We start from the raw sequence: 47,776 nt of genomic DNA on the forward strand, positions 1-47,776 counted from the left end.
TTAATGTGTAAATTTAGCCTAGAAATTATAGCTGTTCACACTGGCACAATAACGTTGGTATGACTGGCACAATAACGCCGGTATATCCAGAATAAAGAATCAAATTATTATTTCTGGTTTTGGTTCTATTCGCATTAATTAGTCAAAGGCAAATTAATTTGGACTTTTATACACAGATAAAATCATAATTAATGTTTCAAGCACCATCGATATTCCATAATTATCATCCTTCAAGAAGTATATTTCAAATTAAGAATCACATTATTTATAGAGATGTAGAGGAATTGTTATCAATAAGAGGGATAAAGGTTAAGCTCTACTATTCAATGATGAGTTTTTAAGTTTAATCCTTTGATTGAAACAAATATGAATGGGAGGATACGGAAGGTCAATAATAGTTAGAGGATGGATGAAATCTATGTCAAGGGAAGGAGGCAAGGGCCACAATTTATATCGAGCTTCGATAAGCTTGGAGATATTATAAATCTTATGTTCCCTAAGCGAAGAATAGAGGATTCAGTCCAAAGAAACTAGCAGGAATAAAACCAACAACATCATTAGAAAGAGTCAGATGGAATAATCAAAGGCCAAGCTTTTATAATATTTATTCAATTTGATTTTTATGATGATTTGAATTAATGCGACAGAACTCTGGAATTAATAAAGTAGCCTATTTTTAAAGCTTCCATTTAAAGTACAAACAGGTTCTAAATCTTTAATAATAGATTTCATTTGAAGTCTTATATGCTCATAATAAACATAATTAACACTGTTTATACCTGAAATTGATAATTTGGTATTATGGTTTCCTTTAATACTCCCTTTTTCATTATAATAATCAAACCCATGCCCCGATTCTGCTATCCAATAATTTGATAATATTGTCCTATCATGGACTTTGTTTTTTTTAACTAAATAAACATTTATCTTGATGGTGTAATCTCGTAATGCAGTTAATTTTTCTAATCGCTTCTGGAAATAGGCTGGTACATTTAGACTATCGTCATCTAAAGTAATTATTGAAATATGATATGAAGTATTTAAATGAGATGGTAATATAGCATCCACCATAGCTTCCAAATTATTCTTGACATCATTTTTCTTATCTAAAATATAATGATCTGTAATTATCAAACTATTTGATGGTAATTTAGTATTCTTAAATTCATTCCAGACATTCAAAGCTTTATCATTAATGAAGATATTGGTATGTTTTAGTAGTTTTGGGAACTTATCATTCCAGTTAGCTTTACTACAGGTGAAGTACCCTCTATTTTCATTTATTATAGCATTATCCTTAAATTGAATTATATTGGGTTCACATACTTCTGAATAATCTACATCATCCAAATACTGATAATCCTCAAAATTTAATTTGAAACTACTCCCAGTATGTTTTTTTAGTAATTGTTTAAATAAAGGATTACTAGCTTTTTCCTCAAATTTATCTATGCAGTCAAGATGCAATTTTGATCTATTGAGTACTAATTCTACGAATTCTGAATATAAATAGATTTCTTCTCCAGTTTTAGCCTTCAAAAGCATATCATTGAAGGAATCTTTAGGAGTTAACAATACTATTTCCAATAAATCGTCAACTGAAATGTAAAGATTGAGTTTTACTTTTTCCATTGCTAGTTGTATTGTCCTTTGGTTAATTGAAACAGATTCATTGCAATTTTATCTGCCTCATCAAAAAAACCTTCCCCAAAATCATCTAAAAGTAGCCCATTCTCTGCAATTCGTATTTTTTTTACTTGCTCACCCCCAATCATAGTTTCATCGGGATGTGTAAAATAGTATATGGAGATATCAGAACTACTGCAAACACCTTTTGATACTGAACTTTGTATCTTTCGTATAAGGTATTCCGAATGTGTTTCAATGATGAATTGATATTTAAATTCTTTTTGCGCATCAACGAAAAAATCTGCTAATTTGGACTGCAATGCAGGGTGAAGATTAGTTTCTGGTTCTTCAATTACAAATTGCTCATCATTACCTAATAAACTAACTTTCATTAGAAGTGGCAATAATTGAGAAAAACCATATCCTACATCTAATAAATTTTTATAATTTCCGTTTTCTTCAATAAGCTCTAATTCTATTAGGCCTGAAGTTCCTATTAATTTAAAATCAACACCTTTAGCAATTCCAAATTCCTTAAGCCATTTAGTGAAGAATTGTTTTTTCTTATCACTAATATCTCCAATATTATAATCTTTAATGATTTTCTCGAAATAAGAATTTCCGTTCCTTTCAAATGTTCTAGAATTATTTGACCTAATAGATGGGATAAAATGAAATGACAATTCCTTTTTAAGTGTTTCAAAAGAAGACGATAATTTAGTTACATATAAGTTGAATATATCCATGTTTCCAGTATTATTAGATATTGAGTATTTATCATAACTAGTCCCAAAAAAACTATTAAACGCATCCACTAACTCATTACCTATCTCAATATCAAAGCCTGGATAATCTATTGGCTCTCTAAAAAGGTAATTATGTTGACTGATTTTTCGAAAATAGTTACTTTCAAATCTTAATAATTCGTCGTTTGCAAACGACGAAGCTATTTCATTACAATAATTCAAAAGCAAATCTGTTCTGGAGTATTTAGCAATCAATTGAGAATGTTCGTTTCCTGAATTGCTTAATAATTCACCATTAACGAAACACATCAAATTATAATCACCTTCACCATACGAAAAATCAAATAACTCAGGATGAAGAAATAGGGGGCTGTTTAAATTATCGGGGTATTTATCGTATCTAATAGAGATGTAATTTTCATATTCTTCAATCGTTCTCCACAACTCTAATGCTTTTGTGCCAAGTAAAGAATATGCAACTGATTGGTTATTTTTGTAATTTTCAAAAAAGTTAAACTGGTCTTTTCCATTTAATTCTTGAATAAAAATTTGATATAAATCAGCAGCTTCTTTATGTTTATTTAAACTGTCAATATCTTCTTTTATTTTTGAAAATATTATTTCTTTTATTTTTGAAATATTTAGTTGAGCATTAAATACAGGAGCTTTCATAGCTTCATTTTCCTCTTCAGTTATACCTCCATTGGTTAATACGTAGACTTTAGGATCAGTAAGTTCAACCACATATATAGAAATATTTCCGTCAAATGCTTCTATTTTTTCCAAAAGGGCATCTTCAAATTTCGAATCTGCATCATAAATAAACGTAAGCTCAATGTATACACTCTTTGGTAAGCTCAACCACTCAACAGGTAGGCGAAATATTAACTTTTTCTTTAAATCATTCTTATTAATTATGCTTTTAAAACTACCCATGATCGAAGAAACAGTACTGAAATTTAATGATATATTCTTAAATTCTTTCTTCGAGCTAAAATCGCTTGTTGATAAGACATTATCCTTGTTCTCTTGGAATAATCTTAGAGAACTTGTAAATGATGATTTTCCTGAACTATTTGTTCCCACCAAAAAAGTAAGTGGCCTTAAATCCAGTTCTTGTAGGTCTGAAAAAACTTTAAAATTTTTGACTCCAAAATGTTCTAACATAATTACTAATTAATAAGTTTATAAATTACCACACATCACCAAATTGGTCTGGTTGACCTCCAAAAATTTCGAGATTTTCTTGCCAAATATCAGATGATGTTGGATAATTGTCTTTTTCTATATTGTCTTCCAATTCAATTTCTCCCATAGCCTTTTTTATTATAAGAGAATCAAGCTCTTTTTCATTGATTACATCTTCAATAATTGCAGTATAAGAATAGAGTTTATGAGATATGAAATCTGTTTCTTTTATCTCATTACCCAGTTCTTCATCTTTTTTTGTATTTGGACGGTCTATAGAATATTTCTTATATGGGATACAGTATTTCCCATTCCACATAGCTAAAGAAATTGCTTCGCTCATTCCTATTTTCAAAAGATAATCAATTACCTGATCTAAATCTGTAAAATACTTGTAATTCTTTCCATAGTTAACGGTTGAATATTTTGCTATTCCACTCCACCAAAAATACAATTTGTATTGGTTGTCGCATGTTTTTTTTAGATAGCCTGTGTTATTTTTTGCATTTTCAGCAAATGACATTAGATAATAGTTTTTATCAAACTGTTTTTCTTGCGGCTCGTACTTTCCACCAAATATTAAATATAACATTCTATTTCTACTTTAGTTATTAACTATGCAATTACAAGATTTAAAACTTTCCAGAAGCACCTTCCTGTTGTTGCTTAAAGAAATATACATAAAGTGCTTATGATAAGTAATTCATGTTTACCATACTTTTTTTTTTGATGTTGCAAATATTGAGCGAACTTGTGCAGCCAAACTGCACACTAAAAATATTTCTTAAAAGCTAGTTCTATTCTCCGCTTAATATTATCTCTTAAATCCAATTATTTCTCTAGGTGCTTATGCGGCCTTTTGAATTTGTATATTGAGGTTTTATACTCGATATCACAATTTCTACAATTGAATATATCAGGTTTGGTTTCTTCCATTTTATTTGAGCATTTATGACAAAAATAAACTCCTCGTTCAAGGTGTCCTGCTTTTTTTTCAATTAAAACTCTAAGGTTGTTATGGATAAATCCTCCATTCAGCTGAAGGTTACTTAATCTTCTTTTAAACATTGCATCAGAGCAACAAGTCCCACATTTTTCACATATATAAAGCCCATGAGTACACTTTTTGGAATTCCTACTATCAATTATAGATTTGCATTTCCCATTTAAGCAATGGTTTAAATATATTATGTCATTGTTTTCACATGAATCATTAGCGCATTTAAATTTAACTACTGTTCGAGATGCGAAATTTGAAGTTTCAGCTGGATGTAATATATGGTTACAATCTTGGCAATATAATTTTTCGAGAAGTGTATTGAGTCTGTTGACCAGACCTATGAATTGATAATATTTCCCTTTAGGGATAACTTCACCATTTTTAGTGCGTTCATCAGTATTTAAATTTAAGGCCTCGCAAAAGTCAAGCAGAGTGTATTTTTGCCATTCATTATTATCATGAATTGACTCACAGATTTCATAACAAGGTCTGTTCGCACACCACCAAAATTCTTTATTAAAAATGAGATCTAATTTGTTTGATTTTCTTGCTTCACAGAAGGATATCCCATTTGGTATTTCCTCCCTAATAAACTTTGCAAAATGAGTATTGTTTGCATATGCACTTCCACCAAAATCTAAGAAGAATCTGTTTTCGGTTGCGAATTCCTTTACTTTGTTTTCATGAGTGATAGGAACTTGCCATGTTTTTGATACTGCGTTATATCGCTTGTCTGGTAAGAGTTTAACTTTCTCAATGATAGAAGGGTTGTATCCAAATTCAATAGAATAATATAGATTATTATTTGAGTCAACTATCTTTTTAATTTCACCATTCTTTTCCCAATCAAATTTTGGCGTCATTCTACCTTTGCAATCTTCAAAATAGTTTGTCAGTAGAAACTTGTGATCAGTATTGTATTTCAAATCTTCAATTATAATTTTCAAGGCTTCACTTTCAACAAGAAAATCTCCTCTGTCTCTAAATGCAATTAGTGCTTTAATAATAACATCAGTTGAAATATCTATTGGAATTGCAGGATGAGCTTTTGTGTTTTCATGAAATAATTCTAAATCAAATCTTGTTATTTCATCTAGTTTCTCAATTGAAAGGTCTAACTTCCCTTCAGCTTTTAATTTGAATAACTTTCGAATTATCCTAACCTGATCTTTAGGAAGAAAGTATATAAACTTAGTTTTTAATATGTTAAAATCCAGTTCATCCTCATTATCTAAAAACCATAGAATAGTGTTGTAAAATACAGATCCTAGCTCTTTTATTCTTATAATAGAATCTTCATTATTAAGAACAATAAACTTTATTTTGTTGAATTGAGTGTAGAATATCTTCCTATCTGTACAAATAGTATTTTGTTGAAGATAGGATAAGAAATATGATGTGATATCATTTAGTGAGATTGCTTTTCTTTGAATCCAATCATTAATTTGATTGTAGTTTGTATAGTCGTCTTGTAAAAATTGGTTGATATCAGAAGATGGAAATGTTTTTGCTATCCCAGATTTCCATAAATCGAAATATTCATTTGAATCTTTTATTTCATATATTTTCTTATCTATTTTAGTAATCTCTTCATTATCTAAATAGGTTTCGCCTTTTAAATAAATCCATTTCAGGTCTAAATAACTTGCAGTTGATATTTTGTGATCTAGAATTTTATAAATGAGGGTTGTGTCAGTTTTGTTTTTATTAAAAAGGAAATTGCATTTTTCCACACTAAGTTCAGACATTCTATTGATAATAACTTCATCTGGGATGGAATTTAAGATGCCTTGAAAAAACAGACTGAATTTCTCGTCATCGGAAGATTGTTCTGTTATAATATTGTATAGAGTATAGACTAATTCTTGTCCATTCTTATTGGTCCAAAAATTTTCATCTTGATAGTGATCTTCAACTACTATTTTATTTTCTAAAGTATTTATTTTCTTTATAAAGGTTTTGAGTATGTCGAGAGAATGAGCCCAGCTATATTTATTGGAATAGGCTGTTAATGCCTCTATTTGTAAGTTTAAAGAGCTTTTTTCTAAAACAGACACTCTTTCATGCGGATTTAAATTTTCATCGAGAAATAAAGTCTTTATCGATTCTTGAGGAATCTCGATATGGAATCCTTTGAGCCAAAGTATAGGCTTGAAATTACTCGAACTAGCTTCCACGATTATTTTATTAATCTCCGCTTTCAAATAATTTTGGTAATCTATACTTATAGAATTGGGTAAACTAGTTTTGAGTTTGTCATATCTTATCAAATCAGCATTATTGTTAATTCCCCCAAGCTCAGTGGCCTTATTTATTAGATCCAAAAGAACTCTATTTTCAAAAGCTTTATTGATTTGTTCTAAGCGTAATTGTTTATCTTTATCATCTTGTATGATTACTAAATATTTTTTTAATTCTTCGATGTCTCCCAATCTGGAAAAGCCAGTCACATTGACCACCCTGTGCCAATCTGATTGACCACCCCTCAGTTTCACCGTGAAAAGCTCTCATTACATTATCAATTAGTTATTCAAATTAGTCTGTTTATTTGTTCCCTAACTCATATAGCAACTCAAATACAGGATTAAGCAGGGTAGGTGAGTGTTCTTTTTTAGGGTGGTCACTTTGCTCTGGCGAACATGGTCAGTTTGCTCTGGCTTTGGGTGGTCAGTTAAATTCGGCTAAGGGTGGTCTAGGGCAGCGTTTTTTCCATTAATGCGACAGAATCCGTTTGCTCGCATTACGTTTGCAAATTGTTGTGTTTTCGTGCTTTATCGGAGGCAATTCGGTAACATTTCTAAAAAACCAATACACCTATCATAATTCAATTCGTAAAAGTTAACGCCAAGATTAATAGCCTCATAATACTTAACTTGATTCTTTTTGTAAAATTCCTCCGATGGCATTTTCCAAAATTCATGTCCCAATTTCTCCGCGATAAACCATTTTTCAATTAATCTAGCTGCTCTTCCGTTTCCATCTCTAAAAGGATGAATGTGTGCAAATCGTAAATGAATCAATGATGCAAAGTAAAAGACTTCAATTTCGTTAAGGTCAGATGAAATCAACTGACTTATATCCTGAAAAAACGATTTCATTTCTTTTTCTACAAATTCTGGCTCAATTGCCATATATGCTAATCCTGATTTTCCAAATACGCCAACCTGCTCAATTCTATATTTTCCTCTTTTGCTTCTTATCAATAATGTGTCTGAAAATATTTTATGACAATTCAATAAATTCTTCTCATTCAGGTGGTTGTTTTGTGCAAAACTATATGCTTCAATCAAATCCTCAATTTCTTCAATTTCTTTTCCTACTTTGAATTTGTCCTTATTCATTTCATAATTCATGTAAGAATTCAAATCGATACTATTTCCTTCAATATTTGATGAGTAAATAGCTGCAGATTTTGTCAAGTATTCAAATCCACCTCGATTTTCCGAGAAATCAAATTCCTTAATCAATTCAGAAATTTCATTCCCAATTGACTTCTTATATGTATCTAAATATTTCCTTTCTGCTATCTTCATTCAATCCAATTATTTAAACACAAATATACTCATTTTTGAGGTCATTTTTTTAGTGCTACTTCGCTTTTTTTTGCATGAAGCACAACGTAGGTTCTGTCGCATTAATTACTCAAAGGTAAAATAATTTCTACTTTTACCCACCAACAAAACCATAATTGATGTTCAAGCACCACCGATATCCCAGAATTATCATCCTTCAAGCAGTTTATTATAAATTAAGATTCACATTAAGTTATAGAGATGTAGAGGAATTGCTATCAATAAGAGGAATCAAAGCAGATCATTCTACTATTCAAAGATGGGTATTTAAGTTTAGTCCATTGATTGAATCGAATATGCATAAACGAAAACGGAAGGTCAATAATAGCTGGAGGATGGATGAAACTTATATCAAGGTAGGAGGGAAGGACCGCTATTTATATAGAGCTGTAGATAAATATGGGGGTACAATAGACTTCCTATTAACCAAGAGAAGAATGAAGGGATCAGCCCAGAAATTCTTGAATAAAGCCATGGTAGTGTACCATATGGCGCTTTTCCTTTCACTAAAAACATATTTAACATAATATGAGGCATTTAGGGTGTTTAAAATACAAGTATTTCTGTAGTATTGAGGTCTCCCATCGATAATAAAATTCCTTAGAGCCCGTTAAACAAGCATTCTAGATTATATAGTGTACCATATGGCACCTGATATTAATATTAAAAGTTTGTTTTGATGAAATCACCTACCAAAGTTTGTAAATATTGTAGTGGAATCTGCATAAAGAAAGGAAAACGAAATGGGAAACAACGTTTCCTTTGCAAACACTGCGAAAAATATCAATTATTACATTATAGCAAGAATAGAATCCCAAAATCAAAAGAAAACTTGCTAGTAAAGCTTAATAATGAAGGAATGGGAATCAGCTCTATTTCTCGTATACTACATGTTTCAAAATCTAGTGTGCAACGCATCATTATTAAATTTAGCAGGGCTGTTTTAAAACCATTGATTTCAGAGAGAAATCAAGTTTATGAGATTGATGAACTTCGTACTTATGAAGGTAATAAGAAAAATGAAAGTTGGGTTATATATGCTATTAATAAAGCAAATGGAAATGTCATAAATTTGGTTGTAGGTAGGAGAACCAAAGAGAATATTAAGAGGGTAGTAGATATGGTTTTATCATTGAATCCTGCCAAAATCTATACTGATGGTCTTAATGTTTATAGAAGTCTAATCCCCAAAAGTATTCATAGAGTTTTTAAGTATTGCACCAATAAAATTGAGAGAAATAATCTTACTCTGAGGACTCACATGAAACGACTAAATCGAAAGACTATTTGTTTTACAAAAGCAAATCTAATGTTAGAAGCTTGTTTGAGCCTTTATATTTGGAGGAGAAGTAATGCTGCTTAATTAAGCTCTTTATGCTTATTATTAAAGGTTCTATACCTTAATTACTTCCATTTTAAAATACTAGCAGAATAAAATATTCCATATTCCAATTCAGAATAATATGTGTTAATAACTTGATTATTAAATAATAAAATACTATTATTGCATATTCGAATATGGAATAATTAAGAAAATGAAAACACAACAAGTTAGTATGAGTCCACTTGATATAGTGGTGCTCTTAAAAATTATCAGTTTGAATCAGCAAGTTTGGCATCAAAATTCTATGGCTGAGGCCTTGGGCATTAGTCAATCGGAGATCAGCAAATCATTAGCACGCTCCAAATATGCTGGTTTATTAGACCCGTCGGGTAAAAAAGTAAGACGAGTAGCTTTTGTAGAGTTTCTACAATATGGACTTAGCTATGTTTTTCCACAGCATCCAGGAGCTATTATTAAAGGGGTTCCTACTGCTCACTCTGCCCCTCCTCTAAATACTAGCATTCAAAGTCAGGAATTATATGTTTGGCCATCGGCAAAAGGAACTGCAAGAGGACAAAGTATAGTTCCCCTTTACCCTTCCATACCACAAGCAGCCTTAAAAGATTTCAAACTCTACGAATTATTAGCCTTAGTTGATGCTATAAGAGTTGGTAGAGCCAGAGAAAAAGAAATAGCCATAAAAGAACTGAAATTAAGAATACTACATGGAGAATAAAACCATCAATATAGCCAATGTGGCTCAAGTAGCCAAGGCTTTAGCAGAACTGAAAGAGCAAATGGTGTTTGTAGGAGGAGCCATTATCAGCCTTTATGCCGATGATCCATCTGCAGATGAAGTTAGGCCTACTGGAGATATCGATATGACCATTAGAATACTAAACTATAGTGATTTCATCAAATTGAATGAGCGATTGGCTGAATTAAACATTTACCCAGACCCCAATGGTCATGCCATTTGCAGCTATTTATATAAAGATATTCCTCTTGATATCATGTCTTCAGAAGATGGCCCTCTAGGACCATCTAATTCATGGTATAAAATAGGTTTTGAAGATTTGCAATATATGGATGTAGAAGGTGAAGAAATCCAATTATTTACAGCTCCTTGTTTTCTAGCCACCAAATTTGAGGCCTATTATCAAAGAGAGCCAGTCCCAGATTACCGTCTTAGTCATGATTTTGAAGATATTATTTATGTGTTGGATAATCGGATATCTATCGTTGAAGAAATACAAAAGTCCCCAGAAGTATTAAAAGATTTTCTAAAAACTGAATTACAAAAAATCATGGATGACCCCCATGAGGAAGAGATTTTATCAGCTCACCTACACCCTTTCATTCTTGAAGAACGGTATCCGATTCTAATAGACAAAATCAAGAAAGTTATTAATATCTAAGCATATTTATTTCTGTGAATCAAGTGGGGTTGGTAGGAGCTGGAAGATGGGTAAATAATCAAACCTTTTGGCAAGAACAACAACTAATTTTTATTTTGTCAATATTGACAAAAATAACCTCTCCAAAATTGATTTTTCAATCATCAAACTGGAGTGCCCTTTTAAGGTGCCAAAATGCTACAAAATGCGCTATTTTGTGCACTCTGCATTTTTCAACTATCTGATTAACAACAATGTAAAATAATGACTTATCCACTGGCAGTCAAAAGGTCAGCGGTTCGATTCCGCTATTCTCCACCCATATTATCAAAGAGTTACAAAATTATATTTTGTAACTCTTTTTTATTTGCAAGCCATTTGCAAGCGAAAAATGAATATGCTGGATAAAAATACATGGAGAATCATTGTATTAAACAAAAATGGAAGTATTACATCCTATCATTTTGCTTTGATTAAGAATCTCAACTGATTAAACTCTTAGTATATTTAAAAAACATTCAAGTTTAAAACATATATTTTTGACAAGTATTTTTAGTTATTATTACTTATTGTCTTTCAAATATTGCATCTATATCATCATGAGTTGAAATCCTATCATGATGAACTCCCACATCGTTGTCATAAGAATGATCCTGGCTTTCTATGTAATCGTTAGCCATTTTCTCGGGATCTAAATCACGAAGAATATCTGTATAATCAATTTCAATTTTTTGAAGAACCGTTGAGTTGAAATCAACTAAGTATGTTTCCAACTGGTTAACAATCTCTAACTCAATCCCAGATTCATCAATTTCATAATCGTCAAAATAGCAATCTGACAAACTGTTAGGGTAAGAGTAATCTTTTATAAAAGAATAAAAATCAATATCAAAATCGTTATTTTTAGCTATATCATATAAATATGCTTGGATTTGGTTCTCTACTAAGCGTAAGATATCTTCATTATCAATATTATATTTTTCTATGAAATCTAAAATTTCCTTTAATGTATCCTCATCTAATGTATATAAATCTTCATCAAGAAACCCTGCTAAAAAATCAAAATGATCAATCTTAATTCTAGGCTCAAAATCTGAAAGAATATAAAGAAGCTCAGATAATTTATTCCCATAAGCATTTTTTGTTTTTATTATTGTTTTTAGGAAGTATTCTATCCTACTAACTACAGATTGATTAAAAAAATCTAGATAACATAATAAAATGAGAAAATCCCAATCCTCTACTTTAAGTTTTTCATCAAAAAAGTGATCAAATAATCCCTTTTGAATGGCCTTATAGCCTTTTTTATTCTTGTGAGGATATAAAGTGTTTATGAAAATAATGGAATCTTCTGTTCCTAAAGATTTTAAAATGTTTGTTATCAGCTCTGTATCTTGAAAATATGTGTTAATAATGAAATCAGCAATTGATGGATTGAAGAGAGTATATTCAAAACAATCTCCTGATGTTTGATTTCTATTCAACAATGATTTGGTCGCTAATCTCCGTATTGCATTAAAGCTTTTATCAGAATGGTCTCCTAGATTTATCGCATGAATTTTAATAAATTTGTTATAAGCTTCTTGAAGTTTACTTTCACTGATTCGACCATTATTGAAAACAGTCAAAAAGGTCAGAGCTCTAACAGGATCGTCAGCTTGATTTTGAAAATAATCAGCCCAGATTTCTTCAGGATTATCCAGTTTTTCATTAATGTAATTCCAATATACATCAGGTGTGACACTTCCAACTCTTTGAGAATCTAACACAAATTCGATAATGCGAGGATTGAAATTATTGTGATTTATAATCCTTTTATAATTCTTTTTATTATAAATTTCATCAATATAGGATTTATCCAGATTTGAATGAAATATGTGATTATACAATATCTTTGCCTTGTCTATATCCGTTAAACTCTTTATAGTTATTAAAAATTCATTATCACGAACTTTTCCATTTTGGAAAATATGACTTAAACCATATGCCTTATTGAGAATGTTTGTCCTAGATGTAAGGATGAATTTTTTTGTATTGTCTTTATTATGGAAAAGCCAGTCACATTGACCACCCTGTGCCAATCTGATTGACCACCCCTTAGTTTCACCGAGAAAAGTTATCATTACATTATCAATTAGTTATTCAAATTAATCTGTTTATTTGTCGCCTAACTTCTATAGCAACTCAAATACAGGATTAAGCAGAGTAGGTGAGTGTTCTTTTTTAGGGTGGTCACATTGCTCTGGCGAACATGGTCAGTTTGCTCTGGCTTTGGGTGGTCAGTTTGCTCTGGCTTTGGGTGGTCTGTTAAATTCGGCTAAGGGTGGTCCAGAGCAGTGTTTTTTCCAGTATGCCCTATGGAAGCTGATATAAGTTGGTCAAAAATCTGACACATTGAAAATGCATTCTTCTTTGCCCTTTTCAACATCTAAAACTTTCCAGAAGCTTTCAATTTTCTATTTAGATTTTTTCAATACTTTTATTTGCCATAAAACATTCAAAGCCTTCCATTCACCATTGTATTTAACCATTTGTAAGTACTCAACATAATCAGCAGACTCAACTCGTATGCTTGCGATATCTTCACAAATATCAAGCATCTCTATTTTATCGTTTTGTTTATCTTTAGGTGTGTGTTTTCCATATCCTGCAATAGTATACTGCATCATTGTGTTGTAGGATAAATTATTGACGACATCGTTACCTGTGTGCTCATAATTCCGTATGGTTCTTTTTACCAATTCCGGATGGAGTACCTTGCTCATTTTCAGAGAATCGCCTTCGTACCAGGCCTGACTATATAGGCTTGCAATTTTTAATACCTCTATTGAGTCCTGCATTATTTGTGCGTTTAATGACAAAGTGAATGTCAGGAAAAACCCTATGGTGATCATTTTAGTTTTTTTCATCTTTTTATTTGATTTTTATAAGTTTCTTGATGTTTATAACATCCTCATTTTCACAATCAATTTTAATAGCTTTTAATATAAACTCTTCCGCTTCATTTCGTCTATTTGTGCTAAATAAGATAAAAGCCATATCAGCATACGCTCCAGCATTATTGCTATTTGCTTGCAGACTCTTTTGGATGTTTTGTTCGGCAGAAATGTAGTCAACTTCATTTATTTGAGCTTTGGCTAAAATATGATATGAATCTTTTCTCCTGAAATTATAGGGGTCTGGATATGGATCAAGTTCTATGGCTTTTTCTAATACTTCAATTGCTTTTTGATGCTCTCCTCCTAATAAATAATAATATCCCAATTGAGAAAGCATTTCTGCGTTAATCTCTTCATGGTCTTTGACCATTTCTAAAATTTTAACAGCCTCTTTTACTTCTTTTTTCTTTTCGAAAAGATCGTTTGACAACTCATATTGGGCATAAACATTTTGAGGATCTTGTTCTATTATTTTGCTATGAATTTCAGTAGCTTTTTGATAATTATGATCTTCCCTATAGAGGTTTCCTATTTCTATTGGTAGACTATGATTTTGGGGGAAGAGACCGGAAGCGCTGTCCAATAAACTAATAGCAGCTTCAATATTCAGATAATTTGATTTGACAATGTATGCCTGAACAATATTATCAATATAGGAAGGTTGATTGATTAATGATTCTATAAAATGATATAGGTCAATATCTTTGTCAATTAAGTCTTCTCTGGTATTAATAAATGCTGCAGGTAAACCAGGCCGCTTTTGTGTTGAAAGATATGCTTCAATTCCTTGTGCAAAGTATTCTCGTTCATTTAAATCTGCATACCAATCAAGCGTGTAATTTCCTCTTTTTGCTTTTATATACAATGACTTCAGATCTAAAGTCTGTTTTGGAGTAAATAGCCAGTGAATGAGATGCCCAAACTCATGAAAAGCAACATTGTACTTTCCGAAAGTATTTTCTATTTGTTGAATTTTATTGCTTGTGGTATGATGGCCACCCTGTCCTTTTAAATCATCACTTAACCTCATCCCAACCGTTCTTGTTCCGCGAGTATTTTCGAGGTGAGGGCAATTCCATAACAAATGATGGAAATCCATAAAGTATACCGTAGAACCTGAAATATAAATTGCTTCCATAAAACCCTTAAAAGGTTCAGTATTAATGAGGATATTCTTTTGTAATATTTCATCACAAAGGTGAAAATTGATAAAAACTTTTCGAAGAAAAGGAAATTCATTTGGGGTTTCTTTTTTAGAAAAATCGTATTTAAACTCTTGTATTAGAATATTGTGTTCATCTTTTAACTTTCTCAGAGATTCCGCAATAAAATAATGTGCTATGCCATAATTTGGTTTTCTATCTAAAATGCTAAAAGCATGGTTTATACATGCTCTATAATTCTTCATATGGAATTCAGTAGCAGCTTTTAGTATCAACATATCAATATCCAAAGTAACCTCATCATATTCCATCTTCATTAACAAATCTGCTTTTTCAAATTGGTTATGCATTAGGAGGCTATCAACTTCCAAAAGACTTTTTTCAGTGGTTATCATTACACTTGAGTATTCTGCAGGAGAATATCCTCTCCCTAATAAGTGATGTGCAGCATAGTTTAATGGATTTGATTCTAATGCTCTATTAAGATATTTAGCACTTTCATTTATATCATTTCCATATCGGGATAAGTAGCCTCCCATTTCACAAAGTGCTTCTGAGTTTGTTGAATCTATTTTCAGTGCTTTATTAATTGCATTTAAAAAAGAATTAATATCACGGTTTTTATTCAAAACATTTGCATAATTAATCCAGCTAACAATATGGTTTGAGTCTATTTCTATTGCTTTCCGAACATATTTTAATGAAGCATCTATATGGTTAAGATCAAGAGCAATAAGTGCTTTACAATTCAGGGCATCAACATTAATAGAATCCATTTCCAATGCTTCTGAACATAAACGCTCTGCTTCTTGATAATTCATTGTAAAATAGGCCCAATCAGCTTGTAGAATTAGTGAGAAAATGCTGTCTGGGAACTGGGTTTTGACTGTTTGAGTATATTCTTCAACCTCATTAAACCGATAGTTACTTTTAAACTCCTTAATCTTTTGCTCGGCCTCTTTTATACTAGAAATTTTAAAGGCGAGATCTGAATGCTTTCTGTTACATGCAAAGCAAGAAATTAATATCAAAATGAATAAGCTATATCTCATAAGTTTTATGCTTTTGGTTCTGTCAGTTTTTATCTATCTTTAGGATAAACTTATCCCCTTTGATTTCAGCACAATACACTTCTGTTTGAACTTCTTTATCTTTAATCAATATTGCGAATTTTTTATACTCATTTTCTTTATTTATGTTATGCATTGGGAAAAAATACTGTGCTGCGAATTGTTTCATTAAATACTTAGCCTGCAAAATGTATTGCGATTTCTCCCAGGGATCTGAATTTGAAAAAACGATATCAATTTTTTCAGTTTTTGATTTTAAATACTCATAGTCATTTTTATAATCCCCTTTATAGTCGCCATTGTGATAAATAACAATTCCATCAATTATAATTAAAAATGCAGATTCGAATACTCCAGAATGTTTAGAGTTTATTGTATATACCTCAATTGTTTCATCTTTGTAGTGTGATCGTGGATTTCTTAAACAATGATATTTTTCTTCTGATGAGAAATCCCAACCAAAGAAATAAGTAATATTTTCGATTTTTTTATCCCAATCGAGAATTAGAGGATCATAATGGTCACCATGTTCATGCGATGTAAATATAAATACATTATAGTCTTTTATTTCATCAGGATCTATATAACCAGATAGCAGATTCTTGACGGGTTGTTTTTCCCATTTAAAATCATACTTTTCCTGATAATCAAAAATGAGGAAGTTGCTCTTCGTTTTTATTGCCCATCCAGAATGACCCAGATACACAATGGAGATTTTATTATTATTCAAATCTAGAGGGTTTCTGTCACTTTTCTGAGCCTTTAATGTTGCCATTATAACAATTATACCACAAACCAATAATATTTTTCTCATCTTGTTAAGTCTTTTTTTATTCTTATCCCATCCATAGGTGATTTCTATTTTATCAATACAATTGGCTTGTTTTGTAGCCCTTGATTGGATGTTAACCGAATGAAATAGGTTCCATCTGCAACTCTTCTTCCTTTTGAGTTTTTACCATCCCATGAGGCAGAATGATTGCCGTAATCCTTCATTTCATCCATCAGAATATTTACTAAATTCCCATAAGGATCATAAACTTCTAGCTTGATTCTAGTTTGATTATAAATTTGGAAATGTATAGTTGTTTTATCATTAAATGGATTTGGATAATTCTCCAGAACGATATTAGAATTGTATAATTCCTGCGAAACTATAGCACTCGGTGTGAGAAATATTTCTGCCCAATCATTTTGCCAATAAAGAGTAATAAGTAAAGAATTGTTTAGGGGGTTAAAAGTTGGGTAAATGATATAATCATCCTCATAAAACAGCTCAGGTTCACTACTAAAATTAGGGTCGAATTTATATATCCCAGGCAGTTCATAACCTGCGATATAATAATTGTTTTCCAAATCTTTTGCTATACCATCGCTACCTGCTAATGATGTATTGGCCATTGTATAAACTGTAGAGTCGGTTAGATTTACTGCAAGAACTGGAGGATTGGGTTTGTCAAGACAAACTAATATTCGATTGAACTCAGGCTCATAAAGCAAGCCATTTGGTCTATCAATTCCATTACCCTCAGCAAAAACCCAAAAATCTCTTGTAGCCGGATTGATTTTGAAAACCCTATCTCCAAATCTTTCTGTAGCGATTATATTTCCTGAATTAACGGCAACTAATCCTGTCAATAGACTGACTCCCTCATCAGATAAATTCAAATCCATAACTAACGATCCTGTTTCCAAAGAGTACCCCTTAATTCTGCCACCCAAAGCTGTTCCATATATCGTATCATCAACGATTGCCAAGGCATCTATCATACCAGCATTTTCAACAAAGTAGCTTTGATTACCAAGGTTGTCAATTGCAACTAAATCTCCTCCACCTCCATAATTCGATACTAAATATCGATTGTGCATCGAATCAATAATGATTTTTTGTGGTTGAATTAATAAGTTCTGTGCATTTATTGATAGAGTGGTGATTAGGAGCACTGTTAAAATGATTACTTTTTTCATATTATCCAATTATGTGGTGTAATTATTAATTAGTTTTTTCTTTTAATGGATACTTATCACCATCACTGTCAAAATCATACATTCCTGAAATAATTCCATTTTCATTTCTTGTAAATTGTATCCTGTACTTTTCTTCATTTATATCCTTATACTTGAAAACATCATTACCCATAGGTATCATTTCTTGCTTTATTGAATTACCACGTTGAAGTATCAATCCTTCTCTTTCGATACTGATTTTAATGTTTTTATAAATTCCTTGATATTCTGATAACTCCAAACTACCTATGTTTTTTGGATTTAATTCAATTTCTTTCCCAGCAATAGACCATTCAAGCTTGTGTTTTTTTAAGCTATCTGTCTCTGTTTTTAGTAATTCCTTTGCGGCCTCCAACTGCGCAACAATTAGTGCTTTATCAGAAGAACATGGAAAATCTGGAATTACACCATTAATGTAGTTCGTTTTAGAATAGGGATTTATTTCCTGGGAATAGGGTACTTTCAGGTTTATTAGTATATCAGGAAAGCTCATATAACGCACTCCGTGCGCTCCTCCTCTTGTTTTTTCTCCCACTATTTTGGCTCTTTTCAGTTGCTGTAACTGATATGCCAACACTTCAGCCGAAGAATAAGAATAATTGCTCATTAGAATGTAAATTGGTACTTCAGTTATTCTTGGACCAGAAACCCATTCTTGTGTCCATCTTTGCTCTGTAATGCTATCCTTGCGAATAAAATTATCTGTCAGATGTGTACTTTTATCAAAAAAATAACTGCTAATTAGTTGAGCCATAGCTTCATCTCCACCGCCATTCAACCGAAGGTCAATTATCAATGCATCGCTATTAGCAACAAAATTCATTGCAGCAATAGCTGTTGGTCCTGCTGATTTTGGATTGTTGAATGTAGTTAGATTTATATACCCAATATTTCCAGTCTGGATTTCTACTTTTTGAAAACCAAAATTATTTTCAGGATATCCTAGCTTTATTTCAGCCAATAAGTCATCTGGAATCTTTTCATAGGGATAAACCCTGATATGGTCATCATTAGATATTTTACGTAAGTCTTTTGTTAGTTGAGAGGTGAAGTCCTTTACATTTTTAAATTGATGGTAGTCTCCTTTTTTTTGTTTTTCATTTAAGTAGTTAATCATTTTTAAGGATACTTCAGGTAAAGGGTAGTATTCGAGAAATATTTCTTTAGTTTTCTCAATGATTTCCGAACGATTTCTGCTGGTGAGTTGATCATTTTTATAGCTATTACTTTTCTGAGAAAATGAACTGTAAGGGTTAATAATTTGCAATAAAAGAACCACTAATACACTTAGAATTTTTGATTTCATACTTTTCATTTCTTTATTTGACATATTTTCTGTTGAAAACATAGATGTTTATTTATTTCTACTTTTTTTAAAATCAATAAAAACCATCATTCTTCGGGCAAACCGCCCACGAAGTTCAAACCTTCCAGATTTCGTATTCTTGTTTTTGATTGATTATTAATTCTTATATACTTTCCACCACTGGAAACACCTGAAAAAACACCATATCCATTTTCGATGTTTGTATAAACTCCTCTATTCATTACTACTGTACTAGATGGTTGATAAGACTCATGATAGGCATAGAAACTATATTCAGAAGTGGCTATAACAAACTCAATTTTGCCGTGGTAGCGCTCTAAGCTATTGGATGATGGAATGGTTTTTAATAAATTGCTATAAAAGTCTACGCCTACTACTGGGACATTGATGCTTTCTCCTCCAAACAAAGTTCTAGAAGTCACAAAAGGGAAAGGCCAATCAACATATTTAAAAACAGCTGTATTTGGTTCATTTGGTACCTGCTCCATATAGTGAAATCGAATATATGGTTGGTAAATACTAATATCTGCAATAGTTTCAAATGAAAATGTGCTGTTTTTTTCAAACGAAATGAAATACATAGGATCAGTAACCCTTATTGCAGAGGAGTTATGTAGATTTGTTTTAGAACGGATTATTTCCCCTGATTTAGGATTCTTTATTTCTAATAATAAAGGTTGATTGATATCTAACCTATTGATTGTTCCAGCATAATAAACTTGCATTTTGGGGGCATAAAAAATCCCTTCTTTTTTATTATAAACTGTGATGGTATCAAATTCGATTATTTGATTCCCGGATAATACTTTTACATCCAATTTGTGAGAATATAAATTAGAATCAGGGATTTTAGCAGACTGATATATGTTTTCGGCTGACAAAAAAGCTTTTTCGATTCTGATATAACTGATGCTATCTTTTGGATTAATGAGTCCATATACGATCGTTATATCTTTGTATTCATCAAATAGCTCTACTGTTTTATCGCAAGATGAAAAAATGAAAAGGCTTGTGATGAGTATAGTTGCTATATAAGCCTGAACAATGGTATTCTTTATAGCGCAATTTTTTCGGTTTGTTATTTTGCAATAATAATTCATACCTCTTTATTTATCATTTAGTGAGTGAAAGGCGAATGTTTTAATCCCCAGCTTTGTAAGCTTTTTAATCGCCTTGTCTTTCTTTTTTGGTGTTTGTCCCTGAATTGCTTCAGGAATCATATACATATCGAAACCTATTTCTTGTCCTTCTAATATGGATTGAGAAATAAATTCTTCCGCTAACAGCCCTATCACCATAATTTCTTTAGCATTATTCTGCACCAGAAAATTGAGGAGCTCCTCAGATGAAAATGCATTGGATTTCTCTCTGCTTATTATATTCTCATTCACTAAAACAAGCCGCTTATCAAATTGCATGGCTATAGTATCATGAGATGTATACACTAGCGGAAACGAAAATGACAGGTTTAGTATTTTGTGAATTCTCTTTATATAAACAACATGATCAGGGTCTAGAATCTCGATTATTCTATTAGCAGCATCCATTGTATTTTGAGAAGCACTCTCTGATAATTTCCCATTCGTATTGTATTCCTGAAAACCCATGACTATCAGAAATTTATCCACAATGAAAGTGCTCTTTTGTGAAAAACAAAAATGCGTACTTTCGATACCGATTAATAAAAATAGGATTAGAACTCCTCTCATATTCATGTTGTAGTTAATGATTAAATTTATTTATTCCTTTTTCAGTTTTTCTAAAATCTTTTCCAGTTCAACCTTATGTTGTGCATCTAAGGTCTTTTCTAAAATCTTTTCGACTGCAATTTTATAAGCTGCAGTTAGTGCCTCACTGGAGGCAACTTCTATATCTGGTTTGATACCAACACTTTCCCAATTCGGTTCGTTTGATTTGCAAATAGGAAATTGAGTTAAAACATCTCCTTTTACTATAAGAATATCAACGGGGTGACCTCCTCCTTTGGTTGTTTCTCCAACAATTATGGCTCGTTCTAATTTTTGAAGTGAAAAAGCCAATCCTTCAGCTGCTGAAAATGTCCTTTTATTGGTTAGAACATATAAATCAACTTCGGGCATGCGCTTGCCTGGGACATCGGTAAGGGTCCAAAATTCTTGATTCATACTCGTATCTCTGCAACTCATACTTCCAAGATATTTTAGTTGAGGAGGGAGAAAATAATTCAATAGCAGATCATTTCCTTCCCCTCCTCCATTATCTCTCAGGTCAATAATAATGGCATCTGAATTTGATAAAAACTGCATACTCCCGATCAAGGCCTGGTTAGATGTATCAGAGATAGTGAAATAACTCAGTTTTAAATAACCCACATTTCCTTCTAGTAGCTCAACCTTTTTATACCCAAAGTTCTCCCTTTTGTCCATTTCCAAATACATTTTATTGAGCTCTTGAATCTCTTTTTCAGGCAATAAATGATGGTATGCTTTAACTTCCCATGCTTCCTCCTGGCTATAAAAAACAAATAGGTGTTTATCGTTATCAATAAATCTCATATCAGAAGTCAATTTATTACAAAATTCATTCACTTCATTTAAAGAATCGTAAACTCCCATTTTATACTGACTGATGATATATTCTCCCATTATTTTTCCAGTCTCGGCAGATAAGTATTTATTCTTCATAATGATGGCTGTATTCTTCACCACTTCTGATTTAAATTCTTCGTTAAACACTAATTCTTCTTGCGCCGATACCTGGAATACTACTAGGATAAGCATTAAAATGGAGATGATTTTTTTACCTATTTTCATTGGGTTTACGATTTATAATTTCAATTTACTTTAAATTAATTGATGACTTCGACTCCCATATTTATAAGCTTCTTGATTGACTTGGATTTTGTTCTTTCTCTATTGCCTAAAATGGCATTGGGGACTAAAAACATTTTGTATCCTATTTCTAATCCTCCTCTGGTGGTATGTGTAACACACCTCTCAGCGAGCAAACCCACAATAATGATTTCTTTTGCATTTTTACCTTTAAAGTATGCAGCTAATTCGCTATTATTAAAGGCATTGCCATCCTTTTTGATATAGATGTTGCTATTTACGATTTGTAAGCCTTTACAAAAGTTCAGATCTGCAATTGTATCGATAGAAATTCCTTTAAATGATAGCGAGGAAACAATCATTTCAGTTTTCACATATACAATATTTAGGGGATCTACACAGCCAATTATCTTATTTACATTTCCGATGAATTCATATGCTGCACTGTCAGGAATTTTGCCTTGAATATAGTCTTCTTGCATATCCAATACAATTAAATACTTATCCTGAAAAAAATCTTTGTCTTGTGATTTTGCTGACAAGTTGAATATCGTTAAAATGAGCAACAGGAAAATAATACTATTCGTTTTCATATCTGTCGTTGTTATTGATCAAATGAACATCCTTAATTTATGGACGCTTTTTGCTTTAGTAATTGAATTATTTGAGAATCAACCCAATAAATATCACCTTTCCCGTCAACTCTTCTATGGAAGAATAAATATTTACCATCGGGTGAAACACTAGCTCCAAATTCTGTTTTAGTGGCATTAATCTCAGCTCCCATATTAATCGGTTTTCCCCAGCTGTCATCATCATTTTTAAAACTAATAAACAACTCTGGCTTCCCTCGGCCACTTGGTTGCGCATCCATAATCATATAACTTTCGTCAGGAGCAACATAGGGATGAGAATAGAAACTTGAATTTATTTCACCCTCTAAATATTTAACATCTGGATATTCCCCATTTATGCATTCAGCCTTATATATTCCACGGACTCCATCATAATTACTAGAGAAATACAAAGTTCTACTATTGGTAGGACAAACAGACATACACCATTTTTTATTCGCCGGACTTAAAAAATACTGTGGTTCACTCCAAGCACTTGGTGTTTTTTCTGTAAACCATAAGTCTCCATCATATTGATTATTTCTGTTTTCCTTTCTCTCTGAATAGAAGAATATTTTATCCTCATAAGGAGACATAACAGGTTCAAATTCAAAAACATCTTTGGCAAATGGAGCCAAATTGGGTTCAGACCATTTACCATCTATCAATTGAGAGTAAAAAATTCTATTTTGTGAACCTTCATAAGTAGGTCTTCGTGTAAAAAAATAAACGGTTCCATCTTTAGAAAAGGTGCCACTGAATTCAAACTCCTCTGTAGAAATAATTCCTGGTGCAAAAATCTCTGGTATATTTCCCGGTGGTTTTTGATTGAAATACAAACGATCAGAACTTTGAGCATTGCTCACTTCTATAATAAGTGCGAATAGCAGCATACTTAATACTTTTAGTTTCATAGTTTGTTTCATCCTATTTGGTTTTATAGGGCTCGTTAAAATTCTGATTTGGTTCCAGATATAATGTCTCGTTGAAATAGTCAAATACCAAGTTGAATTTCATCAGTAATGGAAGACCGATTGTCGTATTTATATAGTTTCCTTCGTTATCCGATTCCTCAAAAATGGCAGGGACATTCATCATTTCATAACCTGCTATATTTAAGTATTCAATACTCCCATTGTAGCCATAAATTTCACCAGAAGCACCAGTTCCTAAATATATTTTCTCAGTGTTTGGTCTATCAAACCCTAGCTTTTCGTTTATGGGTAGGGCTACTGGATCGATTCCCCCTAAATCAATAAAAATGTCATGATCAATGCTTTCTTTACCTTTCATCTTGAGATGCATAGGAATGCTATAAGAACCTTCTGCATTTCGTGTCATTTTGATTTGGTTTCCATTTCCAACATATTCGAAGGTCTCTTTTCTATGTAGAACAACAACTCTTCTATCGAAATCTATCTCCACTACAAAATGTTTGAAGAATGCACCACAAACTTGGCCAGCAATTCCGGGGAAATAATTGAAAAATCCTGATTCCTTTGAAGTTACTAGTGCATCTTGATCTTTAAAAAGAATTTCACCAAATGCAATTGACAAACCATATGCATTACTAGAATTAACGCCATCGCCTTCTCCTGCACCGGTTACTAGTGTGTTACCATCTTTTTGAATGCCTAATGAATCTGTAATATCGCTACCATAAAACCAAAGTTTATCCCACATCACTCCATTATCAATCAGCATTTTAATATCCATTCCGTTCATTCTGGCATCAACCATCATGTTCATATCATAAAACTCGAAAGGGATGATGTATTCATTTTTTTGCTCAGAGACAATGTAGAAACCGGGAGGATTCCCCAATGAGTTATTTACCCTCTCAGAATCATCTGATTTATTTCCTTTCGTTGGATCATTCTCTTGATTGGAGGGTGGCCCACAACTTATCAAAATGGTCAAAAATAGGATGCTAAAAACGGTCATTAATTTTTGAATATCGTTCATCTCTTTTGTTTTGTTCAACATATTTATATTCAGCATATACTCAATTGTTCTCTCTTTACGATAATTCACGAAGCAAATTCAAAGCCTTAACGGTGTTTTTTATTGGAACAAAAATGTGGTCATGATAATAACCTGCTATGATGTTACAACTGATCTGTTGATCGGCAAATTTCTTGCTTATGATTGCGCTTAAACCAACCAATTCTAGAGAAGAATTTACACTTAGTGTGATCCAGTTCATGCTTACACTATAAGGAAACTTTAAACTGTCTGCTATCTCTTTTTTCAACACAATAGTTCTGCCTTCAATTTCAACTATAGAAGCCATTATATATTCCTCTTTAATATTTTTTACATTATGCACTGAGCAGAAAACAAAGACCCCTTCATTTAGTTGGGGAGATATGTTTTTTAAAACGTAATTTATATCAAGTTCCGCGTCCATCAGTTTGCCCTTTTATTCATGAATTTAATGGTTTGCTTAAATTTAATTGCATAAATAAGTAATGAAATTCCAACAATTATGTTAACGATCAAGCCAAGCCATGAAGCTTCAATACCAAATGCTCCTCCAGTCAACCAATGGGGCCCTGTAATAATTGGGCTAATAAATCCACCTTGATCCATCCCTGAATTATTCATGCCGAAAACTCCAGCTTGAAAAAAATTCCAGCTGAAATGAACAGCCCAACCCATCCATATTCTTCGTGTTAATATGAAAGGAGCAATTAATGTAATTTGAATGACACTAATAGAAAGTGATGTGAATATTGTCGCGTTGTCATTGATAAAATGCATTCCTCCAAAAAATAAAGACACGATCAGAAAAGAAATCGCCGTACCTAGTTTCTCTTCTAATAGTCGAAAAATAATAACCGTGAAAATTAATTCTTCAATAAAAGAGCCCTGGGCATATCTGAAAATCCTGGTGATAAGGATGTTCCAGCTATTAATATAATCAATGGTGTAATAGCCTAAAACAAATAGCACAGCTGTGATTATTATCACCATTCCTCCTCCTATTACTATCCCCCAACCCAAATCTATATGCCATCTTTCGAAATTGAATTCAAAGGCTGGCCTTTTTTCGATTCTTTTTGTATAAAACCTATAGGAATAGATCAATAGACCGATAATAATGATTGCTTTAAAGGCCTTTAGTGTCGATAATACAATTACCTCCTCCATTTTATCGAGAATAAATATCGTTATCACATTATTAACCAGGAGCATAGGAATTAAAAATAGGATAGCAATAATAATTCTAGAAAATGGAGAATATATAAATTTCTGAATCCTGTTTTTAGGTATTCTATTTAAGAATAGTTGGTTTGATTTTATAAGTATCATTATTGTGTATTTATGTGCAAAACTCTCAACTATTTGCATTTTTTTATAATAAATGTGATATTCAAGAGATTTAGGTGACAAAATGGGCAAAAGAGTTGATGAATTACGTTTATCACAAATTTTATTTAGGGTAGAAACATTGAATTATATTTGTAAAATGCTAAATCACAGGAAAACTTCATTGCGTAAATTTCTCTTCCATTGTATTTTTTGGATCGGATTATTCCTTTTGACTTTTCTATCACTTGCCAGATACGGTGAGCTTCTGTTTTCTTTTCAATTCAGTTTAGTTTTATTAGGACCACTGATAATTCCCACCTATTTTCACGCTTATATTTTTGAAAGATTTTTCCAAAAGAAGAGATATTATGTTTATGTCGCAATTACCATATTGATCATTTTCAGCTTTGGATACTTCAATGCTTGGCTACTAACATTATTTCATAAACAGATTAAATCAGAAACATATTTAACCTTAACCATATTTATGTTTATGTATCCTGGCTTGAAGTATTTAAGGATAGGTAGCAAAACTCAATTTAAATTAGATTTAGAGGAGAAAAAACGAATTAAAGCAGAAAATGAGTTGCTAAAATCGCAAGTTAACCCCCATTTTATGTTCAATACACTGAATAGCATATATTCTTTAATTATTTCTGAGGATAAAAAGTCTGGAGAAGCTGTTCTAAAACTTTCAGGCTTAATGCGATATATGCTTGAAAATTCAAAAAACAAAACTGTTTCCTTGCAACAAGAATGTGATTTTCTACATAATTATATAGATTTGGAGAGAATTCGCTTGAATGATAGGTGTGAAATTAAATTCGAATTTACAGGTAATTTTGAAGGCAAAAACATATCCCCTATGCTATTCATCCCTTTTGTTGAAAATGCATTTAAACATGGAATAAGCGCACAATCAAACATGAACTATATTAAAATCTTAATGAATTCTGAAAATAAGGAAGTGTCACTTCATGTAGAAAATAGAATAGCACCAGCGAGTAATATTTCAGCGCAAAAACAAAACAAAATTGGGATAGATAATGTCACTCAGAGATTAGATTTGCTATATCCTGAAAAGCATAAGCTTCAAATTTCTGAGGAGGATGGTATATACATCATTGACTTAAGAATACTCCTATGAAACTAAATTGTGTGATCATTGACGATGAGTATTTAGCTCAAAATGTTTTGTTTAGTTATATAGAAAAGCTAAATGATTTACATTTAGTGGCAAGATGTAATACTGCCCTGGAAGCCATAACAACTCTAAATACTCACAAGGTTGATTTGATTTTTTTAGACATTAATATGCCAGAAATTTCAGGCTTAGATATGCTGAAAATGCTAGAAAACCCTCCCAAGGTTATACTGACAACAGCCTATTCTGAATTTGCACTAGAAAGTTATAATTTTGGCGTAGTAGATTATCTATTGAAGCCTATTCCATTTGAACGTTTCGTTAAAGCAGTAAATAGAGTGCATGCATTACTCAGCAAAGGTGATGAACTATCGTCAGAAAAATTTGATGCAAGTATCATGCTCAAACAGGATGGTATATTCTATAAAGTGTTGTTCGAAGATATTCTATTTATGGAGGCCAATGGAAACTATATCAAAGTCTATACAACATCAAAAGAATTCCTGATCAGGGAAAAACTCCACCTTATTGAAAAGCAAATCCCTCCATCCTTGGTGGCGAGATCACATAAATCTTATCTTGTATTCTTAAATAGAATATCAAAAATAAGCGGGAATAAAGTTTTTATTCAGAATTATAAAATCCCAATTGGTGCTTTTTATAAATTGGAATTTCTTAAAAAGATTGAACATAAATATTAAAGATGTATTGGCCCCTCAATACCCCAAAGCAGTCCAATTAATTCTGTCAATATTGACTTTTTTTAAATAATCCGATAATACTTAGAACAAGACCATCGGAATATCAAACGAAGAATAGCCATCAATACTGGATTTAAAGAATTCGAGTCAGCCCAAAGAGCTCTAGCAGGAATAGAAATAGTAAGTATCATTAGAAAGAAGCAGATAGAAAAATCAATAGAAAATTTGCTTGTAAAATTAAATATTGAAGGAATGGGAATCAGATCAATTTCTCGTATACCATAATATTTAATTATATTTGATTTTTAAAATTGAGTTGGATATAAGATGCTATTTTTATCTTAATAACAGCATCTTATTTCTGTCCACAAATCTCCCAGCCGATAATTCATAAAAATAAATTCCAGATACCATGGCATTCCCATTAGCATCATTGCCATTCCATTGAATACTATAATTTCCCGCTGGCTGTCGAGAACTAACAAGTGTATTAATTAGTTGACCAATAGAGTTGTAAATTTTCAATTGAACAAAGGCTCCTCTATTGATATCATATTTAATTTGGGTAGCTGAATTAAAAGGATTGGGGTAATTTATTTCAAGATGGTGAATCTGCTCCTTTTCAATTTCTTCTTCAATACTAGAAGGGAGATCCATAGCATAGCGCATTTTATTAGTTGAGTTGATGGCGGAGATAATAAATAAAGTATCTCCTGAAACAGCCATCCCATTTGGGTTCTTAAAGGAAACGTCAGGAACTATACCATCTTTATCAAGGTATTCTCCATCACCAGCATAAACGGAAACTTCACCATCCAATGTGGTTTTGTAAATTTTATTTTCGCTAATTGCGGAACTAAAAAGCGAGGCTTTCCAAAATTTTAAATACCCAATTTTCCATTGCCCAGTAGCTGGAATAGTAGCAAAAAGCTCTTGTGTGCCATCCGTATTGATTTTTGTTATTCTACCATCTCCAAGATTACTAATGTAATAGTTTCCTTCTTCATCTTGGGTTGCTCCGCTAGGCTTATAAATCGATCCTCCCGAAGCAAATGTGCTGATATTACCTTCTGGTGTTACTTTTATCACTTTCCCAGGATTTGGATGTGCTAGACCAGGATTAATCGTGCAAATAATATCGCCATTATAATCTTTATATAATGATGCAACACCCACCGATGATTGAACAAATATAGTAGAACTACCATCAGGGGCTATTTTTAGTAAGCGACCATTTTGGTAGCTGCTTCCTATGATGGTATCATTATCTCCCCAAACCATGTCAACAATACCTACAAATCCACTTGCAAATACTGAAACAGTTCCATCTGGGGCAATTTTATAAATGTTTGAACTATCCCATCCTCCAGATGCGAAGATACTTCCATCCTCATGATATAATATGGCATCTACATTTATACTGCTTGAGAGGTCTCGGCTACTTATTTCCTGTGCGTTTAATACATTTGAAAATGCAAGTAGTATGCAGATCGAAAGAAAATTGATATAATCTGTACTTATTTGTTTCATAATTTACTCTATTTAATTGATTATTATTTTGGGCGAAAATAGAGCATAATCTAGCAATAAGGGACTTTCTCGATGGAGAGAGACTAATAGTTAAAAAAAATACCAAGATTTAAGTGTTATCTTCTTTCATCATGTTTTCTTTCATAAACTCTGTTGGACTTTTTCCAACAAACTTCTTAAAAATCTTATGAAATGATGATTTACTGTTAAAACCTGCATCATATGCGATGGCAATTATTGTCAGATTTTTGTTTTCTTCCTTTAGTAATTGAGTTTTAACTTCATCAACTCGATACTTGTTAATGAATTCGTAGAAGTTCATTTTATAGTGCTGATTGATTACTTGTGACAAAGTATGCTGTTTAATATCCAATGCCTTCGCTAGATTTGATAAGTTAATTTCACTATCCAAATAGAGTTTCTTATCAATCATTGCTTCATCCAGTTTTTTGGAATACTTACTTAAATCAGATGCTGAGAGTGTGGAAGTTTTATACTTGGTCTTGCTGATTTCCAATTGAAAAAGCTTCTCGGGTTGCTGAATAAACGTATAAGCAATAACAAATATAAAAATGCTCAATGAAATTGAGATAAATTGCATGATTTCGATGCTGGTTTGATCGGAAATAAAAGAAGCACCCATTCCCACCAAATCAAGAACTTTATATATAGCATACACCAATACTAATCTTTTTATCCCATCAATATGCTCAAAACTGGTATTTGCAAAACCCTTTTTATAATTCTTTTCGAAATCCCATATTACATATATGCTTGCTGCTAAATATGCAAAACTATAGACAATGATGAACCCAGAACTTAATGACAAACTTTTAGGTGAAGTAATATAATTTTCAAGCCAATGAATTTTTATTTCAGCAAATAAAAGATAGAACGGGATTACATCTATCAACATATAAACAAAGGGGGATAAATGAAGCAATTCATACCACTTAAATCTATAATTTGCATGAACACCTATTTTAACATAAAAATAAAATGCAGGCGGTAAGACATACCAAAGCAAAAAGGAGGAGCCTATTAAATGCGGGAACATCTTATAAAGATGACTGAGTACAATAAAATTAGAAAATAGTAGGATGGTAATTGTAAAAAGAAATAGAGCTAAAAAGCGGTTGGCTTTTTTATTCCCTTTCTGATGCCTGAATATATTTATAGAAAATACAAATCCAAATACAATAGAAATGGATATAATGATTACCCATGGAGTAATTAACACAGTAGTTTCAGGGTTCTGTAGCATTGATTAGGCAAAGGTAAAATAATTTCTATTTACACACCAACAAACGATAATTAAGGCTCAAGCACTATCTTTATCCCAGAATTATCACCCTACAAGCAGTTTATTTCAAATTGAGATTCACCTTAAGCTATAGAAATGTAGAGGAATTGCTTTCCATAAGAGGAATAGAGGTTGAGCATTCTACTATTCAAATATGGTTTTTATTTTAGCCCTTTGATTGAAGCGAACATGCATAAAAGGAAACAGAAGGTCAATAATAGTTGGAGGATGGATGAAACCCAAGGCCACTGCTTTTAAAACTTTTTTTCTTTAGCTGTATAATAATTAATTATATTTGATTTTTAATTTTAACGTTGGATTAATGTGACAGAACCTTCTAAGTATTTTTATCTGGGGATTTTATTTTTTGGTTATAGGTCTGCTCTTAGTTTTTATTCCTGGCAAAAACACTAGTTCTGTTTGGGTTGATAAATTTAGATTGTAAATTTGTATGCGTTTATTTTATGCATTAAAAACTTTATATTTGTCGCATATGACATCTTCTATTCTATGAGTGAATTGACTATTTGGCTTGTAATTGCTATCCTGGCTATATTTCAGGGATTTTTTTTATCCGTGGTTATTATTATTAAATCTGCAGGAAAAAACTCTGCGAATCTACTATTGGGCCTATTTATTTTATTAATCTCTTTGTCGTTGATTGGAAGAATATCCCCTAATTTTTCAGCATTGAAAGACTCTTTTCTTCTGGGTGGTTTGATGGACATTATTATTTTCAGCTATGGGCCATTGTCCTTTCTTTATCTTAAAAATTTGTTTGAGGAGAAATACTTTCCTGGTTGGAAAGATTATCTCCATTATGTTCCTTTGGCAATATTTCTATGCTATTTCTTTTTCCGGTTGTTATTACCCCGACAGTTTGAGAACTCTATTTTTTATGCCAACCTAGGGTATGTATATTTCTTTTTGGAATTAATGGCGATAGTGCAAAACGCGATTTACATCACTATTGGGTACAAAATGGTGAATGACTATGAAAAAAGGTTTGTAAAAGAATTGTCGTTTTTACCTCAGGTAAAATACATCAAGATTTTTCTGGCAGTTATTTCTGTAATCATTTTATTGTGGTTTTATGGATTTGTTTCCAAGTTTGTCGATGGCCTTCAATTTAGCACAGTTTTCACCTATAACTTCGTTTGGGTGTTGATTTCCTTTTTAACTTTTTTGTTTGCCTATTTTAGTTTTTTCGATTCAGACATACTATCCATTCCTGAAAAACAGGCTAAATATGAACAAGGTTATTTTTCAGATGATTTTTACATCGACCTCAATGAGAAATTGGAAAAAGTAATGAATTCTGAAAAACCTTTTCTAAACCCTAAATTAACATTAAATGAACTAGCCAGACAGATGGGTATAAAACAACGGGATTTATCGAGGGTAATCAATGAATACCACAACAAGAATTTTTATGAATTTGTCAATACCTATCGAATTCAAAAGTTCAAAGAATTGGTACAACTGGAAGAAAATAAAAATTACACAATTCTTTTCCTGGCTTATGAGTCAGGATTTAATTCTAAAGCCACTTTTAATTCTGCTTTTAAGAAAATAACGGAACTCACTCCACGTGAGTATATTAACAAAATTGCAAGTTAACTTCAACTTTTTTTTAGCAAGTAAATTTGTCCGAAAGTAAGTGTTCGGACGATTAATACGTTTTGCCAACATAGTTTTGCTTCATATTTAATAATTAAAAGTAAAATCATGAAATACATTATTACATTGCTTCTTTGCAGTATAATTCTACAATTATCCGCCCAGTATGTGAGTACAATTGCTACTATTCCAACTAATTTCGGTGACGGCATGATAGTCTCTCCAGATGGTGATGTGCTGGTTTCGGGTGGATGGAACAAGGATAATATTTTAAAAATTACAACCGAGGGTGTTGTATCAGACTATGTGACCGGATTGCCCGGACCGGTAGGAATGGGTTTTGATTCAGAAGGAAACCTTTACGTTTCAAATTATTCTGGTAATTCAATTAGCAAAGTTACTCCGGAAGGGGTTGTTTCAGAATTTGCTTCTGAGTTGGATGGCCCGGCAGGCTTGATAGTTAGTGATGGTGATGAAATATTCGTTACTTTATACGGAGCAAATTTCAGTGGGAATGGCAAAACTGTGCTCAAATTCGACTTAGACGGGAATTCTGAAATATATGCTTTTGGTTCTGGTATTAAGGATGCCATTGGAATTACAATGGATGAAAATCAATTAATGTATGTAACCAATTTTGCTGGTGGAGATGTTTTCACAGTTGATTCAAATCAAATTATCTCCAACTTCAGTATGGTTGCCGGAGCCAGTATCAATCAGATTGTTTATGCTGATAACTATGTGTATATCCCCAGTCCGAACCTGAGAAAAATTTTTCGGGTCAATACCACTGATGGAATTGCGGAACATTATGCCGGCACAGGCGGAAATCAGATAGTTGATGGTGAGTTGTTGGAAGCTCAGTTTAATAAGCCAAATAGTTGTGCAATAAGTCAAACAGGTGACACCCTCTATATCCTCGATGGTGCTCTTGGTAAGATTAGAATGATTCATATGAGCGAAATAACAGGTATTAACAGCAACAAAGAAAAGCCTAACAATTTTAATCTCGAACAAAACTATCCCAATCCATTTTCTTTAGCAACAAGTATCAATTTTACTTTAAATGAAGAAGAATTCGTAACACTTACCGTATATAATATACAGGGTTTATTGATTGAGCAGCTTATCTCTAATACATTAAGCTCAGGAAATCACAGTGTATTATACAGTGCAAAAAATATTCCGAAGGGATTTTATTTTTATCAACTTGCTACAAGTAGTTTTGTAGACACAAAGAAAATGTTGCTAAAGAGATAGCTAACTCAGGTAACAATTAAATAAAATGAAACAATTAGGGATCATATTTGCTGTTCTATATATAATTCTTCTACTCTATTCTTGCGACTTTCAACCTTCTGACAAAAAGGATAAAAACCTTAATCAAGACTTAAAAGTTGTGTCGGATAGTATATCAATGCTGATGTCCAAATACCTTTACAATAGTACAGAACTTAGCACATACGAATATCTTGCTTTAGAAAAGAAAGTGATGGGTCTTGCGAAAACAGTCCAAACAAAACAAGAATTTATAAACGGGTTCAATGAGTTATGGAAAGATGGGTAGTGTACCATATGGCGCTTTTCCTTTTTCAAGAAATTTATCTGCCTTAATATGAGCATCTTATAATAATTAAACCAATCAAATTCCAAAAGTATTGAAGTCTCCCATCAATAATGAAATTCCTTAGAGCCCGTTAAACAAGCGTTTTACTTTTTATAGTGTACCATATGGCACCTGACAAAATTATAAAATGTCTATTTTGATGAAATCAAATTATAATAAATGTATTTATTGCAAAGGTTTTTGCATAAAGAAAGGGAAAGGGTTTTTAATGAAAATGGATTGTTATATTTATTGATGGCTGAAGATAAAATTGATCAATTAAATCTGCATCTTTTTAATGGTTCCCCAATGATTTTATTGAATACTATATCTTGATACTAAAAATGAATTATTATGCACCAAACCTAACCCCTTAATACCCCAGAGCAGTCCAACTAATTTTGTCAATATTGACTTTTTTAAATAATGCAATAAAACATAGAGCAGGATCATCTGGATACCATGAGAAGAATAGCCATCAATACTGGATTTAAAGAATTCGAGTCAGATCAAAAAACTCTAGCAGGAATAGAGATAATAAATATTATTTGAAAGAATCAGATAGAAAATCCCAAGGCCACTGCTTTCAAAACATTTTATTTTTTAGTTGTATCATATTTAATTATATTTTATTTTTAATTTAACTTTGGATTAATGCGACAGAACCATGAAGCAACACTTAAAATAATTCATACGGAGCTTAATTCTATATGATGATTTGGAATTGATAATTTTCAAAACTAAATCTTCTCTCTTTTTTGAAAACTACTAGTCTCTCTCCATCGAGAAAGACGATTATTAATCATCGGCACTTTACATTTGCCTCAAAATTTATTAATTCAAAATAAAGAAAATAATGAAAAATCTGATTATGATATTTTGCCTCATACTTGTGGTTCCCATAATTACAAAATCACAAACATTTACAGCAATTGATGTTTACAATACCGCAACTGGTAGTGGGACAGGATTTATTGATTTTGATAACGACGGATATCAGGATTTAATTCAAATTGGGGGAAATGGCAACAAATTATGGAGAAACAATGGAAATGACAATTTTACTGAATTTGATGCTGGTGAGTTTTCAGAATTAATGCAGATTTCCATTGGCTTTAGCTGCGCCGATTATGATAACGATGGTGATTTGGATATATACCTGGCCAACGGACCATCAGAATTGAATCCTCAATATGGTTCAATACTATGGAGAAATGATGGCAATTCTAATTATTCAATGGCTACAGAGGGTGTCATTGGAGCCGAAAATGATTATTTCTCATTTTCCGGAATCTGGTCAGATTACGACAATGACGGTTTTGTAGATTTATTTTTACCCACAGGTACAAGTGGACTTTTTCCTAATACAAACTATAAGAATCTACTTTTCCATAATATTGGTAATGGAACTTTTTCCAGAGATACGATTAGTGCTATTGTAAACGAAGCATTCGATCATTATAAAACGGCAACCTGGTCAGATTATGATCAGGATGGAGATCTAGATCTTTCCATTGGAGTATTTAATCAGTTTACAGCTGAAGAATCATATTGTTACTTTTATATTAATCAGCTCATCGAAACTGGAGAAGCTGAGTTTATCCGGGACACAGAATCACCTTATGCAAACGAACAAATGCAAGCAATGAATATAAGATGGATTGATTTTGATAATGATGGCGATTTAGATATGTATGCAATAAATGCAGGACGAGGATCGGGCAATACATATGGTCCGGGCACTACCAACACTTTGTATAAAAATGAAGGTAATAGCCAGTTTGTTAAAATAACGGACCTGCAAATTACACAGGACATTGGTCAGTTTAATGCCCAAATGTGGGAAGACTTTGATAACGATGGTGACCTGGATTTATATTTGGCAACTCAGGCAAGTGGACCACCGTGGTTTGATCAAGGTGCTAATATGTATTATAGAAATTCAGGCTATCCGGATTATACATTTACAAAAATTGAAAATATAAATATTGCAAGTCCGGGAAATACATGTTACGGATTTGCAAATGCTGACTATGATAACGATGGTGATATAGATCTTTTTGTTTCATACTTTACTGTACAAGGCGCTGTAAAAAATGATATGCTTTATAGTAACAACACAGATGGTCAAAAAAATTGGATAGGTATCAAATGTTTAGGAAGTAAAACAAACAGTCCAAATTCAGCAGGCTCAAACAAATCAGCAATTGGAACAAAAGTACGTTTGAAAGCTAGCATTAATGGCGTTTCATATTGGCAAATTAGAGAAATTGCAAGCAATGATGGCTTACTGGAGCAAAGCGACATGCGAGTTCATTTTGGACTGGATGGAGCCTTACAAGCCGATTCCATTATTATTGAATGGCCATCAGGAATCATAGAATCATATTCTGATATTGAATCAAATGAATATTATATTGCCAATGAAGGAGAAGGTGTTTTAGATCCCATCATTACTTCAGTGGATAATAATGAAAGTAAAAATATTCTCAGTAAAATTAGGCTATCAGAAAATTTCCCCAATCCTTTTAATCATTCCACAAGCATAAATTATAGATTAACAAGCAAAGCTTTTGTTAAGCTTCAAATCTATAATGAAAGTGGCAGACTTTTAAGAACCATTGTTAATAATAATCAGCAAGCAGGTGATTATGTTGTTCAATGGAACGGAACTGACATGAATGGAAACGCACTGTCATCTGGCGTATATATTTATAAACTATCGGTTGACAATATTAGCGAAAGAAGAAAAATGTATTTATTGAGATAAGTATAGCAGTTTTTTTAAAAAACTTTAAATAAATGAGCTTCGGATGATCCGCTTTTAATTATTAAATCAAGTAGATGATAAGATTCCATCAGATCTATTGGAATTGTCTTACTCTGGCTAATTCATCTAATCTCAGGAGACTCATCCTACTTATAAGTAACTTTTTTAAACTACCCTTCTCTATTTTCGTCAATAAAGCAGCCTCCCTTCAAACTTTTTTAGTATTTCAAAAAATTAAATACCTTATTGCCATATGGTTCTGGCGCATTAATTACTCAGAGGTAAATTAATTTCTATTTTTACCCACCAGTAAAACAATAATTGATGTTCAAGCACCACCGATATCCCAGAATTATAATACTTCAGGCAGTCTATTTTAAATTAAGATTCACATTAAGCTATAGGGATGTGGAAGAATTGCTTTTAATAAGAGGCGTAAAGGTAGATCACTCTATTCTTGAGCCGTATAATATATAATTATATTTGATTTTTAATTTTAACGTTGAATTAATGCGACAGAACCCTCCCTAGCCCTTAAGGAATCTTAGATACAGGATTAAGTAGGGGAGTTGAGCGTTTTGTTTTAGTGTGGTCACTTTGCTCTGGCGGACATGGTCAGTTTGCTCTGGCTTTGGGTGGTCTAGGGCAGCGGTTTTTCCAGTTTGTTAAGTAGGTTTTCTCATTTTAGCAAGAACCCAGAACCATTCAGATACTTTGGTTTAGTTTCTTGAGTCTAGATAAATAAGACTGAAAGAAATTCCTTTGTGAATGTACATCTAGATAGGAGGAAAAGCTTAACTGCTCAACATTTTCGGTTTGATGAAGCATTGAATTCATTATTTCTACAAAAGTTATTTCCCTTATACCAGCTTGTTCCGAAAGGACCTTAAATTGTTTAACTATTTTACCATGGGTTAGTTCTCTTGGAAGAAGGCCATCCTCCAAAGCAAAGTCTTTGTCGTCAATATGTATTCTACTATTTAGTAAGTCATAGGCTGGGCTCAATTTAAAATCTCCCAAAGAGGTTTCTATTAGTGAGAAATTCTTCAAATGAGCATCCCCATTTGAAAATAAATAATTAAAAATGATGATCTTCAAAAGCTTTGGAGCCTCTATAAGATAAGCAGGAACATACTTTTTTAAAATTTTAAATAGATCCAAATAATTTCCAGTGTATTTATACTGTTCCCCATATGTCTGTGGAGTCTTTCCTGCTAGAGATGCAAAATCTTCTTGTGCTAACTTTGAACCATCATCTTTTACATCAAATCTCTTTGTAATATATGCTGGCTCTCCATTTTTAAAAAAGATGAGTGCATTTTCAGCAGTTTCAATTCCATATACTTGTTTTGCTATTTGCATAGTCAGGTGTTCATTAGCTGGCATTTGTTCCTGCCTTTTCCCAATGCTTGGAATAGGCTTAAGTATATACGCTCCTTTTTCACCTTCTTTGATGAGTCTTAGTTTATTTTTTTCAAGCAATACAGAAAATTTCTCTTGCACTCCAGAAATGGAAATTCGTTTTCGGTTGTCATCAAACAATTCATCTGTTTCAGGGTTTGAAGCAGGTGAATCATATGGCAATATATGATGTACTTTTTTTCCTCGGAAGACCTTTGTCAAACAAGCTCTGCTATAGGAGCTATATCCTTCTGCTAATGTTCCAGGACAATATTTTAATTCATTTAAAATCATACAATTAGTCTATTTTAATGACTCTTATAGCACCAATATTATCAGTCTTTGCTGTTGTAAGTAGTAAACCAAAGTGATCATTTGTGTCCAATCGATTTAGTTTACAAACTACTTGTTTGTTTGAACCCTCAGGTAACATATTATAAAAAAATGGAAATATGAATTCTGAATGGTACTCTTGCTGCTTCTTAGGCATTGTTAAACTAATAGCAGGTTTGCCATCATCATTTATCCATGAATGGTGATATTGGAAAGTGAATGACCCTTCATTATGTTGAGTCAGTATACCTGCTTCCTGGTTTTTATAAAGTATTTTCGCTTGTCTCATCAATCAGTTGCTTCTTAACTCTTAAACATAGCTCTAAACCTAAAGTATCAGCTAATTTCTGTATAGTTTGTAATGTGGGATTCCCTTTACCACTCTCAAACTGCTTCAATGTTCTTAATCCTACTCCAGATATTTTTGCCAAGTTTTCTTGGTTTACTTGTAGGTTCTCCCTACGTTCTTTTATGGTACTTATTAAATCTAGAAGGTGCATTTTAAAGCTCTTTTATTTGCAATAATACAAAAATATCCAATAAATTCGATTAAAAGAGCAATAAATTACACTATTTGAAGGTGTTTTGTATCTAGAACATCATATCAATACAAATAGTGCCGTATTTAGCACCAAATACATGTCGTTTTATGTAGTGTAGCCTTGGTCATCTGATCAAAATGTGAAATGTCTATTTTGATGACAGCTAGCACTAGGATTTGGCCAATTACCATTATACCTTTCAAATTCAATTCCGACAAGATTGACAAAATCAAACATCAAAAACCTGCATATAATCTGTCTGTATTGAAAATGTAGACTGGTTGCCCTTTTAAGGTGCCAAAATGCTGTAAAATGCGCTGTTTTGCGCACTCTGCATTTTTCAACTGCCTGAAAAACAATGGTATAAAATAATGACTTATCCACTGGCTTCAAAAGGTCAACGGTTCGATTCCGCTATTCTCCACTCAGAATACTAAAGGGTTATAAGTTTTACTTATAGCTCTTTTTTTAGTTTTAATACACGAATATATACGAAAGCATAGGATAAAGTTTTATTCAATCCTTAATTAAGCGAAATCTCATAACAACCAGTAATTAATTGGTTATTGTTCAATAATCCCCCATAGAACTTCATGATTTTTCGATATAGCCCTAATTTTATTGGGGCTTTTTTTAAAACATTATTCTTATCAAGAGGAGAATAGCCATCAATACTGGATTTAAAGAATTTGAATCCGCTCAAAGAAACTAGCAGGAATAGAAACCGTAAGTATCATTAGAAAGAATCAGATAGAAAAACCCAAGGCCACTGCTTTTAAAACCTTTTATTCTTTAGCCGTATAATATTTAATTATATTTGATTTTTAGAATTCGTTTGAATTAATGCGACAGAACCTGTTTGAGTCTTTATATTTGGGGCAGAAGTGATTACCTAGGTTCTTAATGTGACAGAACTATCTAAACAGACTTAATATGAAGTGAATATCGTGTGCCTTTTAATGCTCCTGTCCTTATTAGTATTTTCTTTTCCACTAAATCTTGTAAGTCTCTGGTTGCAGTAGAAGCAGATGTCTTGGCAATTTTAGTATAGTTATCAGCACTTAAACCTCCTTTAAACCCCGAATATCCTGCGTCAAACAGTCGCTTTACTACTTTTAATTGGCGTTCATTTAATTGAGGAGAGAAGTGATCGAAAAACTTTGTTTTCTCGATTAAAAACTCAATTTGTTTTAAGGTGTTTTGTTGGGCATCTAAAATAGTTTGACCAAAGTAAACCAACCATTCTGTAATGTCTAAAGTTGTATTATGTTTTGCCAGTGAAGAATAATAGCTTTTTTTGTCTTTTTCTATGGTGTATGATAGTGATATTAATGTTGGTTGTTGAATGCTTTTAGCAATTGATTTTTCAGCAATAGCTCGTCCAATTCGTCCATTTCCATCCTCAAAAGGGTGGATACTAACGAAATATAGATGTGCAATTCCAGCTTTTGTCAATGCTAGCATCTCCGATTTGTCTTTATCTTCGTGAACAGAGTTAAACCAATAAATAAATTGGTCCATTTCATAAGGCAGTTGTTTTGATGCTGGAGCTTCAAAATGAACTCTCTCTTTGCCTAAAGCACCAGAGACAATCTGCATAGAGTCTTCATGGTTTCTGTATCCTCCGATATTTATTAAATCACGCCGGCCATTAGTAATCATTTTGTGCCATTCAAATAGTTGTTCGTGTGATAAGGGTTTGTTATAATTCTTATATAAATCAACCATCATTTCAGAAATACCAAACTCAGCGGGTGGTATTTTTCTTTTTTCAGTTTTGAGGCCTAAGTTATTTTTGATTGAAGACTGGACACTTTCTCTGCTAAGAATCTCACCTTCTATTTCAGATGTTTTAAGAGCTTCCGTACTTAGTATTTCCACCAAAAGGTCATCTTTAGAATCTTTTTGAATATGTTTTAATACACCAGAAACCATACCTGTGTTTTGTAAAAACAGGTATTCTAATTTCTGTAATACCTTTTTGTCATAAGTAAAGTGAGGCCACTTATTATGTTGCCAATTCCATTTTTTATAGATCATGAGCTATAATATTATCATATATCGCTCAAATATATGTATAATATGAGCTATAAGCAAGTTTTTATAGCTCAGCCATCCTGATTCTGTCGTATTATTTACTCTAGCTTAGGACAAATTCACATTTTATATTTTGTCAATATTGACATAATTAACATCTTTTATGTTGTTCTCTCAATAGTCACACTGGAGTGCCCTTCTGGAGTGCCTTTTCCATTTTTTTATTTCCAGAAGAGGTATGTAAACCAAGCTTGTAAATATACTTGAGCCTTTGACTGTTTTTGACTAGAATTAAGGTCACTGAATTTAATTTTGTCAATATTGACTTTTTTTAGAAATTCGAGTCAGCCCAAAGAACTTTAGCAGGAATAGAAACCATAAATATCATCAGAAAGAATCAGATTGAAAACTCTAAAGCCACTGCTTTTAAAACATTTTATTCTTTAGCTATATGATATTTAATCATATTAGATTTCTAAAATTGAATGGATTAATGCAACAGAACCAGCAATGAAAATCAAATGGAACATCATTCAAGTTGTTTCAAAACATCTTTTTGATAATATTTACCAATTGGAATAAGATGACCATTGATATCAATTTGGGTTTTTGTATAAGAAGTCACCTTATTTATGGATACCAAGAATGAGCGATGTACCCTTAACATATGATGTTCAGTAAACAGTTTTTCGATTTTTGTAATGCCAAGTTTGGTTTTTACATCATGATTTTTACAAACAATCCGCACATATTCTTTTTGGCTTTCAATAAAAATGATGTCATCAATTAGAATCTTAATATTCTTCCTGTTTTCTTTTACATAGATATACTGATCATTGGAAATGATGCTCTCATTATCGCCAGATTCAAAATGATTATTTATCCTCGATATTGTTTTAACAAATCGCTGAAAAGAATAGGGCTTTAACAGATAATCAAAAACAACAAGTTCAAAGGCTTCAATGGCATGTTCGTTATAAGCCGATGTAATTACTATCAGTGGAGGATTCACCAGTGTTTTAATAAAATCTATTCCATTTAATTCAGGTAACTGAATATCCAGAAATATGACATCGACTTTATTTTTCGACAAATAGGAAATTGCATCCAGGGCATTGTCAAAACTTGACATGATTTCCCAATCGGAAATTTTCCCAATAAATTCCTTTAGTATCTCAACAGCAGGAAATTCATCTTCAATAATAATGCATTTTATTTTTGTCATTTAACACTGATTGGAATCTCTAAAATACAATTATAATTATGATCTACAATAGAGCTATCTAAAACATATCTTGAATCATAAATAATATCCAACTGCTTAATTGTGTTTTCAAGACCTATTCCTTCACTTGCGCCCAGGCTGTCTTTTTTAGTATTTCGTGAAATTGGATTCCTAATATGTAGTCTAATATTGTCACTTTTAACTGCTATGGATATATCGATCTGATTTACTCCCTTTTGTTCAGAAACACCATGTTTAAAGCTATTTTCAATCAAGGAAAAAATGATCAATGGCGGAATCATTATATTTGGTTTCCTATCATAGCTGAAATTAACTAATAATCGTTCTCCATATCTGCTTTTCTCTATTTCTATATAGTTTTCAATTATTTTTAATTCTTTGTCTAAAAGTATAAAATCGTCTTTACACTCATATAAAGTAAACCGAAGTAATTCTGATAATTGGATGACAAGAGCTGCCGCTTTATCAGATTTTTTCAATACTTCATAATAGATGGAATTCAAGGTATTAAATAAAAAATGAGGGTGAACCTGAGCTTTCAGGAAATTTAATTCCGCTTCCTTTTTCTCCTTGGTTAAAGCATCTATTTTATTCCTATTTCGATTCCAGTCTCTGTAATACTTAATAGCTGAAACTATTCCTATCACTTCAATATTTTGAACAAAGTGCCCACCAATTCGGTACCAATCTAAAAAAACAAAGGTATATCCTGAATCAGCAAAAAATAATGGAAACTGGATATATGCAATTAAAATTCGCCGAAGAATTACAGAAGTAGCTAGTAATAAAATGGAAAAGATTAAAAATAATATTAGTTTCTTCTTATAAATTAGAGGCAAGATAAAGTAAATAAAGAAATAGGTGGAAACTATTGTCAAGGGTAGATTCATCAAACTACTCAATAGTATTTTTACAAAATCAAGATCATATAGTCCTTGAAAAAAACTGATCATAAGCCAATAAACCATCCAAAAAAGCAGATGCTCCAAAATTCTTTTTATGTCCCAAACTTTCGTCATAGCAAGCAAAGATATCTCATTTCATAAATAATTTGATACTTTATCTACATATAGCTGATTCAGGTCAATAAAACTGACTTTAAGTATACAAAAATAGGCCTGTATACAGTATTAATCTTTCCATTGACTCTAAGAATGAATCTGTTGAAATAGTTTTTTTGTAAAAAACCATATAGCTAGTTTTAGCCAGAATTTAACCCAAAAACATCATCATCATGAAAAGATTAATTTACATGGCATTATTAGTTTTCGCCACCTTAAACATCAATGCACAGCAGTTTAGCAAAGTAATTACCGGAGAGATAGTAAATACTCCAAGTGGTTCGCGTAGCTGTAATTTTATTGATATTAATAATGATGATTTTCAGGATATACTGATCACAAATGGTAAAACAGGCGGTGAGAATAATATGATATATATTAATAATAACGGTGAGTCATTTAGTTTGATGGAGAGTGTTATTACTAATGACGGAACACCATCTGATGGAGCAAGTTGTGCGGATTATGATAATGATGGAAATACTGATGTGTTTATTGTAAACTGGTATAATATGAATAACCTCCTCTATAAAAATATGGGTGAAGGTGTTTTCAATAAAATAGACACAGGCCTTATTGCCACCAATGGCGGGTATTCAGAAACCGCCTCTTGGGGCGATGCAGATAATGACGGTTTCGTTGATCTTTATATAACAAATAGCGCAGGTAACAAGGCAAACACATTATTCAGAAATACGGGAACAGGATTTTTTGAGGAAGTCGTAAATATTAGTCCCACAACCGATAGTTATTATTCCCGATCAGTAAATTGGATTGACTATGATAATGATGGTGATCAGGATTTATTTGTTAGTAATGAAAGCAATCAAAAGAATAACCTATACCGAAACGATGGGAATTTTCAATTTACGAAATTGACCGATATCTCTATCACATCAGACAATTATACCTCAATTAGTAGTAGTTGGGGCGACTACGATAATGATGGGGATTACGATTTATTTATCAGCAACTATCAACAAAACAACCAGTTATTTAAAAACGAAGGTAATGATATCTTTACAGAAGTATCTGGACCTTGGGATACTGAGGAGGATTGCTCATTTAGTTCCTCTTTTGGTGATTATGATAACGATGGTGATTTGGATTTGTTCGTCACAAATGGCTATTGTTCAAATGATCTACAGAATCATCTATACAGAAATGATGGTGATGATGGCTTTATAAAAGTTACGGATGAACTTCCAGCAACAGATCTGGGAAACTCCTATGGGTGTGCCTGGGGCGATTATGACAATAATGGTTTTCTAGACTTGGTGGTTGCCAATTGGCAAGATGAAACACAAAACAACTATTTGTATAAAAACGAAGGAAACCAAAATAATTGGATTAAAATAAATCTGACTGGTTTGATAACAAACCAGTCGGCTATTGGAGTAAAGGTAAGATGCAAAGCACAAATCGATGGAAACTCCATTTGGCAAACTAGAGAAGTCAGTTCGCAATCAGGCTATTGTAGTCAAAATAGTTTGGTAGTTCATTTTGGTTTAAAAGACGCAATAGTAATCGATAGTCTGCAAATACAATGGACTTCTGGTATGATACAAAACTTTACAAATCTGGCACCCAATGATCTGATTCATATAACTGAAGATATTAATACAGGAGTAGGAGTTCACACAAAAAAGATCTCTATATATCCTAACCCAATAAAAGACTATTTAACTCTAAAAAGCCCGGAATTAGGTGCTGAAGATACACAGATCGAAATATTTAATCTGCAAGGGGATATAGTTTTTAATTCTTTAATAAAACCCATACAAAATGTAGCTATTATTGATTTAAATGAACTAAGCAAAGGTATATACATTTTAAAAATTAGGGATGTAGCTTTCCAAGAAAACATGAAAATTATTAAAGAATAAAAAACCGTGCTAGTCATAAGTGGACTTTCTTATCAAAATCAATCTAATAGCTAAGTAATTTTTAAAACTATTAATAAGTATGATAAGAAAACCTAGATATAAGAGCAAGCACTTTTAATGTAACAATCTGATGGTCAATGCCATCATTTAAATAGCGAAAATTCAAAAACTTTAAATTATGAAACAAGAAAAAAGCACCATTCATCAAATAGAAAAAATAGGAGCAATATCAGGCATTGTATCTGTGTTTTTCTATTTCGGAGCAGCAGTATTACCACTTCCATTAACTTTAGGTCAACTGATTGGTTTTGCCTTCCCATTGCTTTGGATTATTTCATACATGGGTTTGTATCATTTCCTAAAAAAAACTCACCACACACCAACATTAGAAATTGCTTATATTTTTGGAATCATTGGTGGAGCTCTGGCTTGCACATTAATAGTAGTACAACAAGCTAATATAATGTGGAATCAAGAGGCCTTGGCTTTAGCTCCTTCGGAAGATACAAAAGCACTTTTAAAGGCCACTTTCAAAGGAGCTAATCGTGTGCAAGCTGGACTTGATGTGGCTTTCGATATTTTCATTACCATCTCCTTATTCTTCTTTGGTTTGAATATTGCTAAATCACCCAAATTCCCAGCTTTTCTTGGGTATATTTGTTCTTTGATTGCTGCTACATTGTTAATTTTAAATATGATCACTTTCCCAAATTCACCTGCAAGTTCAGGTTTATTTGATGTAGGTCCGTTTATGGGCATTTGGATGCTCGTCATATATATCTGGTTTACAGTAGTTTTATTCAAGAAAAAAAACAGCCTTTAGTCCTCTATCTAAAATATTACTGAGATGAAAAATTCCATTCTTTTAATCGCAATGCTGCTTTGCATGTTTCATGTAAAGTCGCAGCAAAATCCTTTTGTTCAATGGTCCTTCGAAACCAATGGAAAAATCCTGTCTCATCCAATCATTGATGAAGAGGGTATTTATTTTGGCAGTAATGACTCTATTTTCTATAGGCTTGATTTAAAAACGGGACAGCAAATTTGGAATTTGAAAACCAAGTCAAGCATACAGTCAAAAGCATTGATAAATAAGGACATGGTATATTTTAAAAGTGGAAATGATGTTTTTGCATTGCATAAAGATAGCGGAGAACAAGTCTGGTGTTACAGTAGTAAGGATAAACAAGGCTCTTCTCAAATTGACCCCTGGGATTATCATAGTGGTGCTCCAGCAATTTTCAATTCAATAATATATTTTGGTTTAGGAAATGGTGAATTGAAAGGATTCGATTTGAAAACCGGCGAAATAAAACAAGAGATATTAAGAACAGATACGGCTGCAATTAAAAGTGGTTTAATTATAGAGAATTCAATTCTGTATTTTGGTGATTGGAATGGTAAAGTTGATGCCTATAACCTAGCAACTGGAGAGAAACTATGGGAACATAAAACTTACGAAAAACAGCTGTACAATACCTTCGGACAAATAAATACACAATTGACAATTAATAATGATTTGTTGTTTTTTGGGATGAGGAATCCAGAAATGCAAGTACTGGATAAAAACACTGGAGAAAAAAAATGGAATTACATAGAAAAGGCCGGTGGATGGATTTCTGGTGACCCATTGGTGCATAATGACACCCTATTTATTGGGGGTTCTGATAATCACGAAATGTTGGCTTTCAATGCAAATACTGGAGAAAAATATTGGGCTTATCTGTTTTTGAATAACAACTTCTCAAAACCATTGGCTTATAAAAACTCTTTGCTTTTCACAACTGGCGATGCTTATAATGTTTATGGTACAAGCCCGGGAAGGGGATATCTTTATGCATTAAACAAATCCGATGGCAGTCTTAAAAATTTCACTACGCTTGGAGGGAATATCTATTCGAGCCTGCTTGTAGCAAATGATATGTTGTACATGGGTAGTGCCAACGGAAACCTTTATGCTCTTGATTTAGATGCATTTCTTCATGAGAAACCCAACTTAAAAACTAAAGGCTATAATTCTGTTGAAATCCTTGATGTTACTCCATCTTCCTTTTCAGACACCTTGAATATTAGTTATGAAATAAATTACAATACAATTATTAGTATTCAGATAAAAGATTTGAACGAAGATGAAGTGATTGAGTTGTATTCAGGGAAAATTAACAAGGGAGAACATTTAATAAAGTGGGATGGTACAGATAGCCATGGCAATAATGCTCAGGATGGGTATTATTTTCTTGAAATAAAATCTAGTGAATATTATAAAAAGACAATAATTCAGAAACAAATACCTGACAACGAAACCAAGTAATGTATTGTGAAACTAAGCAAAAGAAACTTAAATAATTGGCTCATGATCAATTTAATTCTGAAATATTGGTGCTGATTGTTGAACCAGGACGACTTAGATATTTTTATGCCTTCACTTTGATAGGTATAGTGGAAAAGCCAGTCACATTGACCACCCTGTGCCAATCTGATTGACCACCCCTTAG

Annotated in this window: 41 protein-coding genes and 3 pseudogenes; 16 read left to right on the forward strand and 28 right to left on the reverse strand. The window is 32.3% G+C overall.

Features of this window, described 5'->3' with window-relative positions; translation table 11 throughout:
* Nucleotides 1-657: 657 nt before the first annotated feature.
* The 5 genes from HNS38_RS11705 to HNS38_RS11725 all read right to left on the reverse strand — a co-directional run bounded on the left by HNS38_RS11705 (nucleotide 658) and on the right by HNS38_RS11725 (nucleotide 8,096).
* On the reverse strand, nucleotides 658-1,632 hold the full coding sequence (locus tag HNS38_RS11705; protein ID WP_172346512.1) for an MIT C-terminal domain-containing protein: 975 nt from the start codon (nucleotides 1,630-1,632) through the stop codon (nucleotides 658-660).
* Between the two features lie 2 nt (nucleotides 1,633-1,634).
* Nucleotides 1,635-3,542 (reverse strand): DUF3696 domain-containing protein, encoded by a 1,908-nt coding sequence (locus tag HNS38_RS11710; RefSeq protein ID WP_172346513.1) that lies wholly within the window; start codon nucleotides 3,540-3,542, stop codon nucleotides 1,635-1,637.
* Nucleotides 3,543-3,567: 25 nt separating this feature from the next.
* Entirely contained in the window at nucleotides 3,568-4,086 is a 519-nt protein-coding gene (locus tag HNS38_RS11715; RefSeq protein ID WP_172346514.1) for a hypothetical protein, read from the reverse strand.
* A 308-nt stretch (nucleotides 4,087-4,394) separates the two neighbouring features.
* Entirely contained in the window at nucleotides 4,395-6,311 is a 1,917-nt protein-coding gene (locus tag HNS38_RS11720) for a hypothetical protein (protein WP_172346515.1), read from the reverse strand.
* 1,023 nt (nucleotides 6,312-7,334) lie between these two features.
* A complete protein-coding gene (locus HNS38_RS11725; RefSeq protein ID WP_172346516.1) occupies nucleotides 7,335-8,096 on the reverse strand; it encodes a Fic family protein in 762 nt (253 codons plus the stop codon).
* 158 nt (nucleotides 8,097-8,254) lie between these two features.
* Between HNS38_RS11725 and HNS38_RS11730 the strand changes: the two genes are divergently transcribed.
* The 4 genes from HNS38_RS11730 (at nucleotide 8,255) to HNS38_RS11745 (ending at nucleotide 10,877) form a co-directional block, all read left to right on the forward strand.
* Complete coding sequence (locus tag HNS38_RS11730; protein WP_172346517.1) at nucleotides 8,255-8,662, forward strand: IS6 family transposase; 408 nt, start codon at nucleotides 8,255-8,257, stop codon at nucleotides 8,660-8,662.
* Nucleotides 8,663-8,814: 152 nt separating this feature from the next.
* Nucleotides 8,815-9,498, forward strand: a complete 684-nt coding sequence (locus HNS38_RS11735) for an IS1 family transposase (protein ID WP_172346518.1) — start codon at nucleotides 8,815-8,817, stop codon at nucleotides 9,496-9,498.
* A 172-nt stretch (nucleotides 9,499-9,670) separates the two neighbouring features.
* Nucleotides 9,671-10,195, forward strand: a complete 525-nt coding sequence (locus HNS38_RS11740; RefSeq protein WP_172346519.1) for a hypothetical protein — start codon at nucleotides 9,671-9,673, stop codon at nucleotides 10,193-10,195.
* Nucleotides 10,185-10,877 (forward strand): nucleotidyl transferase AbiEii/AbiGii toxin family protein, encoded by a 693-nt coding sequence (locus tag HNS38_RS11745; protein ID WP_172346520.1) that lies wholly within the window; start codon nucleotides 10,185-10,187, stop codon nucleotides 10,875-10,877. Before HNS38_RS11740 ends, HNS38_RS11745 begins: the two co-directional genes overlap by 11 nt.
* A gap of 545 nt (nucleotides 10,878-11,422) precedes the next feature.
* Here the strand turns inward: HNS38_RS11745 and HNS38_RS11750 are convergent.
* Nucleotides 11,423-12,625 (reverse strand): hypothetical protein, encoded by a 1,203-nt coding sequence (locus tag HNS38_RS11750; protein ID WP_172283193.1) that lies wholly within the window; start codon nucleotides 12,623-12,625, stop codon nucleotides 11,423-11,425.
* Nucleotides 12,626-12,739: 114 nt separating this feature from the next.
* Nucleotides 12,740-12,979, reverse strand: a pseudogene (locus HNS38_RS21095) (hypothetical protein); the annotation flags it as partial.
* A gap of 37 nt (nucleotides 12,980-13,016) precedes the next feature.
* Between HNS38_RS21095 and HNS38_RS11755 the strand changes: the two are divergent.
* Nucleotides 13,017-13,229 carry a hypothetical protein gene (locus HNS38_RS11755; RefSeq protein ID WP_172346521.1) on the forward strand — a complete coding sequence of 71 codons (213 nt, stop codon included), beginning with the start codon at nucleotides 13,017-13,019 and terminating at the stop codon, nucleotides 13,227-13,229.
* A gap of 83 nt (nucleotides 13,230-13,312) precedes the next feature.
* Here HNS38_RS11755 and HNS38_RS11760 read toward each other — a convergent pair whose 3' ends face one another.
* The 13 genes from HNS38_RS11760 to HNS38_RS11820 form a co-directional block, all read right to left on the reverse strand.
* On the reverse strand, nucleotides 13,313-13,696 hold the full coding sequence (locus tag HNS38_RS11760; protein WP_216663705.1) for a nuclear transport factor 2 family protein: 384 nt from the start codon (nucleotides 13,694-13,696) through the stop codon (nucleotides 13,313-13,315).
* A 73-nt stretch (nucleotides 13,697-13,769) separates the two neighbouring features.
* Entirely contained in the window at nucleotides 13,770-16,010 is a 2,241-nt protein-coding gene (locus HNS38_RS11765) for a tetratricopeptide repeat protein (protein WP_172283197.1), read from the reverse strand.
* Between the two features lie 22 nt (nucleotides 16,011-16,032).
* Entirely contained in the window at nucleotides 16,033-16,842 is an 810-nt protein-coding gene (locus tag HNS38_RS11770; protein WP_172283199.1) for an MBL fold metallo-hydrolase, read from the reverse strand.
* Nucleotides 16,843-16,886: 44 nt separating this feature from the next.
* Entirely contained in the window at nucleotides 16,887-17,996 is a 1,110-nt protein-coding gene (locus HNS38_RS11775; RefSeq protein ID WP_172346522.1) for a FlgD immunoglobulin-like domain containing protein, read from the reverse strand.
* A gap of 25 nt (nucleotides 17,997-18,021) precedes the next feature.
* Entirely contained in the window at nucleotides 18,022-19,341 is a 1,320-nt protein-coding gene (locus HNS38_RS11780) for a S41 family peptidase (protein ID WP_172346523.1), read from the reverse strand.
* An 86-nt stretch (nucleotides 19,342-19,427) separates the two neighbouring features.
* On the reverse strand, nucleotides 19,428-20,462 hold the full coding sequence (locus tag HNS38_RS11785) for a hypothetical protein (protein ID WP_172346524.1): 1,035 nt from the start codon (nucleotides 20,460-20,462) through the stop codon (nucleotides 19,428-19,430).
* Between the two features lie 6 nt (nucleotides 20,463-20,468).
* Nucleotides 20,469-20,990, reverse strand: a complete 522-nt coding sequence (locus HNS38_RS11790; protein WP_216663706.1) for an isochorismatase family protein — start codon at nucleotides 20,988-20,990, stop codon at nucleotides 20,469-20,471.
* Between the two features lie 111 nt (nucleotides 20,991-21,101).
* On the reverse strand, nucleotides 21,102-22,154 hold the full coding sequence (locus tag HNS38_RS11795) for a S41 family peptidase (RefSeq protein WP_172346525.1): 1,053 nt from the start codon (nucleotides 22,152-22,154) through the stop codon (nucleotides 21,102-21,104).
* Nucleotides 22,155-22,189: 35 nt separating this feature from the next.
* On the reverse strand, nucleotides 22,190-22,765 hold the full coding sequence (locus HNS38_RS11800; protein ID WP_172346526.1) for a cysteine hydrolase family protein: 576 nt from the start codon (nucleotides 22,763-22,765) through the stop codon (nucleotides 22,190-22,192).
* Between the two features lie 32 nt (nucleotides 22,766-22,797).
* Entirely contained in the window at nucleotides 22,798-23,712 is a 915-nt protein-coding gene (locus HNS38_RS11805) for a PD40 domain-containing protein (RefSeq protein ID WP_172346527.1), read from the reverse strand.
* A gap of 1 nt (nucleotide 23,713) precedes the next feature.
* Nucleotides 23,714-24,751: a hypothetical protein gene (locus tag HNS38_RS11810; RefSeq protein WP_172346528.1), complete on the reverse strand. Its 1,038-nt coding sequence runs from the start codon at nucleotides 24,749-24,751 to the stop codon at nucleotides 23,714-23,716.
* Nucleotides 24,752-24,806: 55 nt separating this feature from the next.
* Nucleotides 24,807-25,196: an ACT domain-containing protein gene (locus tag HNS38_RS11815; protein WP_172346529.1), complete on the reverse strand. Its 390-nt coding sequence runs from the start codon at nucleotides 25,194-25,196 to the stop codon at nucleotides 24,807-24,809.
* Nucleotides 25,196-26,101, reverse strand: a complete 906-nt coding sequence (locus HNS38_RS11820) for a CPBP family intramembrane glutamic endopeptidase (protein ID WP_172346530.1) — start codon at nucleotides 26,099-26,101, stop codon at nucleotides 25,196-25,198. Before HNS38_RS11820 ends, HNS38_RS11815 begins: the two co-directional genes overlap by 1 nt.
* A gap of 487 nt (nucleotides 26,102-26,588) precedes the next feature.
* Between HNS38_RS11820 and HNS38_RS11825 the strand changes: the two genes are divergently transcribed.
* The 3 genes and pseudogenes from HNS38_RS11825 to HNS38_RS11835 form a co-directional block, all read left to right on the forward strand.
* A complete protein-coding gene (locus HNS38_RS11825) occupies nucleotides 26,589-27,248 on the forward strand; it encodes a sensor histidine kinase (RefSeq protein ID WP_172283221.1) in 660 nt (219 codons plus the stop codon).
* Complete coding sequence (locus HNS38_RS11830; protein WP_172283223.1) at nucleotides 27,245-27,946, forward strand: LytTR family DNA-binding domain-containing protein; 702 nt, start codon at nucleotides 27,245-27,247, stop codon at nucleotides 27,944-27,946. Before HNS38_RS11825 ends, HNS38_RS11830 begins: the two co-directional genes overlap by 4 nt.
* An 81-nt stretch (nucleotides 27,947-28,027) precedes the next feature.
* Nucleotides 28,028-28,231: pseudogene (locus HNS38_RS11835) on the forward strand (DDE-type integrase/transposase/recombinase); the annotation flags it as partial.
* A 51-nt stretch (nucleotides 28,232-28,282) separates the two neighbouring features.
* On the opposite strand, the gene HNS38_RS11840 reads toward HNS38_RS11835, so the two are convergent.
* The gene (locus tag HNS38_RS11840; protein ID WP_172283225.1) at nucleotides 28,283-29,476 is read right to left on the reverse strand and encodes a FlgD immunoglobulin-like domain containing protein; all 1,194 of its coding nucleotides are present in this window, start codon (nucleotides 29,474-29,476) and stop codon (nucleotides 28,283-28,285) included.
* 109 nt (nucleotides 29,477-29,585) lie between these two features.
* Nucleotides 29,586-30,740: a helix-turn-helix domain-containing protein gene (locus HNS38_RS11845; RefSeq protein ID WP_172283227.1), complete on the reverse strand. Its 1,155-nt coding sequence runs from the start codon at nucleotides 30,738-30,740 to the stop codon at nucleotides 29,586-29,588.
* A gap of 729 nt (nucleotides 30,741-31,469) precedes the next feature.
* Here HNS38_RS11845 and HNS38_RS11850 point away from each other — a divergent pair.
* From HNS38_RS11850 to HNS38_RS20420, 5 genes and pseudogenes are all read left to right on the forward strand, one after another.
* Complete coding sequence (locus tag HNS38_RS11850; protein ID WP_172346531.1) at nucleotides 31,470-32,399, forward strand: AraC family transcriptional regulator; 930 nt, start codon at nucleotides 31,470-31,472, stop codon at nucleotides 32,397-32,399.
* A 108-nt stretch (nucleotides 32,400-32,507) separates the two neighbouring features.
* Complete coding sequence (locus HNS38_RS11855) at nucleotides 32,508-33,659, forward strand: T9SS type A sorting domain-containing protein (protein WP_172346532.1); 1,152 nt, start codon at nucleotides 32,508-32,510, stop codon at nucleotides 33,657-33,659.
* Between the two features lie 25 nt (nucleotides 33,660-33,684).
* Nucleotides 33,685-33,966 carry a hypothetical protein gene (locus HNS38_RS11860; protein ID WP_172346533.1) on the forward strand — a complete coding sequence of 94 codons (282 nt, stop codon included), beginning with the start codon at nucleotides 33,685-33,687 and terminating at the stop codon, nucleotides 33,964-33,966.
* A gap of 895 nt (nucleotides 33,967-34,861) precedes the next feature.
* Complete coding sequence (locus HNS38_RS11865; protein WP_172346534.1) at nucleotides 34,862-36,775, forward strand: FG-GAP-like repeat-containing protein; 1,914 nt, start codon at nucleotides 34,862-34,864, stop codon at nucleotides 36,773-36,775.
* 357 nt (nucleotides 36,776-37,132) lie between these two features.
* Nucleotides 37,133-37,234 (forward strand): annotated as a pseudogene (locus tag HNS38_RS20420) (IS6 family transposase); the annotation flags it as partial.
* Nucleotides 37,235-37,480: 246 nt separating this feature from the next.
* On the opposite strand, the gene HNS38_RS11870 reads toward HNS38_RS20420, so the two are convergent.
* The 6 genes from HNS38_RS11870 to HNS38_RS11895 all read right to left on the reverse strand — a co-directional run bounded on the left by HNS38_RS11870 (nucleotide 37,481) and on the right by HNS38_RS11895 (nucleotide 43,353).
* Complete coding sequence (locus HNS38_RS11870; RefSeq protein WP_172346535.1) at nucleotides 37,481-38,470, reverse strand: type II toxin-antitoxin system HipA family toxin; 990 nt, start codon at nucleotides 38,468-38,470, stop codon at nucleotides 37,481-37,483.
* Nucleotides 38,471-38,474: 4 nt separating this feature from the next.
* A complete protein-coding gene (locus tag HNS38_RS11875) occupies nucleotides 38,475-38,798 on the reverse strand; it encodes a HipA N-terminal domain-containing protein (protein ID WP_172283239.1) in 324 nt (107 codons plus the stop codon).
* Nucleotides 38,773-39,009: a helix-turn-helix domain-containing protein gene (locus tag HNS38_RS11880; protein WP_172283241.1), complete on the reverse strand. Its 237-nt coding sequence runs from the start codon at nucleotides 39,007-39,009 to the stop codon at nucleotides 38,773-38,775. Before HNS38_RS11880 ends, HNS38_RS11875 begins: the two co-directional genes overlap by 26 nt.
* Before the next feature lie 960 nt (nucleotides 39,010-39,969).
* Nucleotides 39,970-41,091 carry a Fic family protein gene (locus HNS38_RS11885; protein WP_172346536.1) on the reverse strand — a complete coding sequence of 374 codons (1,122 nt, stop codon included), beginning with the start codon at nucleotides 41,089-41,091 and terminating at the stop codon, nucleotides 39,970-39,972.
* A 526-nt stretch (nucleotides 41,092-41,617) separates the two neighbouring features.
* Complete coding sequence (locus tag HNS38_RS11890; protein WP_172283425.1) at nucleotides 41,618-42,313, reverse strand: LytTR family DNA-binding domain-containing protein; 696 nt, start codon at nucleotides 42,311-42,313, stop codon at nucleotides 41,618-41,620.
* On the reverse strand, nucleotides 42,310-43,353 hold the full coding sequence (locus HNS38_RS11895; protein WP_172283427.1) for a sensor histidine kinase: 1,044 nt from the start codon (nucleotides 43,351-43,353) through the stop codon (nucleotides 42,310-42,312). The genes HNS38_RS11890 and HNS38_RS11895 overlap by 4 nt, the downstream gene beginning before the upstream one ends.
* A 215-nt stretch (nucleotides 43,354-43,568) precedes the next feature.
* Here HNS38_RS11895 and HNS38_RS11900 point away from each other — a divergent pair, with 215 nt between their 5' ends.
* The 3 genes from HNS38_RS11900 to HNS38_RS11910 all read left to right on the forward strand — a co-directional run bounded on the left by HNS38_RS11900 (nucleotide 43,569) and on the right by HNS38_RS11910 (nucleotide 47,592).
* Complete coding sequence (locus tag HNS38_RS11900; RefSeq protein ID WP_172346537.1) at nucleotides 43,569-45,281, forward strand: FG-GAP-like repeat-containing protein; 1,713 nt, start codon at nucleotides 43,569-43,571, stop codon at nucleotides 45,279-45,281.
* 178 nt (nucleotides 45,282-45,459) lie between these two features.
* Nucleotides 45,460-46,104: a DUF4386 family protein gene (locus tag HNS38_RS11905; RefSeq protein ID WP_172346538.1), complete on the forward strand. Its 645-nt coding sequence runs from the start codon at nucleotides 45,460-45,462 to the stop codon at nucleotides 46,102-46,104.
* 24 nt (nucleotides 46,105-46,128) lie between these two features.
* Nucleotides 46,129-47,592 carry a PQQ-binding-like beta-propeller repeat protein gene (locus HNS38_RS11910; RefSeq protein WP_172346539.1) on the forward strand — a complete coding sequence of 488 codons (1,464 nt, stop codon included), beginning with the start codon at nucleotides 46,129-46,131 and terminating at the stop codon, nucleotides 47,590-47,592.
* Nucleotides 47,593-47,776 lie beyond the last annotated feature (184 nt).

Source organism: Lentimicrobium sp. L6 (genome assembly GCF_013166655.1).
Classification (GTDB): domain Bacteria; phylum Bacteroidota; class Bacteroidia; order Bacteroidales; family UBA12170; genus UBA12170.

Bases quoted from the DNA above. Each gene is read 5' to 3' on its own strand.
- HNS38_RS11795 (WP_172346525.1), bottom strand. From the start codon at position 22,154: ATGAAAATAGGTAAAAAAATCATCTCCATTTTAATGCTTATCCTAGTA.
- HNS38_RS11905 (WP_172346538.1), top strand. From the start codon at position 45,460: ATGAAACAAGAAAAAAGCACCATTCATCAAATAGAAAAAATAGGAGCA.
- HNS38_RS11715 (WP_172346514.1), bottom strand. From the start codon at position 4,086: ATGTCATTTGCTGAAAATGCAAAAAATAACACAGGCTATCTAAAAAAA.
- HNS38_RS11895 (WP_172283427.1), bottom strand. From the start codon at position 43,353: ATGACGAAAGTTTGGGACATAAAAAGAATTTTGGAGCATCTGCTTTTT.
- HNS38_RS11705 (WP_172346512.1), bottom strand. From the start codon at position 1,632: ATGGAAAAAGTAAAACTCAATCTTTACATTTCAGTTGACGATTTATTG.
- HNS38_RS11870 (WP_172346535.1), bottom strand. From the start codon at position 38,470: ATGATTTTAAATGAATTAAAATATTGTCCTGGAACATTAGCAGAAGGA.
- HNS38_RS11730 (WP_172346517.1), top strand. From the start codon at position 8,255: ATGTTCAAGCACCACCGATATCCCAGAATTATCATCCTTCAAGCAGTT.
- HNS38_RS11830 (WP_172283223.1), top strand. From the start codon at position 27,245: ATGAAACTAAATTGTGTGATCATTGACGATGAGTATTTAGCTCAAAAT.
- HNS38_RS11780 (WP_172346523.1), bottom strand. From the start codon at position 19,341: ATGAAATCAAAAATTCTAAGTGTATTAGTGGTTCTTTTATTGCAAATT.
- HNS38_RS11820 (WP_172346530.1), bottom strand. From the start codon at position 26,101: ATGATACTTATAAAATCAAACCAACTATTCTTAAATAGAATACCTAAA.
- HNS38_RS11725 (WP_172346516.1), bottom strand. From the start codon at position 8,096: ATGAAGATAGCAGAAAGGAAATATTTAGATACATATAAGAAGTCAATT.
- HNS38_RS11880 (WP_172283241.1), bottom strand. From the start codon at position 39,009: ATGCACCTTCTAGATTTAATAAGTACCATAAAAGAACGTAGGGAGAAC.
- HNS38_RS11745 (WP_172346520.1), top strand. From the start codon at position 10,185: ATGGAGAATAAAACCATCAATATAGCCAATGTGGCTCAAGTAGCCAAG.
- HNS38_RS11770 (WP_172283199.1), bottom strand. From the start codon at position 16,842: ATGAGAAAAATATTATTGGTTTGTGGTATAATTGTTATAATGGCAACA.
- HNS38_RS11720 (WP_172346515.1), bottom strand. From the start codon at position 6,311: ATGTCTGAACTTAGTGTGGAAAAATGCAATTTCCTTTTTAATAAAAAC.
- HNS38_RS11865 (WP_172346534.1), top strand. From the start codon at position 34,862: ATGAAAAATCTGATTATGATATTTTGCCTCATACTTGTGGTTCCCATA.
- HNS38_RS11825 (WP_172283221.1), top strand. From the start codon at position 26,589: ATGTTTATGTATCCTGGCTTGAAGTATTTAAGGATAGGTAGCAAAACT.
- HNS38_RS11765 (WP_172283197.1), bottom strand. From the start codon at position 16,010: ATGAGATATAGCTTATTCATTTTGATATTAATTTCTTGCTTTGCATGT.
- HNS38_RS11875 (WP_172283239.1), bottom strand. From the start codon at position 38,798: ATGAGACAAGCGAAAATACTTTATAAAAACCAGGAAGCAGGTATACTG.
- HNS38_RS11855 (WP_172346532.1), top strand. From the start codon at position 32,508: ATGAAATACATTATTACATTGCTTCTTTGCAGTATAATTCTACAATTA.
- HNS38_RS11845 (WP_172283227.1), bottom strand. From the start codon at position 30,740: ATGCTACAGAACCCTGAAACTACTGTGTTAATTACTCCATGGGTAATC.
- HNS38_RS11710 (WP_172346513.1), bottom strand. From the start codon at position 3,542: ATGTTAGAACATTTTGGAGTCAAAAATTTTAAAGTTTTTTCAGACCTA.
- HNS38_RS11810 (WP_172346528.1), bottom strand. From the start codon at position 24,751: ATGAACGATATTCAAAAATTAATGACCGTTTTTAGCATCCTATTTTTG.
- HNS38_RS11910 (WP_172346539.1), top strand. From the start codon at position 46,129: ATGAAAAATTCCATTCTTTTAATCGCAATGCTGCTTTGCATGTTTCAT.
- HNS38_RS11785 (WP_172346524.1), bottom strand. From the start codon at position 20,462: ATGAATTATTATTGCAAAATAACAAACCGAAAAAATTGCGCTATAAAG.
- HNS38_RS11760 (WP_216663705.1), bottom strand. From the start codon at position 13,696: ATGCAGGACTCAATAGAGGTATTAAAAATTGCAAGCCTATATAGTCAG.
- HNS38_RS11775 (WP_172346522.1), bottom strand. From the start codon at position 17,996: ATGAAAAAAGTAATCATTTTAACAGTGCTCCTAATCACCACTCTATCA.
- HNS38_RS11890 (WP_172283425.1), bottom strand. From the start codon at position 42,313: ATGACAAAAATAAAATGCATTATTATTGAAGATGAATTTCCTGCTGTT.
- HNS38_RS11735 (WP_172346518.1), top strand. From the start codon at position 8,815: ATGAAATCACCTACCAAAGTTTGTAAATATTGTAGTGGAATCTGCATA.
- HNS38_RS11900 (WP_172346537.1), top strand. From the start codon at position 43,569: ATGAAAAGATTAATTTACATGGCATTATTAGTTTTCGCCACCTTAAAC.
- HNS38_RS11885 (WP_172346536.1), bottom strand. From the start codon at position 41,091: ATGATCTATAAAAAATGGAATTGGCAACATAATAAGTGGCCTCACTTT.
- HNS38_RS11740 (WP_172346519.1), top strand. From the start codon at position 9,671: ATGAAAACACAACAAGTTAGTATGAGTCCACTTGATATAGTGGTGCTC.
- HNS38_RS11815 (WP_172346529.1), bottom strand. From the start codon at position 25,196: ATGGACGCGGAACTTGATATAAATTACGTTTTAAAAAACATATCTCCC.
- HNS38_RS11805 (WP_172346527.1), bottom strand. From the start codon at position 23,712: ATGAAACAAACTATGAAACTAAAAGTATTAAGTATGCTGCTATTCGCA.
- HNS38_RS11800 (WP_172346526.1), bottom strand. From the start codon at position 22,765: ATGAAAACGAATAGTATTATTTTCCTGTTGCTCATTTTAACGATATTC.
- HNS38_RS11840 (WP_172283225.1), bottom strand. From the start codon at position 29,476: ATGAAACAAATAAGTACAGATTATATCAATTTTCTTTCGATCTGCATA.
- HNS38_RS11860 (WP_172346533.1), top strand. From the start codon at position 33,685: ATGAAACAATTAGGGATCATATTTGCTGTTCTATATATAATTCTTCTA.